Genomic DNA, 56,430 nt, shown 5'->3' with positions numbered 1-56,430 from the left:
GGCGGAAGAACTCGGGGCTGGTGAGGCTCCCCGCCCCGTGTCCGGGGTCGAGCGCGACCTTCAGTCCGGCCTCGGTAATCGCCTCGCGGTCGACCGACGCGAGGAGGTCGTCGACGTACGCGCGGTTCGCCGAGTCGACGTGGCGGACCGAACCGACCTCGTCCCACGGCTTCAGGTCGAACTCCTCGCCGAGCACGTGCTCTTCGACCTCCTCGAGGACGTCGACAGTGAGCTCCACGCCGTCGTCGCCGACGAGTTTGACACCGTTGTACTCCGGGGGGTTGTGCGAGGCGGTGATGTGCACCGCGGGCACCGCCTCGACCTCGCAGTAGCGGACGACCGCCGGCGTTGGCGTCACCCCGAGGCGGTCGACGTCGAGTCCGGCGCTCGCCAGTCCGGAGGCCGCGGCGTTCGCGAACATCTCGCCGGAGGTCCGGGTGTCGCGGGAGACGACGGCGCGGTCGCCGTCCCAGACGGTCCCGGCGGCCTGTGCCACCCGCAGGACGAACGCGGGCGTCAACTCCTGGGTGACGACCCCGCGCGTCCCGCTGGACCCGAAAATCTTCATTTCCTGCTTCTGTGTCGCCCGCCCCCAAAGCCGTTCCGAACGGATGGCGGTTCGCGGCCGCTCCGCGGACGTGTTTCGCCCCCGCGTGTCGGTGCGTTTACCACCTCTCTCCCCCTCCGCTCCGCTATGTTCCCGACGTTCGAGGTCGTCCCCGCTGTCGACATGCAAGACGGTGAGGTCGTCCAGCTCGTCCAGGGCGAACGCGGCACCGAGAAGCGCTACGGCGACCCGGTCGAGGCCGCCCGCCGATGGGTCGACAGCGGCGCGCGGACGCTCCACCTCGTCGACCTCGACGGTGCGTTCGAGGGCGAGCGGAAGAACGCCGCCGCGGTCGAGGCAATCGTCGATGCCGTCGACGTGCCGGTTCAACTCGGCGGCGGCATCCGAACGGCTGCCGACGCCCGCGACCTCCTCGACAGCGGCGTCGACCGCGTCATCCTCGGGACCGCGGCGGTGAACGACCCCGACATCGTCGCCGACATCTCGGAGACGCATCCGGAGAGCGTCGTCGTCTCGCTCGACGCCAAGGCGGGCGAAGTCGTCATCGAAGGGTGGACCGAGGGAACGGGCATTCACCCCGCCGACGCCGCCGGCCGCTACGCGGACCGCGGCGCCGCGGGAATCCTGTTCACCGACGTCGACGTCGAGGGCCAACTGGAGGGCGTCAACACGGACGCCGTCGAGGCCGTCGTCGACGCTGTCGACATCCCCGTCATCGCCAGCGGCGGCGTGGCGACCCTCTCGGACGTCGTCTCCCTCCGCGACGCCGGCGCGGCGGCTGTCGTCGTCGGCACCGCACTCTACGAGGGGCGGTTCACGCTCGACGCGGCGAGAGAGGCCGTCGAGTAAGTCCCGTACACCGAACGGCGCGGAGCCGCCCGAGCAGGGGGTCCGTTTCGACTCGAGCCCGACCGGCCGACGTTTCACTCACTCGTCCGCCTCCCGTCAGTCACACGTCTGACGTTCGTCTGCCGTCCGGCGTTCTCTCCTCCTACGGTGTGGTATCTTCTCACGCCCTCGACTGGAAACAAAGGGGTTCGATATCGAGTCTCACACCGCGTCGTTCCGCTCCGCGTGACGAACCTTCTTTACCCCTCGCTCCCCTCCGCCGGGGTATGACACGGACCGCCGCTGTCTCCCGTGAGACGGCCGAGACGAGCATCGACCTGACGCTCGACGTCGACGGCGACGGGGAGTGCGTCGTCGACACCGGCGTCGGCTTCTTCGACCACATGCTCGAAGCGTTCGCCAAGCACGGCCTCTTCGACCTGAGCGTCCAGTGCGACGGCGACCTCCACGTCGACGACCACCACACCGTCGAGGACGTCGCCATCGTCCTCGGCGAGGCGTTCGTCGAGGCGCTCGACGACAAGCGCGGCATCCGCCGCTTCGCCGACCGGAAGGTCCCGCTCGACGAGGCCGTCGCCTCGGTCGTCGTGGACGTCTCTGGTCGCCCCCACTTCGAGTTCGACGGTGCGTTCTCGCAGGACTCGGTGGGGGAGTTCACGAGCGACATGGCGCGACACTTCGCGCTCTCGCTCGCGATGAACGCCGGCCTCACCCTTCACGCCTCCGTCGACGGACAGAACGCCCACCACGAGGTCGAGGCGCTGTTCAAGACGCTCGCGCGGGCGCTCGACGACGCCACGAGGCTGGACGAGCGGCGGAGCGACACGCCGAGCACGAAAGGCGACCTCTGAACCGAACGACAGCTTCAGTCACTGAGTCACAGAAAACGACTAAACGGCGCGCTGTCGTACTCCGGTGTAGATGTTCGACGAGATCATGCGGAAGTTCGAGGGGAGTCCGAGCCAGCAGGCTGTCATCCGCCTCCTGCTCGAACGCGGGTTCTCGGTGAACGACGACGGCCGGGTCGTCTCGGGGGGCATCGAGATTCCGAACACGGGTATCGCCCGCGAAATCGGCGTCGACCGCCGTGTCGTCGACTCGACCACCGACGCCATCCTCGCGGACCCCCAGCTCCGTCGCATCTTCCAGAACATCTCGTCGATTCCGAGCCTGATGGACCTCGCACCCGTCCTCGACCTCACCGTGCTCACGGTCGAAGTCGACGACGCCGACGCGCCGGGCATCGTCGCGCGCGTCACGACCCTCATCGCCGACCACGACATCTCCATCCGGCAGACCATCAGCGAGGACCCCGAGTTCACCGACGACCCCAAACTCTACCTCGTGACGGACGGCGACATCCCCGGCGATTTGCTGACCGAACTGTCGAACCTGGACTTCGTGCGGCGCGTGAGTATCGCGTAATAGGCGGTCACTGCGTCGTTGTCGCTCGTCCTGCACTCGGCTGGCTCTGCTGCGTGGTGACTCAGTCGTGAGTGAGAGGAGCCGTTTCGCGAGGAAATCGAGAGCGGCCGCCAGGGCGGTGACACCACAGTCCTCCCCAGCCGACTACTTTACTCCCTCGCTTCGCTCGGTCGTTCAGTCGTCCCTCGCGTGTCAGCGCGACATACCGTCGCGCCCGTCGCGCCACCGCACGCCCTGCCATCGCTCTCTCGTATTTTGGTCGCTACCCTTTTATCCGCCTGCGGGCGACGCTTTGGCAGAACGATGACCGACGGCGACACAGGCGACGGTCCCGGGACCTACCGCACCGTCGCGGGCCGCGGACAGGCCGAGTTCGAGGTGCGCGGCTCGGAGTTCATCGGCTACGTCTCGCCCGCGGAGACGGTCGCCGACGCCGAGGCGTTCATCGAGGCGGTCGAATCGGAGCATCCCGACGCGACCCACAACGTGCCCTCGTATCGGGTGCCTGCGGACCCCTCGAAGGTGGACGTCCTCCTCAGAGAGTGGTGTTCGGACGACGGGGAGCCGGCGGGTTCCTCCGGAAAACCGGCGCTGAACGTCCTCGTCCAGCGGGATATTCGAAACGTCGTGGCGGTGGTCACCAGATACTACGGCGGGACCAATCTGGGCGTCGGCGGCCTGGCACGGGCGTACTCCCGCGCGGTCAAGGACGCCGTCGACGACGCCGGCATCGTCGAGGAGCGCCCCCACGAGCGCTTCTCGGCCGTCGTCACCTACGACGACTCGGGGACGGTGCGAGGGATTCTCGAATCCGCCGGGACCGAGTTCGAAGCCGACTACGACGAGCAGGTCTCCTTCGCGGTTCGCGTCCCCGTCGAGGAGGCGGCCGGACTCAGAGACCGACTCCGGAGCGCGACGAGCGGACGCGTCGAGTTGTCGAAAAAACGAGCGTGATGAGAGCGGGTCGGTCGCGCCGTTCGCTCAGTCGGTCGCTTCGGCGCGACCCGTGGGTCGGGGGGGCTGCTTCTGGCTCGCCGCGCGGTTCTTCAGCGTGAGTGCGGCGAACAGCACCCCACCCGCCGCACGGAGGCCGAGGTCGATGACGAGCGGTTCACCGACGTTCTGGACGATGCCGACGAACGAGAGCACGTCCGTAATCGCACTGAGGACCAGGAGCGGTGCCATCAACAAGAAGGCGCTGACGACGAACAGTGCGCGCTCGGCCCGACTCACGGGCGCGTAGAAGTACCCGATGACGGTCGCTCCGAGGCCGACCACGCCGACGAACACCCCGATGATGGGTATCACCACCTCCGGCAGGAAGTACGTCACCTCCGTCACGTCGGCGAAGTTCAGCACACGGAAGTCCTGATTCTGCCCGCGCAGCAGGAGGATACCGGGCGTGAGCGCGAACGCGAAGGGCACGATGGCCTTGTTGAGCGACAGGGAGAACGCCTTCGTCCCCGTCCTGAAGGGGTCGGATTTGGCCACCCCCGACGCGGCATAAGCAGCCACCGCGACCGGTGGTGTGATGTCGGCGATGACGCCGAAGTAGAGGATGAACAGGTGCGCCGCCAGCAGCGGAATGTCGGACGACTGGGCGATGGCCGGGCCCAGGAGGGAGACGAGGATGATGTACGTCACCGTCGTCGGCATCCCCATCCCGAGGATGATAGAGGCGATGGCGGTAAAGAGCAAGAGGAGGACGATGGAGCCGCCGGCGACGGCTTTGATGAGCGCCGTCAGGTTCGGGCCCAGTCCGGTGGCGCTCACGACGCCGGGGATGATGCCGGCGGCGGCGACGGCCACGACGACCTCGGTCGAGGTCCGCGCGCCCGAGTCCATCGACTTCCCGATGAAGGTGAGGTAGCGGAACGGCCGCGTCTCGGCGAGACTCGGTCGCGAAATCCCCTCGGCGAACCGCTCGCTCGCGGTGTCGACGGCGTCGTCGAAGTTCAAAAGCGGTGCGTCGCTCCGCGGGCGGAACAGCATGAACGCGACGCTCACGAGGACGATGATGGTCCCCAGCGTGCCACCGGCCGCGAAGAGCGCCTCTGCGAAGGTGCGAGATTCACCGCTCGCACCCGTAAGGAGGCCCACGATGCCGACGCCGCTCGTGACGAACGCACCCAACTCGGCGAGGAACAAGGCGAGAATCGTCCCGACGAGCGGGGCTCCCGTTCGCTCGTTGTAGGCGGCGACGAACGCGATGAGTGCCATGATTGCGACGAGCGTGAACCACGCCGACCGGGCGACGGTGAGACGCTCGACGAGCAGGTAGTACAGCAGCAAGATGAGCGGCACGAGGTAGAACCACCCGCGCGAGAGGTGACGCTTGATGTCGACGACGTCGTCGCGCGAGAGGCCGCCGATGTTCGCCCGTGAGGCCTCGAGGTGGACCATCACCCAGACGCCGAAGAAGAACACGATGGCGGGGATGGTCGCGGCGATGATGATATCGGAGAACGGCACGCCGATGAACTCGATCATCAGGAACGCCGCGGCACCCATGACGGGCGGGAGGATCTGCCCGCCCGACGACGCCGACGCCTCGACCGCGCCCGCGAACTCCGGCCGGTAGCCGGAGCGTTTCATCAGCGGGATGGTGAACGCGCCCGTCGTCACCGTGTTGGCGATGGACGACCCGGAGATGGTGCCCATGAAGCCCGACGCGAGGATGGACGCCTTCGCGGGGCCGCCTTTCCGCGTCCCCGTGGCGGAGTACGCGAGTTCGATGAACCACTGCCCTGCGCCGGACATCTCGAGGAACGCGCCGAAGAGGATGAAGATGTAGATGAACTGCACCGACACCGTAACCGGAATCCCGAACACGCCGTTCTCGGTGTTGTACCAGAGGTTCTGGACGATGTTCGCCCAACTGCCCTGTGGGATGGAGAGCACGCCGATGAGGGGCGTTTCGGGCGTGATAATGAAGCCCCAGCGGGCGTAGACGATGAACGACGCGACGATGAGCATGAGGTAGACGCCGAGCGCGCGTCGAGTCGCCTCGAGGACCAGGAGCGTCCCGACGGCCCCGAGGAAGAAGGCGTACGAGACGCCCGTGAAGGGGACCACACCCATCACGGCCGCGACGACGTCCGCGAGGAAGCTGAGCGGGGGGACGACGTCGCCGAGGGCGACGAACAGCCCGGTGGCGTACTCCGCGATGGTGCGGCCCGAGTCGAGCCCCAGCACGCGAAGCCGCTGAATCTCGCCGAAGTCCACGACCATGTAGACCGCCGTGAGCGCTGCCAGCACCATGAACACGAAGTCGATAGGCGTCACGCGCTCGCGCTCGTCGTCGACGACGAGCCAGCGGACGCTTCGTCGGAGCGTCTTCGCCGCGTTCGTAATCGGGTTCGACGCACCGAAGCGCTGCTCGACGGCCGGCACGACCTGGGCGAGCCTGGTCGCGATTGCCCCGCCACCGTCCGTCGGCGGGAAGAGCAAGAACGCGAGGATGAGTGCGAACGCGACGTGGATGGCGTTCACCTGCAGCAACTGGAGGGCGGCGAGCCTGACCTCACCCACCGCGGGCAGGGAGAACTCGAAGATGAAGCCGCGCGCGGCGAGCCAGATTTGAAACAGCGAGAAGGCGATGCCGATGACCGAGACGGCGAGTGCGGTACTGCCCGAGAGTGTCCGTTTTCGCTCGATTCCTTCGAGAATCTCCTCGGCCTCAGCGTCGCTCAACTCGCCGTCGCCGTCGTCGGTGTTCGGGTCGGGACCGCCGTCTGCGGACTCCGGGTCGGTCCGGTCGTCGGTGCCTCCATCGGTCCTGGCCACGGAGTCACCGTCGCGGGTCGGACCGTCTCTCTCTGATGCTCGTTCCGGGTCTGAATCTGTCATGGTCGTGTCATCGAGCGTGCAACGTCAAGGACAGTTCGCTCCGTGATATAGATACGCACGGACTCCGCGTCCGAACGCGCGACGAGGTCGTACGTCTCCTCGCCGACGTGGAGTTTGTGGCCGGCGATGCGGCCGGGCTTCACGTACAGTTCCTCGTAGGACCCCTCGGGGTCGAAGACGAACGACCCGTTCTCGGTGGTGACGTTCACCCGCGCGGGGAGCCCCCAGCCGTACGACTGGAACTCCATCCGCGTCATCACGAGTTCGCCGTCACGGACCGCGTAGGCGTCGAGTACGCGCGTCTTCTCGACGCTGTGGGTGTACTCGAGCGCGACCGTCGTGTTGTCCTCGACGGGCACGCGAAGGAGTTCGTCACCGCCGTCGGCCGTCTCGACGACGAGCGCCTGTCCGGCCGGGAGCGACGCGGCCGCGGCACCGCTGACCGCGAGCAACGCCGCGACTACGACGGCGGCGAGAGCGAACCGTCTACGTTGGTCGTCCATCGCGTCAAAGAACGTCGAGTGTCTGTAAGTGCGCTACGGGTTCGGGCTCAGCCGAAGTACGCGGCCGCGCCCGGGTGCAGGTCGATGGACATGCCGTCCTGTGCGGAGTCGGCCGTGATGAAGTCCGTCTTGATAGTGAGCGAGTCCGTGTTGTCGAAGATGGCCGCCGTGACCGTCTCGACGATGTCCTCGGGCTGCTCGGCGTTCGTCGCGATCATCGCCTGCACGGCGACGGTCGGCGCGGGCGACTCGAGCCCGTACGTGCCCGAGGGGACCTCGTCGTCCGCGTAGAACGGGGCGGCGTCCTTGACCGACTGGCGGGCGTCGCCCTCGATGGGGACGATGCGGACGTCCTCCGTCGCGGCGAGCTCCTCGATGGCACCGACGGGGTAGCCGCCGACGACGAACGCGGCGTCGATGTCGCCGTTCTTCAGCTGGTCCGACGCCTGCGAGAAGCCGGTGTTCTGCTCGGTGTAGTCGCTGATGCCGAGCGCCTCGAGGATCTGGTTCGCGTTGACCTGCGTCCCGGAGCCGAGGTCACCGGTGTTGATGGTCGCGCCCGAGAGGTCCGCGGGCGTCTCGATGCCCGTGTCGGCGAGCGTCACGATGTGGATGGTCTCGGGGTAGAGGGTGGCGACGCCGCGGAGGTTGTCGACGGCGTTGCCCTGGAAGGCCTCGATACCCGAGCCGTTCGACGCGAAGAACGCGACGTCGTTCTGGATGAGCGCGAAGTCGGCGTCGCCGCTCGCGAGCGAGCCGACGTTCTCGACGGAGGCACCGGTCGACTGGACCTGGACCGTGATGCCGTCGGTGTTGGACTCGATGACGTCCTTGAACTCGTTCGAGAGCGGGAAGTACGTCCCGCCCGTGCCGCCCGCGTGCCACGAGAGACGCGTGCTTCCCGAGCCGGAGCCGCCCGAATCCATCTCGGTCGACTCACCCTCCGAGTCCATCTCGGTCGACTCTCCATCGGAGCCGCCCTCTTCGCCGCCTTCGCCACCGCTTCCGCCACCGCCGCCACCGGAACAGCCGGCGAGGCCGGCCAGCGCCGCCGTTCCTGTCGCTGCGAGGAAACTCCGTCTGTCGAACTTCTTCTGGACCATACTCGACAGGGGTAGCTGGAGATATATATGATTACTCATGTCAGTGTGCTGCTTTCACCACATCCATATGGTAATAGTCGGAATTATCAGACGTTCATTTCGTCCATAACGACCGTACGAGGGCGCTGACGGTGGTTCTCCGCACCGGAACGTTCTTTCTTCCGTGTGGCGAGTGCGCTCGCATGCAGCTCACGGCCGCAGACTACCACGACCTCGTCCGGGTGTCCGCGCCGGCCGTCTCCCCGGACGGGTCGACCGTCGCGTACGTCGCTCGCCGGCCGCGCGACGAGACCACGACCGAGGCGAGCGTCTTCGTCGTCCCCACCGCCGGGGGCGACCCCAGGCGATTCACCGCGAGTGCGGGGGTCGACGACGAACCTACCTTCTCCCCCTCGGGCGACCGCCTCGCGTTCACCCGCGCTCGGGACGACGAGCCGACACAGCTGTGGGTCGTGCCGACCGACGGCGGCGAGGCCCGACGCGTCACGAACGTCCCCGGCGGCGTTCAGGGGCTCTCGTGGTCACCCGACGGCACCCGGCTCGCCTTCGTGAGCGAAGCCACGGCGACCGAGCGAGAGCGCGGCGTCGACTGCGACGCGACCGACTACGAACGGTCCACGCCCGACCCGCGCGTCGTCGACCGCCTCGTCTACCGGCGAGCGGCAGCCTACCTCGACGGGACACACAGACACGTCTACCTCGCCGACCTCGACGCTGCCGGCGACGCCGAGACGCTCGACGACCCGGGCGGAGCTGTCACCCGTGTCACCGACGGCGACCGCGACCACACCGCGCCGACCTGGGGCGACGCCGAGACGCTCTACTACGCGGTCGCCCGACGGCGCGACGGGGGCGACCCGGACGACGCCATCGAGTTCGAACTGGTCGCCCACGACCTTCCGCGAGCGCACACACGACACGTGACCTGGGGGGAGTCGTGGACGCCCGCGCTCGCGGCGACCGACGACGGCCGCGTGGCGTACCTCCACACCCCGACGGACGACGGGCCACCGGTCCACGCCGACGTCGTCGTGGTGGCGTGTGAGACGGGCGAGGAGACCGTACTCACCGCCGACCTCGACCGGACCGTCCTCCCCGACCGGGGCTTCGCGTGGGGCCCCGACTTCGAGTCGTTCTACGCTGTCACGCCCGACGAGGGCGACTTCGTCGTCAGGCGCTTCGACGCGGGAGACGGTGAGTCGGTCGACCGCGACGTCGTCGTCGACACGGGCGAGGTCGACGGGCTCGGGGTCGGTGCTGACCTCCTGGCGGTCACGAAGAGCGCCGCCGACCACCCGGGCGACGTCTTCGCCGTCGCCGCCGACGGCGAGCGCCGCCTCACGACCGTGAACGACGCCCTCCTCTCGTCGCGCACGCTTGCCGCGCCCGAGGAGGTGTGGTTCGAGTCGGAGGCGGGGCCGGTGCAGGGGTGGCTCCTGTTCCCGCCCGAGGGGGCTCGGGACGGCCGGGAGCGGTTCCCGCTCGTCGTCGAGATTCACGGCGGCCCACACGCCATGTGGAGCACGTCGGGAACGATGTGGCACGAGTTCCAGACGCTCGCCGCGCGGGGCTACGCGGTGTTCTGGTGCAACCCGCGGGGCTCTCTCGGCTACGGCGAGGCGTTCACGACGGCCATCCAGCGCGACTGGGGGGTGACGACCGCACGTGACGTCCTCGCGGGCGTCGACGCCGTGTGCGAGCGCGACGAGGTCGACGATTCGCACGTGTTCCTCACGGGGGGAAGCTTCGGCGGGTACATGACCGCGTGGCTCGTCGGCCACGACGACCGGTTCCGCGCCGCCGTCGCCCAGCGCGGTGTCTACGACCTCACCTCCTTTTACGGCTCGTCGGACGCGTTCAAACTCGTCGAGTGGGACTTCGAGACCACGCCGTCAGACGACGCCGCGTTCCTCTGGGAGCAGTCGCCGGCGTCGGTGGCTCACGAGGTGACGACGCCGACGCTCGTCCTCCACGCCACCGAGGACTTCCGGGTGCCGGTGAACAACGGCGAACTCCTCTACGTGCTGTTGAAGAAGGCCGGCGTCGACACCCGGCTCGTGCGGTATCCGCGCGAGGGCCACGAACTCTCACGGTCGGGCGAACCGGGCCACGTCGTCGACCGTCTCGAACGCATCGTGCGCTGGTTCGACGGCTACTCGGACTACCACGACGTCCCTCGGGCGCTGGACCGCGGCGACGACGGCCTCTCCGGTGGACTCGGCGAGGCAGAACCCGAGAGCGAGAGTGCGGGTGAGAGTGAAAACGCGGACGGCTGACGACGGCCGACTCGCGCCCCCCTAATCGACGATAATCTCCGAATCCGCGTTCGCTCCCCTGTCGGGCGACAGCTGTCGGTCGTAGCGGTCGACCCAGGCGGCGAAGCAGTCGGGGCAGAGTCGGTGGCTGTGTAGCTGTGCCCCGTCGACCCTCGTCTCGACGGTGCGTGTGAGTGCGTCGGCGACGGGTTGGCCGCAGTCGTCACACGGCTCTTCGGAGCGCCCTCCGTCCGGGCGATAGTGGCAGTTCACGCCGGGCGCGTCGTGCATACGCTCTGACTCGATGGCCGCGATATTAGCTGTGGTGCCGCTCGTGGGAGGTTGTATTCGGTGTGGGTGTCTCGCTGGATGGGCTCCTCGGGCAGTTTCGAGCGGCGGGCGTGACTGTGGGGACCACGAACACTGCGCGGTCGCCAGGGCGGTGAAGCCACAGTCCTCCCCAGCCGATTCACTCGGTCACTCGCACTGCTCGCTCCCTCGTTCATCCCTCGCGCGTGAGCCACGCGGCGGGACCGCGTGACGTCACGCGCCAACCGCGACAGGGCGGTGCGGTGGCGCGCGATGAGCGAGCAACGCGAGCGAACGCGCGAGGGTCGCGGCCGGGTTCCGTCCCGGCCGCACCGGTTGGGGAGGGACGAGGCTACACTGCGCCCGTGTGTCGCACGGTGTTCGTGGTACGTTCGAGCAGTCCAGTCGCGAGTCTCACGACCATCGTTCTGTGGGCTCGCTTCTCACTACTCCTCGAAAACGAGAATCGCCCGCTTACGTCGTCCGGAACGCGCGGTCGCCGGCGTCGCCGAGGCCGGGAACGATGTAGCCGTCGTCGTCGAGGTAGTCGTCGATTGCGACGGTGAGCAGGTCGGCCTCGGGGTACTCCTCGTCGACCCGCAGCAGGCCGTCCGGGGCGGACACCGCCGAGAGGACGAACAGGTCCGTCGGCTCCTCGGCGGCGCTCTCGAGGACGTGGTCGAGGACGGCGCACATCGTGCTGCCGGTCGCGAGCATGGGGTCGGCGACGATGACGGTGTCCTTCGCGCGAATCTCGGGGAGTTTCACGTAGTCGATGGTGATGGGGAACTCGCCCGCCTCGTTCATCCCGGCCTCCTCGTCACGGCCGGCGGAGATGACGCCCTGCTTCGCCCGTGGGAACGCTTTCAACAGCCCTTCGACGAACGGCGTCGCCGCACGCAACACGTTGATGATGACGATGTCGTCGAGCCCCTTCACCCGCTCGCCGGTGGTCTCTTGCAGCGGTGTCTCGATGGAGACGTACTCGGTCTCCATCGCGCCGTCGATGATCTCGTAGCCACAGATTCGGCCGAGCTTCACCAGGCCCTTGCGGAACGCGACCTGCTCCGTCTCGACGTCTCGCAGGCGCGAGAGGGTGTCTTTCGCCAGCGCGTGTGTGATGAGATACGCGTTGTCGCGGTCTTCGATAGGCATCTGTGTGTCTATCTGTGCGCGCGACGCCGACGATGATAAAGCAGGGGGTGTTCGTCGCCGCGCCTGTCACCGCAGCACGACGAACGTGAGCAGCGCGAGGCCGAGCGCGCCGATCGCGACGTTCCGGAGCGTGAACGGGACGATGTCGAGGAACGACAGCCCCCAGACGACGACGCTGGCAAAGAGCGTCGAGAGGACGAGGTTCATCACGAGGTGCACTCTCGGGTCGCCCTGAGAGGTGGTCATCGGTTCCCCGTTTCCCCGACCCCGACTTAACTTCTTTGCGCTGGCGTCCCATCCCCACCCGTGGCCCGTCGCGACATCGCTCTCCGTAGTCGTGGGGGAGGGGAGGTGGACCCGTGGCCGTTCCTCGTCGTCACGGGGATGGCCTTCCTCCTCGTGTTCTCGTTCGGCCCGGTGTACCTCCTCTCGTTCGGCCTCCCGCTCCCCGTCGCGCTCGGCGTCTCCGCCGTCACCTTCCTCGGGTTGGCGGCCGCGGCCCACTACCGGCTGGTCTGGACGGCCGCCCCCGACCTCGCGGGGGAGGTGCCCGCCGCCGCGCGACTCCGCCGCATCGTCTACTGGGCCGTCGCGCTCGCGCTCGTCCTCTTCGGGCTCTCCCTGCCGTTCCTCGCCGAGTTGCACTGACGAGTCGGCTCTCCCGCCGCGCGCTGCCGGTGTCACCACCCTTTCGACCCCCGGTCTCGTATCCGCACTCATGGCCGAGGTGGAACGCTCGCGGTTCGTCCGCGCCACGCCCGCGCGGCTCGCCCGGCAGCTCTCGCCCGAGACGCTGGTGGCGGCCGAGGGGAGCTTCGACGTCCGGACGGTCCGCGAGGCGGACGACGCGACGGTCGTCACGGTCGGCGGCGGCGGACTCTCGTTCGACCTCAGGTTCGAGCCCAGAGCGGACGGCTACTACTACACACAGGTCGGCGAGGCCGGCCCGTTCGAGTCGATGGAGACGTGGGTCCAGTACGCGAGGGAGGACGAGGGCTCGCGCGTTACGATGCGGTCGGCCGTGTCGCTGGCGCTCCCCCTCCCGTTCGTCGACCGGGTCGCGGCGTGGAAACGCGGTGGCGAACTCGACAGGGCACTCGACGCGCTCGCCGGGTCGCTCGACTGAACCCGTCGGTGTCCGCCGCCTCGCCTTCGGTTGTGCGTCACGCCCGCCCACTCGCTCGGGGATTTATGTCGAAGAATGAGCACGTTCGGCTATGGGCCTGTTCGGAACGCTCAAAGAAGCGTTCGTGGCGTCGACCCCGTCGACCGACCGCGGATCGGGGACGACCGAGTCGAAGGGCGCGTACTGGTGTCACGACTGCGACGAACGACTGCTCGACCTCGACGTCGCGGGCGAGGAACCGCCCGCCTGTCCCGACTGCGGCGACGAGATGGACTTCGAGCGCTCCCCCGGGTCGACCGGGTGTGCGTGCTGACCGTCGTCGTCGGCCGACGCTCAGGCGCTCTCGCCCGCCGTCGCCGTCTCGACGAACTCGACCGAGACCGACACGTCGCTTCCCGTCGCGGTCGCGATTCGGTCCTCCAGCCGTCCGGGAAGCGTCGGATACGGCTGGTCGGCCGGTCGCTTGACGCGCACGGTCACCTCCCGCGGTGACGCTCTGAGACCGAACCCGGTGAACTCGACACCGACGGAGCGGAGGACGACCCGGTCGTACTCGGGGCTGTCGAGGACGTCCTCGACGACGTCGTTCGTCGTGTTCTCGAACGCGCTCTGGTCGGCGACGGCCGCCCCGACTGCGCCCGTGACGACCAGGATACAGACCAGTGCCGTGACGACGGCGTTCAACCGTCCCGACCGGAGCGCGTCGACCGGCGCTCTCTCGCGCCACGCCTCGGGCCGGTAGCCGAGGTACCAGAGTGCCCCGGCCCCGCTCGCGGTGATGGTGAGGACGTTCACCACCAGCAACACGGCCGCGCCGACGGCCACAGCCGGATACCCCCACGCGACCCCGATGCCCACGGCGGCGGCGGCCGGAATGAGCGCCGCCGCGACGGCGACGCCGACGAGCGACACCGGGAGGTCCGTCGAGAGACCGAACGCTCCCGCCGCACCCGCGCAGACTCCGACGACGAGCGACAGCACGCCCGGCGACGTCCGGGCGCTCACCTGTGCGATTGTCGTCACGTCGACCGCGGGGGAGACGAACTGGGTCGCCCTGAGCAGCCAGCCGAACGCCGTCGCACTCGCCACGGCGAGTCCGAGTCCGAGCAGCTGTGAGCTCATCCCGTCGCGTATCATCCGCCCGTCGCTGAAGGCGACGCCGACACTCGCCGTCAACGCGGCACCGACCTGCGGGGCGATGACCATCGAGCCGACGACGACCGCGGGCGAGTCGAGCAAGAGGCCGACCGTCGCGACGAGCACGCTCAACAGCGTCATGGCGTAGTACGTTCGCACGCCCGGTTTCATGTTTCGGGCCTTCGAGCGAATCTCCTCGGGGACGACCGCGTCGTCGTCTTCCTCCCCTTCGACGAACCGGCGTTCCAGTTCGGCGAAGTGTGGGGTCGACGCCGTCTCGGCGTTGGCGATGACGGTGAACGAGTCGTCGACGCCGGCGTCGCGCAGGTCCGCGAGCACCGTGTCGACGGCCTGTACCGGAAGCGGAAACTGGACGACCAGCGCGTCGTCGTCTGCGACCTCGGTCACGACGTAGTCGACCTGCTCGTCTCCGAGGACCTCGAAGACGGCGTCGCTTCGGTCTCGGGGAACGCGGACGTGGATGAACCGCATCCCCTCCACCGTCGAGTGTCAGGCGAATGTACCTATGGGTCTCCGACGCGCCTCAGGGTGTCGCGACGACGACCCGCTCACCCTGTTCCGTCGGAATCCTGTCGTCGCCGCCCTCCCATGCGCCGGGTTCGAAGTCGGCGAATGCCTCCTCGTCGAGGAGACAGTCGTCGAGTCGGCCTCGTAACGCTGCCTCGTCGATCCCGGTCCCGATGAACACCAGTTCGGTCCGGCGGTCGCCCCACGTGTCGTCCCACGCGACCTGCCTTCGGTTCCGGTGGTACGCGTCCTGTTCGAACGCGGGGAGCGTCGCGACCCACGGTCCGGCGGCCTCGACGTGGACCGAGGGGCCGGCCTGACCGAGCGTGAGGTGCTGTTCGCTCCCGGCGACCCACAGTGTCCCCTTCGACCGGACGACGCTCTCGGGCAGGTCGGCGAGGACGTCCGCGATACACGACGGGTCGAACGGCCGTCGACTGCGGAAGACGAAGGAGGTGACGCCGTACACCTCGTCGGGGTGTCGATGGCCGTCGTGGTGGTGGTCGTCGTGGTCATCGTGGTCGTGACCGTCACCCACTTCGTCCTCGCTCAGCGCTCGTCGCCAGCCGGCGGCTTCGGCGGCCGTCGCGGGGTCGTACAGCCGCCGACCGAACAGCACGTCGGGGTCGACCGACGAGTACTCCGTCGTCACGATTTCGGCGTCGGGCCTGAGCCCGGCGACGAGTTCCTCGACCGTCGCCAACTCGGCGTCGGAGACGAGGTCGGCCTTGTTCACCACGACGAGGTTCGCCAACTCCACCTGCTCGACCAGCAGGTCCGACAGGGGCCTCGTGTCGTCCTCGGCCGCACCGCGTCGCTCGACGACACCCGTGCCGCCGAACGCGTCGTGGAACTGACGAGCGTCGACCACGGTGACGATGCTGTCGACGACGTACCGCGCCGACGCCTTCCCCCGCGTGAACAGCTTCGCCACCGGCGCGGGCTCGGAGATTCCCGACGCCTCCACCACGAGGTGGTCGAAGTCGCGCTCGCGCGCGAGTCGCATCACGGCGCGTTCGAGGTCGCCGCGGAGCTCACAACAGATACAGCCGTTCGAGAGCTCGGTCACGTCGCCGGCCAGCCCCTTCGACGTGCCACTGACGAGTTCGGCGTCGACGTTCACCTCCCCCATGTCGTTGACGAGGACGGCGATGCGCCTGTCGCCCGCGCCTTCGAGCAGATGGTTCAACAGCGTGGTCTTGCCCGCGCCAAGACTCCCCGAAAGCACCGTGACCGGAATCTCGTCCCCTGGCATCAGTCGGTGATGACTGTCTCTCAGTATTGAATGGGAGGGTTTCCGGGAGCGCCCCGAACGCGCCGTCCGGGCGCGCGCAGACGACACGCTTTTGCCTCGTCTTTGATGACCGTCAGAGTATGACACTCGCGGACCGCATCGCGGCCTTCCTCGACCTCGCAGCGGAGTGGGCCCGTGGGCTGTTTCACGGGCTGTTCACCCACCCCGCCTACGAGAAGATCGAGAAGGAGGCCGAGGACATCGAGGACACGTTCATGCTGGCGTGTTTCCCCGACGCCTTCGGGATTCCTTCCCCGGTCTCGTACTACACCGCCGAACTCCTCCCGTACCTCGAAGACGAGTTCGAATCGTGGGAGCGACGGATGTGGGACCGCGGGTCGCTCTTAGAACGCAAGGGCCAACAGTACCACTTCTGACATGCACGACTTCGTCTTCTTCGGCGGCAAAGGCGGCGTCGGCAAGACCACGGTCTCCTCGGCGTACGCCTACAAGTGCGCCACCGCCGGACTGGAGACGCTCGTGGTCTCGACGGACCCCGCCCACTCCACGTCGGACGTGTTCGACCAGCAGTTCTCCGACGACCCGGCTCCCGTCGAGGGCATCGACAACCTCCACGCGATGGAGATCGACCCCGACGACGAGGTCGAACGGCACCTCATGGAGACGAAGCGGGCGATGGGTGACCAGGTGAGTCCGGCGATGGTCAACGAGATCGACCGCCAACTCGAGATGGCCCACCAGACGCCCGGCGCGTACGAGGCGGCGCTGTTCGACCGCTTCGTGAGCGTGATGCGCGACACCGACTACGACCGCGTCGTCTTCGACACCTCGCCGACCGGCGGCACGCTCCGACTGCTCTCGCTTCCCGCCTTCCTCGAGGGGTGGATCGACCGGCTGCTGTACAAGCGAAAGAAGAGCATCGACCTCTACGAGAAAGCCGCCATCGGCAACAACGAGCCGCGGCGGATGATGGACGGCGACCCCATCATCGCCCGCCTCCAGGCGCGGAAAGAGCAGTTCGAGTTCGCCGGCCGGACGCTCCGCGAGCAGGCCGGGTTCTTCCTCGTCGTCAACCCCGACGAACTCTCGCTCAAGGAGACCTCCCGCGCGGTGGACGAACTGCTGGAGGCGGGCCTCTCCGTCGAAGGGCTCGCCGTGAACAAGCTCACGCCCGAACCCGATCCCGAAGAGGAGGGGAGGGGTGCGCGATTCCTCCGCGACCGCGTCGCGACCGAACGGGAGCGACTGGAGACGCTCCGCGAGGAGTTCGACCAGCCCGTCGTCGCGGAGATCGAGACCCGCATCTCCGAAGTCAAGGGGGACTTCCTCGTCGAGGTCGCCGACGAACTCGACATCGGCGTCGCCCCCGACTCGGCCGGCTGAGTCGTTCCACATCTGTACACGACCGCGCGGGCTGTGAATCGCACTCACACCCCCACAAGACATACAAGAGTAACGTCTGCCTCGTTCGTTGAATTTGCGCTCGAGCGCGAGAATTAAACGCTGAAAGATGCCAATATGAACTCTCGTGTGTGTAAATCGTATCACGATTGAATATTAAGTTTTAAGTACAAATTTCCTCATGGTTCATCCTGAGGTACTATCACATGGTACAAGCGTTGTGGCTGGTCGTTGCCGTGCTGGCACTGTTCAGCGTGGGGTACTTGGGCTACTCACGGTATCTTTCGCAGTTCGTCGAACTCGACGACTCCCGTGAGACACCGGCGCACAAGTACGAAGACGGACAGGAGTACGTTCCGGCGAAGAAGCCTGTCCTGCTGGGGCATCACTACTCGAGTATTGCGGGTGGCGCACCGATCGTCGGTCCCATCACTGCCGGCATCCTGTGGGGCTGGGTGCCGGCGCTCCTGTGGATCGCCATCGGCAACCCCCTGATGGGGAGCGTTCACGACTTCGTCTCGCTGTCGGCGAGCCTCCGTCACGAGGGGAAGTCCATCGGGTACATCATCGGCGAGTACGTCGGTGAGCGGGGCAAGAAGATGCTCCTGTGGTTCGCCTTCCTCACCATCATCCTCGTCGTCGCGGTGTTCGCACTCGTCGTCGCCATCGTCTTCGACGCGTTCCCGAGCGCCGCCACCGCGAGTATCCTCTACATCGCGCTCGCGTTCCTCTTCGGCATCTACCTCTACCAGCTCGACCTCCCGTTCGTCCCGGGGACCGTGGTGTTCGTCATCGGCGTCTTCGCCAGCGTCTGGGTCGGTATCCAGAACCCGCTGGTGCTCGTCCCCGAGGGCGGCAGCACGTTCCTCCCGACCGTGATCAACGCCAACGTCTCGGCGTGGATTCCCGTCATCATCATCTACGCGGCCATCGCGAGCGCGCTCCCGGTCTGGATGCTGCTCCAGCCGCGTGACTACCTGTCGTCGTTCCTGCTCTATTCGGGTGTCGGCGGCGCGCTCCTCGCGATTATCGTCGGCACCGTGGGCGGGATGTGGCTCGGCATCACGCCGATTCCCACCCAGCCGCTCGAGGTCGGCATCCCGGCGTTCAACGGCTTCTGGGGCGTCACCGGTACGGCTCCGCTCTTCCCGCTCCTGTTCATCACCATCGCCTGTGGGACCATCAGCGGCTTCCACTCGCTGGTCTCTTCGGGCACCACGGCGAAGCAGCTGAACAAGGAGAGCGACGCCCGTACCATCGGCTACGGTGGCATGCTCGGGGAGGGCCTGCTCGCGACCGTCGCGCTCGCGGCGCTCGCGGTCGCCGGTGCGAGCCTCGACCCCGCCGGCGGAATCGGCGTCGCCCTGCCGAACTTCGCGACCGGCGGCGGCATCTTCCTCACCTCGTTCGGCATCCCCCAGAGCTTCGGCGCGCCGTTCATGGCGCTCGTGCTCGTGAGCTTCCTCCTCACCTCGACCGACACCGCCGTCAGGCTCGGTCGCTACATGATGGAGGAGATCGTCGGCACACCCGAGACCGCCGTCGAGAAGGTCGCGGTCGACCGCTACGCGAACGCGGCCGTCCAGGGTGTCCCGGCGTACATCCTCATCACCAGCGGGTCGTGGGTGACGCTCTGGCAGCTGTTCGGCGGTGCGAACCAGCTGCTCGCCGCGCTCGCGCTCTTGACTGCGACGGTGTGGCTCGCCAACTGGGACGACTCCAAGCAGCTCATCTCGACGGGCGTCCCGATGGCGGTCATGGTCACCATCACGACGCTCGGGCTCTCCTGGCTGGCCTTCTACAGCAATCTGTACCAGAAGTTCATCGTCGGGAACCCGGCCGACCTGGGGACCTTCGGCATCATCTCGGCCATCGTCCAGATCGTGCTCGCGTTGACGCTCATCTTCCTGGCGCTCTCGCTCGTCAAGATGGGCTACGAGAACATCCAGAACGCCCGCCGCGGCGGCAGCGGTGCCGCCCTCGCGGACGGCGGAACCGTCGATTCGGACGACTGAGACCCCGTCTCCGGCCGTCTTCGCTTTTCTGTGTGGGGACTTCCCCCGTGAGTGTCACCTCACCGTCGGAACGCACGGACGAGCCGGTCGAGGAGCCCGCCCGACGACGGCTCCGCGCCGGGCGCTCGCCAGAGCGCGAACGCCCGCCAGACGTCGGCGTTCGGAGAGGCGACCACGTCCTCGCGTTCGGGGGCGACGACGACGAGGTTCACCTCGTAGTGGCCGTAGTAGCCGAACTTCAGGAGGGTCCGCTCGGACCACGACTCGACCGCCCGACGGACGTCGTCGGGAATGTCGGGCGCGACGAGGACGAAGGTGAACTCGGTGCCCTGGTGTTCTTCGTCTCTGGTGATCCACTCGTCGGCGAGGTCGTCGGCGAGGTCGACGAGCCGGTCGAGGTCGCCCGCGCGAACTCGGGCGACTCGCCTGGCGAACAGGTACTCGTCCACGTGGTGGTTGGCGAAGTTGATCGAGCGGTGGAGGAACTGCTTCTGGCTCTCGATGCGCATCCGTCCGAACAGGTCCCACGTCTCGCCGCGGACCCGCTCGTCCTTTTCGAGGTCGTAGCTGAACATCAGCCGGTCCGAGACACGGTCGAAGAACGGGTCGTCCCAGTCGGGGACGTTCGCTTCGACCTCGGCGATGACGTCCTCGCCGACGGACTCGCGAACCGCCTGCGGGACGCCCTCCCCGTCGGACGGCTCTGCCTTCCCGTTCGGTTCGCCCCGCTCGCTCATGTCTCGTCCTCGTCGGGGTCGTACGCGTGGGCGTCGCCCGACACCGCCGGTGCGCCGACCGCGACGAGTTCGACCCGCTCGTCGGCGTCTGCGGGATTGAACGCTCGCTGTGGACTTCCCGGTTCGACGGCGAACAGGCTCCCCGCCGGAACGACGTACTCCTCCGCGGGCGTCTCGACGTGGAGCGTCCCCGAGAGGACGAAGAACGCCTCCTCCTGTTCGTCGTGGTAGTGGTACGCGAGCGGGACCTGCTCGCCGGGGTCGGCCTCGAACCGGTTGACGGCCATCCGCTCGAGGCCCGCCCGTTCCGAGAGGCGGCGCAGCGTACAGGGCCTGTCGGGTTCCGCCTCGACGGTCTCGGTCTCCACGACTCGGTAGCTCATGTGTGCTCACACAGCACGACCGAACAAAAGCACGTTGCCATCCGCGTGGTCGGCCACTCGCCGGGCGGCTGGCACTCGTCTGCGACGCGTACACACGACAATCTTTAATGACGAATAGGCCGAACCCACAGCCAGTCATGGGTGGAACCGGAACCGAGAGCTGCGGACGCTGTGCGATGACGTCCGTCGTCGACACCACACAGCAGGGCCACGAGGACGGCGAGACGGCGGAGCGCGACCCGTTCGCGTCGGGACGCATCGAAGTCTCCGACGCCGAGGCGCGACGCGTGTCGCCGGCCGCCTGGCTCGAAGGCATCAAACGGCGACTCGACGCGTTCGCCACCGGACTCACGTACGGACGGCGCTGAGACACGCTATCTCGCGTGGCAGAGGGTCGCGCGGAGAGTTTTTCATCACGCAGCGAGTGGGCTCTAGAACGACGAATGGAAGAGAGCATCTCAGGATTCAAACACCGCGGCTCGTGGGGGGATATCGTCGAGCACGGTGAACGCGTCACCCGCGCGCTCCGCGACGCCGGCGTCGACAGTGACGCGTTCACCGAGTGGGACGAGTGGCGACCCAAGTCCCACGAACGCCTCTCGCAGGACGTCAACGAGAAGACCGCCGCCCAGGCGAGTGTCGCCGAGGGCGAGGGAGAGAAGGCGGGCAAGAAGCCCGAAGAGGACCTCCAGAGCGCCGGGCGCAAGCTCTCGGAGTCGTACGAGAAGGTCGAGGAGGGAGACAACGAGGGTGCCGTCGAGCGCTGGCAGGACTCCATCGACTACGTCAAGCGCGCGGCCGACTCCGCGAGCCGAAAGGCGCTCCGGGCGGTCGAAGACACCGTCTACCGGAAGGTGATGACACAGCTCGCGCCCTACTACTTCGACAACGAACTCATCAGCGCCAACGTCCAGCGGGTGGCCCGCGGCACCACCGACGAGGTCGAGTTCGTCTTCGAGGTCAACGTCAACGACGACGACCTCAAACAGCAGGTCTCCGAGCGCCTCGCCGCGTACGAGGACGAGGTCGACCGCTGGCACATCGACACCGAGAAGGACACCACGACCGCCGAAGCCGTCGAGGGCGTCGAAGTCCCTCAGAACGAGCCCGAGTCGAAGTCGACCACCAACTGACGAGCGCCTCGCTCCCGTGCCTCTGTTTTTATATCGCACGCGTGTCTCGTGACACACATGCCAGCACCCCTTCGTGTCGACTCCGGTGAGTTGACGTCCGACGAGATTCTCGCTGCGCTCGAGGAGGGCCGCCGCGTCGTCGTCCGCACGGAGATGATGGGTGGGACGTACGACGTCACGCTCCGCCACGACGGCACCGTCTTCTACTGCGACACGCCAACCACGCTCCACAAACACGAGGACGTCGAGGGAATGCGCACCTGTATCGCCAAGATGGGCTACGCGCGGGCCGACGCCGACGACTGAGGACGTCGGCCGCGCCCCACACCCCGTCCGCGCGCCACCGCCTGTGCGACACCCGTGCCAACCCGCGCGGGGAGATTTAACCACTCCGGGGCTCTTCTCGTCCGTATGGCAGACTCCCCCGACATGGCCGACCTTCTGGAGACCGACGACCCCGAGTTCCAGCAGGTCCTCTCGTGTGTGTTCGGCATTCAGAACCACGAGAGTCGGACGTATCTCGTCCTTCTCGACCACCCCGGAAGCACCGTCGCCGAACTGGCCGACGTCCTCGACCGCGACCGGAGCAACGTCAACCGCTCGCTGACGACGCTGATGGAGAAGGGACTCGCCGGTCGACAGCGACGCCTGCTCGACCCCGGTGGCTACGTCTACCAGTACACGGCGACCCCGCTCCCGGAAGCGAAGGGGATGCTCCACGACGCACTCGACACGTGGGCCGAGACGGTCCACGAACGGATCGACGAGTTCGGCCCCCGGCGACAGTAGCCGAGCGTCCGACACGGCGGCACCGACCGTCGGGGGCGCCGAGGAAGTGCCGGCCGCGCCCGGTCGTGACGAAGCCGTCACCCCTCGTCGCGCCTGCCGACCGTCCCCCTTTTTGTGCTCTGGCACGAGCCACAGCACAATGAGCCTGGAGTTGACCGCGGCCGCCCCGACGGCGCCCGACGACGTCGACGGTGGCGTCTGGCTGGAGTGTATCGAGTGCGGTGAGACGTTCGCCCCGTTCGAGGACATCCGCTACACCTGCGACGACTGCGACGGCCTCCTCGAGGTCCGCTACGACGACCCGCCGACGTTCGACGAGTTCGAAGGGCGCGGCGTCTGGCGCTACAACGCCGCGCTTCCGTTCGAGGAGGGCGTCTCCCTCCCCGAGGGGGCGACGCCGCTCCACCGCGTTCCACGACTCGAGGCGGCTATCGGCGTCGAGAACCTCCGCGTGAAACACGAGGGGATGAACCCCACGGGGAGCTTCAAAGACCGCGGGATGACCGTCGGCGTCCGCGTCGCGAAGGAACTCGGCGTCGGCCGACTCGCCTGTGCCTCGACGGGGAACACGTCGGCGGCGCTGGCCGCCTACGGCGCTCGTGCCGGGTTGGAGACGCTCGTGCTCCTCCCCGCCGGGAAGGTCGCCGCCGGCAAAATCGCCCAGGCGGCGCTTCACGACGCGCGCATCCTCGAGGTCGACGGCAACTTCGACGCCTGTCTCGACATCGTCCAGGAGCTGGCCGAGCAAGGCGAGGTCTACCTGCTGAACTCGCTGAACCCCTTCCGTCTGGAGGGACAGAAGACTATCGGCCTCGAGATTCTCGAGGAGTTCCACGCCGACTACGACACCTACCCGGACCGGATCGTCCTCCCCGTCGGGAACGCCGGCAACACCGCCGCGCTGTACAAGTGCTTCCGCGAACTCGTCCAGGCGGGCGCGCTCGACCCCGAGGACGTGCCCAAACTCACCGGCGTCCAGGCCGAAGGGGCCGCGCCGATGGTCGAAGCCGTCGAGAACGGCGCCGACGAGGTCCGAAGGTGGGACGAGGTCGAGACCATCGCCACCGCCATCCGCATCGGCAACCCGGTCAACGCGCCCAAGGCGCTCCCGGGCATCCGCAACACGGGCGGGACCGCCGTCTCCGTCTCCGACGAGGAGATCACGGCCGCACAGCGGGCGCTCGCGAAGGAGGGCGTCGGTGTCGAACCCGCCTCCGCGGCGAGCGTCGCCGGCCTGAAGAAACTGCGCGACCGCGGCGACGTCGACGCCGACGAGAACGTCGTCTGTCTCACGACGGGACACCTCCTGAAAGACCCCGACGCCGCGTTCGAGGCGGGTAACGAGCCCGAACCCGTCGCCAACGACACCGACGCGGTCCTCGACCTCATCGAGGGCGACGCGTCCCCGAGTCGGGGCCGTCTCCGCCGGCTCCTCCCGTTCTGACTCCGCGCTGTTTCTTCCCCGCGCGGTGAACGTGCGTGACGTCCGTCTGACGTACGCTTTTGCTCGTCGCCCGAGAACTCCCTCTCGTGCCCCCGAGCCTCCCAACCGGAACTGTCAGCCAGACGTCGGCGGGCACGCGAACGTTCCCCCCGGAATCGAACTCCGACCGCGAGCGCGAGCGTGTCTCCGTCGCGTCGACGCCGAACCGTCGACCCCCACAGACACCGTTTCCTCCGACTCCACGCGGCCCGAGCGGCCCTCCCTCGCCGGTCGTCCCGAGACGCGAGCACGACGTCGCCGTCTCCCGTGAACACGACCGCGTCGCCGAACTCGCCCGCGAGAACGAGGCGCTCCGCGAGTACATCCGCGAGCAAGCCACCGACAAGCAGGCCGTCATCGAACGGTACGAACACCTCCTGCAGCAGCGTGACGCGCGCGAGACGTCGCTGTCGACAGCGACGTCGACGTCGACGTCATCGACACCCCCGTCGCCGACGTCGGCCGGTCGTTCCCCGTCCACGCGGGACGGACTCGTCGAGACGCTTCGGGCGGGCGTCTCGACGCTCCGCTCTCGAGTCGGCGGGTGGCTCGGTCGCGACTGAGCCTGCCTCACTCGGCCCGCAGACTCTTGTCTCTCGGCTCCTGACCGACGCCTATGCCCTGTTCGTCCAGGTCACACACGGAGCGGAAGGAAGCGAGTAAAGGGGCGGCCGCGGGCGCGACGGTCGGTGCGCTCGTTGGCTCGCCGCTCGGGCCGCTGGGTGCCGGCATCGGTGCCGGATTCGGCGGCGCGTCTGGCTTCATCGCCGGCACCGCGAAGGGAAAACTGAAGTCGAAGCTGAAACCGGGCTGTCGCTGATTACTCGTCGTCGCCGTTGTCGAGGGTGATGTACTTCACGTCCGTGATGCGCTCGTCGGCGAGCAACTGCTCGCGGACGGACTCGGGCACCGGCGTGTCGAGGTTGTAGACGGTGAGTGCGGCGTCGTCGCCGGGCGACCGGCGGGCGTTGAACATCCCGGCGATGTTGACGTCGTTGTCCCCGAGCACCGTCCCGATGAAGCCGATGACGCCGGGGCGGTCGTAGTTGCGGGCGACGAGCATCTGGCCGTGCGGGATGGCGTCGACGCGGTAGCCGTCGATGCGGACGATGCGCGGGTCGTCGCCGGCGAAGAGCGTCCCGCAGACGCCGAGCGAGCCCTCCTCGTTCTTCACCGTCACGGTCACGAGGCTCTGGAAGTCCTCCGACTGTCGCGACTTGGTCTCGACGACCTCGATCCCGCGCTCTTCGGCGATGCTCGGCGCGTTCACCGCGTTGACCTGCCACTCCAGCGGCGTGAAGACACCCTTCAGCGCGCTCGCGGTGACGAGGTCGAGGTCCTCCTCGGCGATGTCGCCCTGGTAGCTCACCTCGACCTCCGAGATACGCTGGTCGAACACCTGTGCGGCGACCTTCCCTGCGGTCTCGGCGAGTTCGATGTACGGGCGGATGCGGGGGAAGGCGCTCTGGTCCACCGACGGCGCGTTCAGCGCGTTGATGACCGGTTCGTCGGCGAACGCGGCCATCACCTGGTCGGCGATGCTCGTCGCGACGTTCTCCTGGGCGGCCTCCGTCGAAGCGCCGAGGTGCGGTGTGACGATGACGTCGTCGACTTTCAGGAGTGGGTTGTCGGGCGAGACGGGTTCGCTCTCGAAGACGTCGATGGCGGCACCGTCGAGCGTACCAGCTTCGACGGCGGCGGCGAGTGCCGCCTCGTCGACGACACCCCCGCGGGCGCAGTTGACGAGGTAGCCGCCACCCATCAGTTCGAGTTCGTCCGTGGAGATGAGCCCCTCCGTCTCGGGCGTCAGCGGCGTGTGGACGGTGAGGAAGTCGGCACGTTCGAGACACTCCTCGAACTCCACCAACTCGGCGCCGAGTCGGTCGGCGCGCTCCTCGCCGATGTAGGGGTCGTACGCGACGAGGTTCATCCCGAGCGAGTCGAGTCGCTTTGCGACTTCCTGACCGACGCGACCCAGCCCCACGATGCCGAGCGTCTTCCCGTTCAGTTCCGTCCCGAGGTAGTCGCCCTTCGCCCACTCGCCGCCGCGGAGTCGGGCGTGCGCCTGCGGGATGGAGCGTGCGGTCGCGAACGCCATCGCGACGGTGTGTTCTGCGGCCGCGCGAACGTTCCCCTCGGGGGCGTTCGCGACGACGACGCCGTGGTCCGTCGCGGCGTCGATGTCGATGTTGTCGACGCCGATGCCCGCACGCCCGACGATGACGAGGTCGGGCGCGGCCTCGAACACCTCGCGCGTCACCTCCGTGCCCGAGCGGACGACGAGCGCGTTCGCGTCCGCCACCGCGTCAAGCAGCGCGTCACCCTCCGAGTCGTAGTCGGTCACGACCTCGTGACCCGCGTCACGCAGTCGTTGGACACCCGCATCAGCGATGGGGTCCGTGATGAGTACCTTCATGCGCGTACGTTCTTCGGTGCCCGGTTAAGCGTTTCTTCAGCGGTCTAACTCCGTGGTATTTGGTGTGTTCACACGACACAGGCCCGAACGGCGCAGTGTGTGGTCTCGTCCCGACTGCCCCTCTCTCGGGCTTCGTCGGTCGTGTTCTCCCGTGGTTCGCGCCGCGCGAGATGGCAAAGTTTCAAACCCGGCCTCCCGTCTATCCGGTATGAAACTCATCGCGTTCGACTTCGACGGGACGCTCTCGGACTCGGAGATGACGGTCCTCCTCGGCGAGCGAGAGGGCGTCGCCGACGAGATGGCCTTGATTACCGAGCGGGCGATGAACGACGAGATATCGTACGCGAAGAGCCTCCGCGAGCGGGCGGCGCTCCTCGAGGGCCTCGAGGAGGAACTCGCCGAGGAAGCGTACGACGAGGTGACGCTCCGTCCCGGCGCGGCCGACGTCGTCCGCCGCCTCGACGACTACGGCCACCACGTCGCGATTCTCACCGGGGGGTTCGAGCGCGGCGTCGAACGCGCCCTCGAGAAGGCGGGCGTCGGAGACGCCGTCGACACCATCGTCTCCAACCGCCTGCCGGTCACGGGCGGACGGCTCACCGGCGGCGTGGAGGGGTCGCTCATCGAGGGCACGAAGGACGAGGCACTCGAATCGCTCGCGGCCGACCTCGACGTGAAGCTGTCTCAGACCGTCGCCGTCGGTGACGGTGCGAACGACCTGCCGATGCTCGAGGTGGCCGGCCTCGCCGTCGGTTTCCTCCCGAAACCGGCCGTCCGACCCCACTGCGACCTCGTCGTCGAGACGATGGACGAACTCGCCGGTGTGTTCGAGACGCGAGAAATCCTGCGCGCCCCGGACGAGTAGGCTCTGTCGCGCGGCGACCGCTGCCGCCGGGACGGCGGCGTCCACGCGGCACTCCGCCGGTCGGCTCCGTTTTCCCCGTGAGAACTGCCGGCGCAACACGCCGTGTGTGCGGCGACGCTGTCACCGAACGACCACTCCGTGATGGCATCCGAACTGAGTGCACTCGACCCGAACGAACTCGTCCTCGACGCCGACGTCGCCGCTTTCGCGGCGTCGAGGCCGGAGTGTGTCAGCGCCGACGACGATGTGGACCGGTGTTCTCTCGTGGCCGACGACCGGCCGCGTTGCCCCCACGACCACGACTGTTGCTTCGTCCCCACCGGAACCTGCGGGCTCCGGCCTCGTCGTGGTCGGATACAGCAGTGTCGGCTCCGTGGCGAGCCGACGGCTCGGTCTTGCTCGACGCGCGCGACCCTCATATCTGCGTGTCAAGGCTCAATAATACTACACGCATACACCCGATCGAGGCATCACGACGCCCCCTCCCCATCACATTCGGGCCGCGTGGTTCCTCGGAGGCACCCCCTCCTGTCGTGAACTCCCGTCGTGGCGGTGAGTCCTGTCGCCGGCACCCCCCGCCGTCGACACGTTCTGTGAGTCTCTTACCGGTTCAGCGTGTGGATGGCCTGTCCGAGCGCGTTCTCGCAGGCTTCCATCGTCGCCTCCGCGAGCGTCGGGTGGGTGTGGACCGTCGCTGCCACGTCCTCGAGCGTCGCCCCCATCTCGACGGCGAGCGCGAGTTCGGCGACGAGTTCGGACGCCTCGGGGCCGACGACCTGCCCGCCGAGGACGAACCCCGTCGCCTCGTCGGCAACGACACGGACGAACCCGTTCGCGTGACCCGTCGTCAGCGCGCGACCCGACGCGTTGAACGGCATCTGTCCGACGACCGGGTCGAAGCCCGCCTCCTCGGCCTCGGCCTCGGTCATCCCGACCGTTCCGATCTCGGGGTCGGTGAACACCGCCGCGGGACAGGCCTGATAGTCGAGGGCGGCGGGTTCGCCGGCGACCACCTCCGCGGCGACGATGCCCTCTTTCGACCCGACGTGTGCCAGCATCGGTTCGCCCGCGACGTCGCCGACGGCGAAGATCGAGTCGACGTTCGTCCGGCACTGGTCGTCCGTCCCGATGAACCCCTTGTCGTCCGTCTCCACCCCGGCGGCGTCGAGGTCAAGCGTGTCCGAGACGGGCGCGCGCCCGACGGCGACGAGCACCTTGTCGGCGTCGTACTCGCTCGTCTCTCCGTCTTCGGTCTCCGTGGCGACGACGATGCCGCCGTCGTTGCCGTCGCGCCACTCCGCTGCGCCCTCGCCGAAGTGAAACTCCACACCGAGTTCCTCGGCGCGGGTCCTGACGACGCGCGCGACGTCGTCCTCGTAGCCCGGGAGGACGTCGTCGAGCATCTCGACCACGGTCACGTCGGTCCCGAGTTTGGCGAAGACGGTGGACAGCTCCATCCCGATGTAGCCCGCGCCGACCACGACCAGCCTGTCCGGGACGGAGTCGAGCGCGAGCGCGTCCCGCGAGGAGAGGACCGGGTCGTCGCCGTACGAAAAGCCCGGAATCTCGATGGGACGAGAGCCCGTCGCGACGATGCAGTGTTCGAACTCGATGCTCTCTGAACCCTGCCCCTCGCCGCCGTGGGCGACGCGGACCTTGGTGGGGCTGTCGAACCGCGCCGTCCCCTCGACGAGGTTGACGCCGTTGGCCTTGCAGAGCTTCTCGACGCCACCGGTCAACTGCCCGACGACGCCGTCCTTCCAGTCGCGCAGGCCGGCCATGTCGACCACGGGGTCGGCGTGGATACCCATCTCCTCGGCGTGGCCGGCCCGGTGGGCGAGGTCCGTCGCCGTGATGTACGCCTTCGAGGGGATGCAGCCGTGATTGAGGCAGGTCCCGCCGTAGGCGTCACGTTCGACGAGCGTCGTGTCGATTCCCTTCTGCGCGGCGCGGATGGCGGCGACGTAGCCGCCCGGGCCGGCGCCGATGACGAGCAGTTCGGTCCCTGTCGAGATGTCTCCGACGACCATGTCTCGGTCTCGCCGTCCGCCGAGTTAAAATGACGCCACGCGGCAGGCTAGTCCTCCCGACCCGTTCAGAGCAACAGCAGCCGCGGGTTCTCCAGCAGTTCGATGACCCGATTCGTGAACTGCCCCGCGTCGGCGCCGTCGACGACCCGGTGGTCGATAGACAGCGACAACGGCAGGGTGTGTCTCGCGACCACCTCGCCGTCTTCGACGACGGGCCGTTGTTCGATGGCGCCGAGTCCGAGAATCGCGACCTCGGGGTAGTTGATGATGGGGGTGGCGTACTCGCCGCCGATGGCACCGAAGTTCGTGAGCGTGAACGTGCTCCCTTGCATCTCCGCACGCGAGATGTCCCGGTCCCGCGCCCGCTCGACGAGACCACCGAGGTCCGAGGCGAGTTCCACCGCGCCTTTCCGGTCGACGTCGCGCACGACGGGAACCATCAACCCCGCGTCGGTGGCGACGGCGACGCCGAGGTTGTACTCCTTCCGGTAGACGATCTCTTCGGCCTCCTCGTCGAGGACGGCGTTGAGGACGGGGAACTCCTTCAGCGCCTTCACGACCGCCGCCATGACGAAGGGCATGTAGGTGAGCGAGACGCCCTGTTCTTCCGCGTGTGGCTTGAGTTCGGCGCGGAGCGCGACGAGGTCGTCCACCACGGCGGTGTCGTGGTGAGAGACGTGCGGTGCGGTGTACTTCGAACGCTGCATCTGCTCGCCGATGGCCCGACGGACCCCGCGATACGGGACGCGCTCGTCTCCCTCGCTCCCCGCGACGCTCACCGGTTCGGCCGCCTCGGCCGGTTCGACCGGCTCGGCCGCCGTCGCGGTCCCGGTGGAGTCAGCGTCCCCGCTGGCTTCGGCATCTGCCGTCACGGCCGTCGCGTCGGCCTCCTGGGCCGCCCGCTGTGCCTCGGCGTACGCGCGGACGTCGTCGGGCGCGACGAACGCCGCTCCCTCCCGTTCCTCGTCGGTCGGGACGTCATCGATGTCGACGCCCTCCTCCTGGGCGAGCTTCCGCGTCGCCGGCGCGGCGAGCGTTTGCGAGCGCCCGGCGGGCGTCGACTCTCCCACCGCCTCCCCCGTCTCCCCGTCACCGGCGTCCCCGCGCGACGTCGCGGACCGTCCGCTGAACGTGACGGCGGCCGGGCCCCCCTCGTCCGCCGCGTCGTCGCCGGTGTCCGCCGAGGTTCGCACGTCGCCCTCGGTGATCCGCCCGCCGGGACCACTGCCGTCCACGGCCGCCAGGTCGACGCCGAGTTCGCGCGCGAGCCGGCGGACGCTCGGCGGGGCGAACACGCGCGCGTCCGGTGTGTCTGCGGCTTCGGTTTCATCTTCCCCCTCGTCGGGTTCGGCGTCCGCGTCCGGCGCTGGTTCGGCTTCGGCGTCGGCCGCCCCTGCCGCCGCCTCTTCGTCACCCTCGCCGGGCACCTCGAACGTGATGATGACGTTTCCGACGGGCACGACCTCCCCCTCCTCGGCGAGGAGTTCTTTCACCGTCCCGTTGTACGGCGAGGGCACCTCGACGAGCGCCTTGTCCGTCTCGACCTCCGCGACGACCTGGTCCTCTGTGACCGTATCGCCGGGTTCGACGTGCCACTCGACCAGCTCTCCCTCCGCCACCCCTTCGCCGACGTCGGGGAGTTTGAACTCCTCGATCATCGGAACTCGGCCGCCTCCCGGATGCCGTCTTCGATGCGCGCCACCGAGGGGAGGTAGTAGTCCTCCAGCGCGTAGAGCGGGTACGGGACGTCGTAACCGGTCACGCGGACCACCGGTGCCTCCTGGTAGTAGAGCGCCCGCTCCTGGATGGTGGCCGTAATCTCACCAGCCATGCCGCCCGAGCGCGGTGCTTCGTGGACCACACAGGCCCGCCCCGTCTTCTTGAACGAGTCGACGATGGCGTCGCGGTCGAGCGGGGAGACCGTCCGGAGGTCGACGACCTCGGCGTCGATACCCTCCTCGGCGAGGTTCTCCGCCGCTTCGAGGGTGCGCGGCGTCATCGCGCCGTAGACGAACACCGAGACGTCCGCGCCCGCTCGCCGCACCTCGGCCTCGCCGATGGGGACGGTGTACTCCCCTTCGGGGACGTCGCCGCGGAAGGCGCGGTAGATGAGCTTCGGTTCGAGGAAGATAACGGGGTCCGGGTCGCGAATCGCGGAGATGAGGAGCCCCTTCGTGTCGTACGGCGTCGACGGGATGACGACCTTGAGTCCGGCCTCGTGCGCGTAGAACGCCTCCTTCGACTCGGAGTGGTGTTCGGGTGCGCGGATACCGCCGCCGTACGGTGCGCGGATGACCATCGGACAGGTGAACCGCCCGCGTGAGCGGGTCCGGAGGCGGGCGGCGTGAGAGACGATCTGGTCGAACGCGGGGTACATGAAGCCCGAGAACTGGATCTCGGGGACGGGTTTGAGGCCGTAGGCGGCCATCCCGATGGCGGTGCCGACGATGCCCGACTCGGCCAGGGGTGTGTCGATGACGCGCTCGCCGCCGAACTCGTCGAACAGCCCTTCGGTCGCGCGGAAGACCCCGCCGTTCTTCCCGACGTCCTCCCCGAGGACGATGACGTCCTCGTCTCTGTTCATCTCGGTGTGGAGACCGTCCCGTACTGCCTGGACCAGGGTGAGGTTCTGTGTCTGTTGGGTACTCATGATATCACCTGTGGAGGAACGCGTCGTCGCCGAACTCCTCGCGGAGCGCGGCGAACGACTCGTACTGCGACTCGAGGTCGGGTGTCCGTTCGGCGAACACGGACTCGAACATCTCCTCCGGTTCGGGTCGCGGGGTCGACTCCGCCGTCTCGATGGCGTCGGCGACCGTCTGTTGGACCTCGCGTTCGACGTCCTGCACTCGTTCGTCGTCGAGTCGTCCGGTGTCGCGGAGGAACGTCTCCAGCCGCGGAATGGGGTCTTTTCGCTTCCACTGTTCGACCTCGTCGCTGTCGCGGTACACCGTCGGGTCGTCGGCCGTCGTGTGCGCGCCGAAGCGGTACTGGACCGCCTCGATGAGCGTCGGCCGCAGTTCGTCGGGGTCGTCGGCCTTCGCCTTCTCGACGGCCGCACGCGTCACCTGATACACCGCGAGCGGGTCCATCCCGTCGACCTGGACGCCCTGGAAGCCGTAGGCGTCGGCCTTCTGTGCGATGGTCTCGGACTTCGTCTGTCGCTCTCTGGGCACGGAGATGGCCCACTGGTTGTTGTTGCAGAAGAACACCGTCGGGGTGTCGAACACCCCGGCGAAGTTCATCGCCTCGTGGGTGTCGCCCTCGCTCGTCCCGCCGTCGCCGAAGTAGACGATGAACCCCTTTCGTTCCCCCTTCAGCTTCGAAGCCCACGACGCGCCGACGGCGTGAAGCGTCTGCGTCGCGATGGGGACCGCGGCGGGGAAGGTGTTGACGTCCGGCGGCGACACGTTCCCCTGTTCCGCCCCCATCCAGTAGAGGAGGATACGGTCGAGCGGGAAGCCCCGGACGTGGAGCGCGCCGTGCTCGCGGTACGAGGGGAACAGCCAGTCCTCCTCGTCGAGGGCGTGGGCGCTGGCCACCTGCGCGCCCTCCTGGCCCGACAGGGGTGGGTACGTCCCCATCCGCCCCTGCCGCTGGAGGCTCACTGCGCGGGTGTCGAAGTGCCGGGCGAGTTTCATCTCCCGGTAGATCGACAGCAGCGTCTCGTCGTCGACGTCGGGCACCTCGCCGACGACGCTGCCGTCCTCGTCGAGGACCTGGACTCGATCCCGCGGGTCGCGCTGTAGCACGCTCACGGTCGGACCCTCCAGTACATGCGAGATGGGTCACCTCCCTGCCGTATAGTGTTTTCGTAGAACTAGCGTGGACATTCGGTATCCGCGCCGCTCGCCGCCTGTCCCGGCCGTTTCGGCCTCGTCTCAGTCCGCGGCGCGTGCGGCCTGCCGCGCCTCCTCGACCGACCGGCCCTCGCGGACGAGCGCGTCGACGAACAGCTCTCCCGCCTTGTACGACGAGCGGACCATCGGTCCCGACGCGCAGTACAGAAAGCCCAGTTCGTCCTCGGCGACCCGCTGCCACGTGTCGAACGCGTCGGGGTGGACGTAGTCGTACACGTCGAGGTGCGACCGTGAGGGCTGGAGATACTGCCCGAGGGTGACCACGTCGACGTCGGCCTCTCGGAGGTCCGAGAGCGTCTGGTACACCTCGTGGGCGTACTCGCCCAGGCCGAGCATGATGGAGGTCTTCGTGTAGATGTCCGACTCCCGCTGGACCTGCTCGAGGACCGAGAGCGACTGCTCGTAGCCGGCGCGGCGGTCACGGACGGGCCACTGGAGCCGCTCGACCGTCTCGATGTTGTGCGCGATGACGTCGGGGCCGGCGTCGATGATCTTCCGTACCAACTCGGGTTCGCCCTGGAAGTCGGGGATGAGCACCTCGACGAGGATGGAGGCGTCGCGCGCTTTGATGGCGCGGATGGTCTCCGCGAAGTGCTCTGCGCCCTGGTCGGGGAGGTCGTCGCGGTCGACGGACGTGAGGACGACGTAGTCGAGGCCGATTTCGGCGACGGCTTCGGCGACGTTGTCGGGTTCGTCGGGGTCGAGCGCCTCCATCCCACCCGTCTGGACGTCGCAGAAGTTACACCCGCGCGAGCAGCGGTCGCCCATCAGCATGAACGTCGCCGTCCCCGGGCCGTCGCGACCGGACCAGCACTCCCCGAGGTTCGGGCAGTTGGCCTCCTCACAGACGGTGTGGAGGTTTCGGTCTCTGAGCTCTCGTTTGATCTCGGTGAAGCGCTGGCCAGACGGCGGCCGCATCTTCAGCCAGTCGGGCTTTCGGCGGTGCCGGCGACTCCCGCTCATACCTCACCGTAGAGGGGAGTGGTGAAAAACGTGCGGACGCCTCACTGCCCCGACTACCGTGCGTCGACGGGACAGGTGTTGACGCCGAGCAGCACGTGCAGCGGACACCGCTGGGTCGCCCCGGTCACGGTCAACACCGCGCCGACGACGACGGAGACGGCACTCCCGAGCGTCCCCAGCGGGACCGCCCCCAGGAACGCAGCGATGCCTACGAGGAGCAAGAGCGGTCCGACGACGAGCCGAGCCTTCCGGTCGATTCCTCCGACGTTCTTGTTCATTGGTCTTCGTCTACTCGTTCACGCCCCACGATATTGTATTCTGTGGACAACCCCACCCGGTGAGAACCGTCCGTCGTCCGGTTCACGTCCACCCTGCCACCGGAAGTTTTTGGTCGGGTGAGCGCCCCGGTCTGAGCATGAGTGGCTTCGGGAACTGGGAACCGGGAGGAGCCGACGGGTGAAGGTCGCAGAGGCGCTACCGGACTTCGCCGACGCCTTCGGCTTCGAGGAGTTCAACCGGATGCAACGCGAGGCGCTTCCGGCCATCATGGAGCGGGACGAGAACGTCGTCGCTGCCGCGCCGACGGCCTCGGGCAAGACGGCCCTCGCGGAACTGGCTATCTGCAAGACGCTCCGCGACGGCGGCACGGCGCTCTTCGTCGCGCCCCTGCGCGCGCTGACGAACGAGAAGGAGGCCGAGTGGGAGCGGTTCGAGGACCTCGGCTACTCCGTCTACGTGGTGACGGGCGAGCGCGACCTCAACCCCCGGCGCGCGGAGCGGGCGGACATCCTCGTGATGACGCCCGAGAAGACCGACTCGGCCACGAGAAAGCACGAATCACCCCGGTATCAGTTCATCACCGACGTGGGCTGCGTCGTCATCGACGAGGTCCACCTCCTCGACTCGGATTCGAGAGGCGGCGTCCTCGAGGTGACGGTCGCTCGACTGCGGCGGCTCTGTGACCCGCGCGTGGTCGCGCTGTCGGCGACGATGCGGAACGTCGCCGACGTGGCCGAGTGGCTCGACGCGGTGCCCGAGACCACGTTCGAGTTCGACGACGACTACCGACCGGTGAAACTCCACGCCGGCGTGAAGACGTACAGCCACGGCGAGAACAGCTTCGCCGACAAGTACCGTCGACTGTACCGGGCGTTCGACCTCGCCGAACCGCACATCCGCGACGCTGGTCAGGCGCTCGTGTTCGTCTCCTCGCGGCAGGACACCGTCCAGGCCGCGGCGAAGGCGCGCGACGAGTTCGCCGAGCGGGACGTGCCGATGGGTGCCCGCGGCGACTACGACTTCCACAACGAGGCGAAGGAACTGACGAACGACTCGCTTCGAAAGTCGGTCGTCGACGGCGTCGGCTTTCACCACGCAGGACTCGGAAAAGCGGACCGAGACCGGGTCGAACAGTGGTTCCGTGAGGGGAAGGTCCAACTGCTCTTCTCGACGTCGACGCTGGCGTGGGGCGTCAACCTCCCCGCCCGCTGTGTCGTCATCCGTGACACCAAGTACCACGACCCCCTCGAGGGCGACGTCGACATCTCGCCGCTCGACGTGATGCAGATGCTCGGGCGTGCGGGGCGACCCGGCTACGACGACGTCGGCTACGGCTGGGTGGTCTGTGACCACTCGGACGCCGACCGCTACCGGCGACTGATTCGTGAGGGAAAGGACATCGAGTCACATCTCGCCGAGGAACTGGACTCGCACCTCAACGCCGAGATCGCCATGGGGACTATCGACGACCTCGACGACGTGCTCTCGTGGCTCGAAACCACGTTCTACTACGTCCGCGCGCAGTCCAGACCGGCCGAGTACGGCTTCGACGGCCTCCGCGAGCGCGTCCGTGAGACGCTCGAATCGCTCGTCGCGCGCGGCTTCGTCGAGATGAGTGAACTGCGAGTCGAACCGACCTCGCTCGGGCGTCTGGCCTCGAAGTACTACCTCGACCTCGCCACCGCCCAGCGCTTTTACGAACTCTCTCAGCGCGACTACATCGACGCCGACGCGGTGCTCGACTGCGTCTCGGCCGCCTCGGAGTTCGACTCGGTCTCCTGCCGAGCGGCCGAGACGGACGCGGTCGACTCGGTACTCACCGGCGTCGATACGAGCCTCGACGGTGGCAATCGGAAGGTGCTCGCCATCTGTCGGGCGTCGATGACCGGGTCGACGCCCGCGGACCTGCGGAGCGACGCCTGGGTCATCCGGCAGAACGCGCTCCGGTTGTTGGCTGCGCTCAGGGAGTTCCTCGACACGTTCTCCGGCCCGCGCGCGGCCAACCTCGCCCGCCGCATCGAGGCCCGCGTCGACCACGGCGTCTCCCGGGACGCCGTCGGCCTCACTGCTGTGGACGGCATCGGGTCGCGTCGCGCGAGCCGGCTCGCCACGGCGGGGCTGCGAACCCCGGCCGACCTCGTCGCGGCCGGCGTCACCGAACTGACCCGTGCGGACCTCTCGGAGGGGGTCGCCGAACGCGTCGTGACGTCGGCGGAGGCGCTCCCGGCCATCGACATCGACTGGGGAGCGTTCCCCGAAACGGTCTCCCGAGGGGCGAGCACGGTCCAGCAGGTCGGCGTGACGAACACCGGGGGGAGCGCACGAACTGGAGTCCGCGTCACGGTCAACGACGTGGAGATGACGACGAAGACGACGTACCTCTCGGACTCGACGCGCGTTCCCGTCGGGGTGTTCGGCGCGACCGACGACGAACTCACCTTCCGTGTCGAGGTTTCGTTCCCCGACCTCCCGCTGCTCCCGGTCCACGAAGAACGGGTCGTCAGCGTCGTCGACTGACGCTCATTCGGGGATGCCGACGAGCCGCGACAGGGCGGCGCGCAACTCCGCCGGCCCTTCGACAACCTCGTCGGCCGCGGAGTGGTCGACGCCCTCGTTCTCGGCTGTCCGATACCCGATACAGTACGTACCTGCACGCGAGGCGGCGAGTACGCCGTTGTACGAGTCCTCGACGACGACGCAGTCTTCGGGCTGGAGTGCGAGTTCCCGCGCCGCGTGTTCGTAGATGTGCGGTTCGGGCTTGCCGGGGTCGTCGATGTCGTCGGCGCTGAGGACCAGGTCGAGCGGGTCGAGCCCGAACCGTTCGCGTACGACGGCGATCCACGACTGCGGGGCGGAGGAGACGATGGCGAGTTTCCCCCGTTCGCGGATGTCGTCGAACAACGCCACGGCACCGTCCATCAGTTCGACACCGTCGCGGTAGACGACCTCCATGGCGTGCTCGTCGTAGCGGGCCACGAACTCGTCTTTCGAGACCGTGGTCCCGTACTCCCGCGAGAGGTAGTCGTGTATCTCGCGGTAGTTGCGCCCCGTAATCTCGTCGCGGTCGGGCGTGCCCTCCGTCGCCTCGGTGAAGACCCACTCGTCTTCGAACGCGTGCCAGAAGCGCTCGGAGTCGACCAGTACCCCGTCCATGTCGAAGAGTACAGCGTCCACACTCCGTGTCGAGCGTCCCCGGTCAAAGGTCTGCTGACCGGGCGCCGGATGTGCCCGGAACTCACATTCTCTCCCGGCAGAATTTCTCCCGGCGCTGAATAAATTACGCACATATCGGGACTGATTTAAATTGGCGGGTGCGTTGGTGTCGGTACGGCTGACCACAGGCGTCACAGACGCCTCGAGCTCCCCCTTGAACTATGAACAGTCACGTCCTCGCCACCATCGTACTCGTGGTCGCTCTCCTGTGTGCCCCTGCCGCGCCCGTCTTCGCCGGCACGGCCACCGCGACGACCGACACACAGCTAGACTCGGTTCAAATCGGCGGTGCCGACACGTTCGAACAGCAAGACGACGGGACGACGGACGACTCGACGGACGATTCGACGGATTCGACAGACGACTCAACGGACGATTCGACGGACGATTCGACGGACTCGACGGACGACTCAACGGATTCGACGGACTCGACGGACTCGACAGACGATTCGACCGATTCAACGGACGATTCGACCGATTCGACCGACGACACGACGGATTCGACGGACGACACGACAGACGACACGACGGATTCGACGGACTCGACGGACGACTCAACGGATTCGACGGACGACACGACAGACGACACGACGGACTCGACGGACGACTCAACGGATTCGACCGACGACACGACGGACTCGACGGACGACTCAACGGATTCGACCGACGACACGACGGATTCGACAGACGACACGACGGATTCGACAGACGACACGACGGACGACTCAACGGATTCGACAGACGACACGACAGACGACACGACCGACTCGACTGAGACGGACTCCACGGAGACGGACTCGACAGAGACAGATTCGACAGAGACGGACTCGACAGAGACGGACTCGACAGAGACAGATTCGACTGAGACAGACTCCACGGAGACGGATTCGACAGAGACAGACTCCACGGAGACGGATTCGACAGAGACGGACTCGACAGAGACAGATTCGACAGAGACGGACTCGACAGAGACAGATTCGACTGAGACAGACTCCACGGAGACGGATTCGACTGAGACAGACTCCACGGAGACGGATTCGACAGAGACGGACTCCACGGAGACGGATTCGACCGAGACGGATTCGACCGAGACAGACTCCACGGAGACAGATTCGACCGAGACAGATTCGACCGAGACAGATTCGACAGAGACAGATTCGACAGAGGCGGACTCGACAGAGACAGATTCGACAGAGGCGGACTCGACAGAGACAGATTCGACAGAGGCGGACTCGACAGAGACGGACGACGGGACGACCGACACTGACTCCGACACGTCGACAGCGTCCTCGACAGACACGTCGGTGCCGACAGCGACACCCGACGATGACGACAGCAGCAGTGGCGGCGGTGGCGGTGGAGGGGGTCTGTTCGACCTCTTCAGTAGTGACGATGACGACGATGACGACGACGACCGTGACGACAGGAATCAGCAGACCGAGTCGCCGACGGCGACCGGAACCAGTACCGCTACCGGGACTGCGACGCCGGTGACGACGCCACCGAACAACTCCAGTGCCGTCCTGTCGACGGCGACGAACACGTCGGACGCGACCCGTCTGACGGGTAACGATACGGTCGTGACCGACGTCTCGTTCGAGCCCTCGCGCATCTCGACGAACGTCCAGGCCACCGTCGTCGTCACCGTCCAGAACCCGCAGCAGACGGCGGACACGCATCTGGTCGAACTCGAGATGTTCGGCCAGGTGATCAACGCCCGCGAAGTCACCGTCCCCGCCCGCGGGGAGGCGGCGGTGCAGTTCAACCACAACATCGTCGAGCCGGGCACGTACACCGCGCGCGTCGACGACGAGACCGCGACGGTCACCGTCGTCGAATCCGCCGACGCGACGAGCGCCGCGACCGGGACGCCGACGACGTCGACCCAGTTCCCCGGGTTCGGCCCGCTCGTCGCGCTCGCTGCCCTTCTGCTCGCCGCGCTCTTCCTCGCCCGGCGCGACTGACTCCTCTTCTCGCGCGACCCTTCGTCCGAGGGTTCAAATCGGATTCCGAGGCCACCTCGACACATGGACTCAGTCCGTGTGTTCGCCGGCGACTGTACCACGACCTTCGAGGGGACGCGCGAGCGGACCACCCGCGGTCGCGTCGTCGTCCTCGTCAAGCCCGACCGGACCGTCCTCGTCCACGACGCCGACGGCTACCAGCCAGTGGCGTGGCTCACCCGTCCCGACTCGCTCTCGGTCGAGGAGGACGGCTCCGGGTTCGGACTCACCGCCCGGGCGGGTGAACAGACCCTGCGCGTCGTCTCTCACGACCTGGGTGGGAGGGCGACTCACCCCGTCTCGGCCGCCGGCGTGCCGGTCGGTCACCATCCGGAGACCGGCGAACCGCTCGTCCGCACCGGCGGTCGCCTCGTCGGCCTTGACTCGGGTGTCGAGTACCCTCTCGTCGCCGGCGCGCAGGTCCTCGACGAGCGCTGTGACGACTGCGGGCTCCCGCTGATGCGGGTCGAACGCGGGGCCGTCTTCGAGGTGTGTGTCGACCGCTCCTGTGAGCCACTCGACGACGCCGTCCGCGAGCGGTTCGACGGTGCGTGGTCGTGTCCCGACTGTGGGTCGCCCCTCCGCGTCCTCCGACGGTCGGGGCTCATCGCCGGCTGTGACGCCTACCCGGCGTGCGAGACCGCCTTCTCGATACCGATGGGCGTCGTGGTCGACACCTGCGGCTGCGGCCTCCCGGTCTTCGAGACCGCGACCGGGCGGCGGTGTCTCGACGGCACCTGCGACGTGTACTCCACGCCCGACGGCGACTGACCGGTCGCAACCGGTGGGGCTTTCACGCCGCCGACCCGCAAGCGCGGTATGCACGCGACGCTCGACGCCGACGGGCGGACGGTTCGGCTCGACGGTAACGCCCGTCAGCGCTTCTACGACTCGCGGGGGTACGGCCGGCCGACCGGCGGCAACGGGCTCGAACTGGCCCCCGTCGAGGCCGCACACCTGCTCCAGCGTGGAGACCTCGACAGCGTCGACTTCGAAGGCAGACCACTCGACTTCCGGGCCTTCCTCGCGACCACGGGCGTCGTCCTGGAGTTCGTCGTCTACAAGGACCTCCGCGACCGCGGCTTCTACCTCTCTCCGGCCGGCCGCGCCGACGAGACCGAGCGCGCGAGTGACGTCGATTTCGTCGTCTACCCCCGCGGGAGCGGGCCGTGGGACGACGAGGTCGCCCATCGCGTCCGCGTCGTCGGCGAACGTGAGTCGCTCTCTCCCCGCGCGCTCGGTGACGTGGTCCTCGCCGTCGTCGACGAGGACGGCGACCTCACGTACTTCGAGACCACCCACGACGCACCCGGTGGCACGCTCGACACCGACCCTCCCCGGGAGCTCGAGGGAACGCTCCTCGCCGATCGCGTCCTCGTGTGGGAGCCGCCAGAGACCCTGTACGAGGGACACTTCTACGGGCAACGGCTCTACGGACGGAACGCCGACGCCGGCCCGCTTCAACTCTCTCTGCTGGAGGCCGCCTCGCTGGTTCGACAGGACGCGCTGGCGGTGACCGACGCCTCCGGCGAGCCGATGGCCGACGACAGCGCCGTCGTCGCGCGCGGTCGCGAGGTCGAAGGCGACCGGTTCGACCGCCGACTTCGGACGTACACGGCTCTCCGCGACGAGGGCGGTGTCCCGAAGTCCGGATTCAAGTTCGGCGCCGACTTCCGGGTGTACGAGACCTTCTCCACGGTTTCGGACCTCTCGCACTCCGACTCGCTCGTCCGCGTCCTCGACCCGGACCACACCGTCCTCCCGCGAGAGCTCTCGCTCGACGTACGACTCGCTGGTGGGGTTCGCAAACGAATGGTTTTTGCGCTGACCGACGCCAACGGTGGAGTAGACTGGCTCTCCGTAGCCCGGTTGACCCCATGACCGACGACACACCCACGGACACAGACGCGGACGCGGACGCCCCCGGAGTCGCCCCCGAGCATCGAGCCCGTACGCGTGCGGACGGCGGCACGGCCGCCGGCGCGGACGACGTGACGCTGGACCCGTGGGGCTCGTCGACCATCGCCGACTACCGGAAACTGTTCGAGGAGTTCGGCATCGAGGAGTTCGACGAACTCATCGAATCGGTCCCGAACCCCCACTACCTGATGCGTCGCGGCGTCATCTTCGGCCATCGCGACTACGGCCCGGTGGCCGAGGCCCTCCGGAACGACGAACCCGCAGCCGTCCTCTCGGGGTTCATGCCGACCGGCGACCCCCACATCGGGCACAAACTGGTGTTCGACGAGATCATCTGGCACCAACAGCAGGGTGCCGACGCCTACGGCCTCATCGCGGACCTCGAAGCGCACGCCGCGCGCGGCCTCACCTGGGCGGAAATCGACGAGCACGCCCGCGACTACCTGCTCTCGCTCTTGGCGCTCGGGTTCGACCCCGAGGAGGGCACGCTCTACCGCCAGTCCGGGAACCGCGAGGTACAGGACCTCGCCTTCGAACTCGGCTCGAAGGCCCGGTTCGCGGAGTTCGAGGGCATCTACGGCTTCGACAGCGAGACTTCGGTCTCCCACATGCAGAGCGTCGTGACGCAGATGGCGGACATCCTCTACCCGCAGATGGACGAGCCGAAGCCCACCGTGATTCCGGTCGGTCCGGACCAGGACCCCCACGTCCGTCTCGCCCGTGACCTCGCCGCCCGGATGCGCTTTTTCAAGGTGACCGAGGCGTACTTCAGCCAGGAACTCGACGACGACGAGCGGGCTCTCGTCGCTGAAGCCCACGAGCACCTCGTCGCCCGCGCAGGGGCGGAACAGGACGTCCGCTGCATCCACGGCGCGCAGTATCTCGTCGACCCGGACGCCGTCACGCTCGACGCCGACCGCCCCACCGTCGACGTCCCCGAACTCGACGACTCCGTCAGAGCCTCCGCGGTCAAGAAGCTCCAGAACGCCGGCATGGAACCCCTTCGTCCACGCGTGCGCTTTCTCGACCGTAACGCCTCCGACGACGCGTTCGAGGACCTCGTCGAGCGCATCGAGGGCGAGAAGCGGCGGTACGACGAGCACGTCGACGCGTTCGAGCTCTCGCCCGAAGACGCCGAGGAACTCGCTCGCGAGGTCGAAGTCGACAACGGCGGCTACGGCTTCCAGATGCCCTCCTCTATCTACCACCGGTTCATGACCGGGCTCACGGGCGGGAAGATGTCCTCGTCCATCCCGGCGAGCCACATCTCGCTCCTCGACGACCCCGAAGACGGCTACGCGAAGGTCAAGTCGGCGACCACTGGCGGCCGAGACACCGCGGAAAAGCAGCGCGAACTCGGCGGCGAGGCCGACAAGTGCCCGGTGTACGAACTGTACGCGTACCTCCTCTCGGGCGACGACGACGACTTCGCCAAACGCGTGTACGACGAGTGCGTCGGCGGCGAACGTCTCTGTGGCGACTGCAAAGAGCAAGCGGCGGTCCTGATGAAGGAGTTCCTCGAAGAGCACCAGGAGAAACGCGCGGAGGTCGAAGCGGCCCTCGACGACCTCGATATCGACCTCGAATCGCCGCGGCGGCGGGTTGCGGGCGAGGCCGACGACTGATCCGGTCCCACCGTCTCGCCCCGCTGCTCACTCCCCGACGACGGTCCCGACGCCCCGCTCCTCTGCGCGTTCGAGCACGTGTTCCGCCGCGGCCGCGTCGAGCACTGCGCTCCCCACGCTGTCGACGACGAGCAGCTCCGCGTCGTCTTCTCGTCCCGCCCGCCCCTCGAACACCGCCGAGAGCGGGTGCAGTTCCTCGACCGTGAGTCGTCCCGCGATGTCGCCGGTCTCGGCCACCTCCTCGGGCACGTCGGCGAAGACGCGCGCCGCCCGCTCGACCGTCGTCGCGTCGAGTTCGCACATCTCGGACGTGTACGCACCGACGGCGACGACGAGCGCTCCCGGCGCGAGGGCACTCTCGGGGAAGACGGGTTCCGTCGCCGTCGTGGCCGTGACGACGACCGACGCATCCGCGACCGCCTCGGCCGGCGTGGTGACCGCCTCGGCGTCGAGGCCCTCCCCACGGAGGTCGGCGGCGCACGCCGCTCGGGAGGCGGGCGTCGGCGAGTAGACCCGGACCCGCTTCACCTCGGTCGCGGCCGCGATGGCGCGCGTCTGCCAGCGCGCCTGCGCCCCGGCTCCGATGACGGCGAGGTCGACCGGGCCGTCGACGGCGAGTTCCCGCGCGGCGAGCCCGCCGATACAGCCCGTCCGGGCGTTCGTGAGTCGACTCCCGTCCATCGTCGCGCGCGTCGCTCCCGTGGCCGCGTCCGTGACGTGTACCTGCGCGCGGACCGTCGGGAGCCCTCGTTCGGGGTTCGACGGATGGACCGTCGCCACCTTGGTCGCGAACGTCGACGCCCCGTGGATGGCGGCGGGCATCACGAGACCCGTGCCTGCGGTCTCACCCTCGCTGATGGGGAAATGTGGCCGCGGCGGGCGTTCGACCTCGCCACGGCCCTGCTTCACGAACGCCTCTTCGACGACCGGGAGGAGGTCGGTAAGCGAGAGGACCGCGTTCACGTCGCTGTCGGTGAGGACGCGCATACGTGGTCGCTCTCACGGGCGGGTGGTGAACGTTTCTCCGTTCGCCCCCCACTGTGGGCAATCTTCATACCTCCGGCCCCTCGATAGAATCCGTGCGCGTCGTCGTCTGCGGCGGTGGCATCGTCGGCCTCGCCGCCGCCTACTCGCTGGCTCGCCGCGGCGCGGAAGTGACCGTCTGTGAGGCCGGGGCACTCGGCAGCGGCAACACCGACCGCTCTGCCGGCGGCATCCGCGCGCAGTTCTCGACGCCCGTGAACGTCGACCTCTCGCTCGCCTCGATGGCGGTCTGGGACTCCTTCGAGGAACGGTTCGGTGTCGACATCGCCTACCGTCGCTCGGGATATCTCTTCCTCGCTCGCACCGCAGAGACCGCCGCGCAGTTTCGCGACCAGGTGCGGATGCAGAACGACCGGGGCGTCCCGAGCGAGTTCCTCTCGCCCGCCGCAGCGCGGGAACACTGCCCCGAACTCCGGGCCGAGGCGTTCGTCGGTGCGACGTACTCGCCCACGGACGGCTTCGCCGACCCCCACCTCGCACTGCAGGGCTTCTCGCAGGCCGCGCGGGAGGCCGGCGCGGACATCCGGACGAAGACGCCCATCACGGCCGTCGATGTCACCGAGACCGGTGACGCGGTGACGGCGGACGTGCGGGTCGAGGCCGGGGGCGAGACGCTCGACGCCGACGTGTTCGTCAACGCGGCGGGCGCGTGGGCCCGGCGGATCGGCGGCCTGTACGGCGTCGACCTACCAATCGCCCCACGTCGGCGGCAGGTCGCCGTCGTGGCACCGGAGACGCCGGTTCCCGAGTCCGTCCCGCTCACCATCGACCTCGAGACGGGGTCGTACTTCCGCCCCGAGCGGGAGGGACAGGCGCTCGTCGGCGGGCACTTTTCGGACGAGGACCCGGACGTCGACCCCGACGACTACGACACGGGCATGGACCTCGACTGGGCGGTCGACGCCGTCGAACACGCCGGGCGCGTGGCTCGCTACTTCGGGCCGGACTCCGGAATCGTCCGGGGGTGGGCCGGTCTGTACGCCGTCACGCCCGACCACCACCCCGTCATCGAGCTATCGAAGCCCGGTGTCGTGACGGCCGGGGGGTTCTCGGGCCACGGGTTCCAGCACTCGCCCGCGACGGGCAGACTCGTCGCCGAACTCTGTCTCGACGGCGAGGCGTCGCTCCTCGACGTCTCTTCGCTCTCCCGTGAGCGGTTCGCCCGCGGTACCGACGTGGACGAACGGAACGTCGCCTGACCTCTCCGCGTCGGCTTCTCGGCTTCCGGGAACGACCAGCCGACGCTATACTGTCGCTGCTTCAACACTCCGTCGAGGGAAGAACGATGACACTGAAAGACGTCGCCATCAGAGGCGTCGAGACGGCAGGACCGGACGCCAGCGTGGCCGTGTTGGTGAACACGATGGACGAGAAGGGCGTCGGGAGCGTCGTCATCACCGAGGCGAACCGCGTCGTGGGAATCGTCACCGACCGCGACATCGCGCTGACGATGGCTCGTGAGTCCGACCCGACGGCGCTCACCGCCGCGGACGTGATGACGGCCGAACCCCTGACGATGCCCTCCAGCGCCGGCCTGCTCGAACTCACCGAACGGATGGACGTCGAGGGCGTCCGCCGGGTCCCCATCGTCGACGACAACGGCATCATCGTCGGCATCGTCACGCTCGACGACCTCGTCCGCCTCCTGTCGGTGGAACTGGACCACCTCGCCGCGATCATCGAGGCCGAATCACCCTGAAACGCGTGGGAGTCGAGTCCGCACCGCCCGTGCTCTCGCGCCCACTCACAACGTTTTTGTCCGCGCGACGTTCTCCCACTGACATGGTGTCCGAACCCCACGTGCGGCGGACCGCTCCCCAGCCACCGGAAGCGGGGTTCGGCTTCTTCTTCGCGGGCTGACCGCCGGCGGACCTCGCTCGCATCCGAGGGGATGCGACGGGCGAAACCGGCGTGCTCGACCGGACCGCACGCACGCGCTGGTCACGACCCGCAACGGCTAACTGACGACCGGACGCTCCACCACACACCGACCGACACTCGCGACACATGACACGCACACTCCCGGAAGCCCAGCACGCGGTCCTCACGACCGCGTCGGCAGACGACGCACAGACCATCGACGACCTCGCCGACGCGACGGCGCTGAAGCCCGAGACCGTCACCGGCGCGGCCTTCGAACTCGAAGCGGCGGGGCTCGTCGCCGTCGACGAAGCAGTCGTCGTCGACTACACGCTCACGGACGAGGGCGAACGGTACGTCGACGAGGGCCTCCCCGAGGTCCGCCTCTACCGCGCCGCCGTCGACGCGGGTGCCCATGACGAGCCCGTCTCGATGGGGCAGGTCATCGGCGCTTCGGGGCTCGACGGGGGCGCGGTCGACGTCGCGCTCGCCAACCTCGCCCGCAAGGGGTACGGTACCATCGAGAGCGGGCAGCTCTCGGCCGACGACGCGGACCCCGACGCCGACGCCGAGGCGGCCGCGCTCGCGGCTCTCCACGACGACGGCGATGTCGACGGCGTCGACGCCGACGTGCTCGACCAGCTTGAGTCCCGCAACCTCGTCGAGCGACACGAGCGCACCGTCCGTTCCGTGACCCTGACCGACGCCGGTGTCGACGCCGTCATGCTGGAGGGCGTCGAGGTCGCGGAGACGGTCGACCGACTCACGCCCGAGATGCTGACCTCCGGCGAGTGGCGCGACGTGGAGTTCACCGCCTACAACGTCGAGGCCGACGCGCCCGAACACCGAGGCGGGAAGACCCACATCCTCAGGCAGACCGCCGAACGCGTCAAGGACGTCCTGGTGGGGATGGGCTTCGAGGAGATGGACGGCCCGCACGCCGACGCGGAGTTCTGGATCAACGACTGCCTGTTCATGCCTCAGGACCACCCCGCCCGCACCCACTGGGACCAGTTCGCCCTCGACGTGCCGCCGATGCGAGAGCTCCCCGAGGACCTGGTCGCCCGGGTCGAAGACGCCCACCGCAACGGCGAGGGCGAGGACGGCGACGGCTATCACTCCCCGTGGACCGAGGACGTGGCGCGGGAGGTCGACCTCCGCGGGCACACCACGTCGCTGTCGATGCGGTATCTCTCGGGACACGAGGTCGGGGAACTGGAGCCGCCACAACGATATTTCTCCGTCGAGAAAGTATACAGAAACGATACGCTGGACCCGACACACCTCCTCGAGTTCTTCCAGATCGAAGGGTGGGTGATGGCCGAGGACCTCTCCGTGCGGGACCTGATGGGCACGTTCACCGAGTTCTACAGCCAGTTCGGCATCACCGACATCCAGTTCAAACCGCACTACAACCCCTACACGGAGCCGTCGTTCGAGCTGTTCGGCCGACACCCCGAGACGGACGAACTCATCGAAATCGGCAACTCGGGAATGTTCCGCGACGAGGTGCTTCGGCCACTCGGTGTCGAGTGCGACGTGATGGCCTGGGGGCTCGCGCTGGAACGCCTGTTGATGCTCATGTACGGCTTCGACGACATCCGCGACGTGCACGGGACGCTGTGTGACCTCGACCTGCTGCGAGAGACGGAGGTGCTTCACTGATGCCCGTCGTCGACGTCTCCCTCGAGGAACTGCAGCGGCTCACCGGCGAGGAGAAGAGCGAAGAGGCGTTCAAAGACGACCTGTTCGCACTCGGCCTGGAGTACGAGGGCGAGACCGAAGACGGGAAGATGCAACTGGAGTTCGGTCCCGACCGACTCGACCGGCTCTCGGTCGAGGGTGTCGCACGGTCGCTGCGGTACCAGTACGGAAGCGACAGAGGCGTCGCGATTCCGAAGACGAACGACGCCGACTGGACCATCGAGGTGGACTCGTCCGTCCCCGAGGAACGTCCCTACGTCACGGGTGCCGTCGTCAGAGGGGTCGACCTCGACGAGGCCGGCCTCGACTCGCTCATCCAACTCCAGGAGAAACTCCACGCGACGATGGGTCGCAAGCGCGCCAAAGGCGCGATCGGTATCCACGACCTCGCGATGCTGAAGGGTGAAGTCCTCACCGACGAGGGCGGGGACAACACCATCACGTACAGGGGAGTCGCGCCGGACGGCGACCGCTTCGTCGCGCTCGACTCGAACGACGAACTCACGCCGCAGGAAGTCCTCGAACAGCACCCGACGGGGAAGACGTACGCCGACCTCGTGAGTGAGTACAACCGCTACCCGGCCATCTACGACGAACTCGGCCTCTTCTCGTTCCCGCCGGTCATCAACGGCCGTCGGACCGAGGTCGACACCGACTCGCGTGACCTGCTCGTCGAACTCACGGGGACCGACCAGTGGACCATCGACCGGATGTGTACCATCATCTGCTACGCGCTCTCCGCACGCGGGGCGACCATCGAACAGGTCGAAGTCGCGTACGCGGACGAGGCCCGGGCACCCGACGACGGTGCCCACCTCGTCCGTCCGGACTTCTCGGTCGACGAGAAGACGGTCTCACACGACCGCATCGAATCGGTCCTCGGGGTCGACCTCGACAGCGAGGAGGTCGTCGACCTCTTCGAGCGCTCGGGGCTCGACGCGACGTACACCCTCGGCGACGAGGTGGCGTACGACGTGGAGGTTCCGCCCTACCGGGTCGACGTCCTCCACCCGCTCGACCTCATCGACGACGTGGGCCGCGCGTACGGCTTCAACGAACTGGAGCCGACGTACCCCGACGTCTCGACCGTCGGCGGACGCCACGACCGCTCCCGCCTCGAGAACGCCGCCCGCGCGTCGCTCGTGGGACTCGGCTTCGAGGACCTGCTGAACTTCCACATGATCTCTGAGGGAGAGAACTACGACCGGATGCGCCTCACCGAGGGCGACGACGCCCTCGGCGGACAGGAGGCGGTGAGCATCACCGAACCGTACAGCGAGGACTACACCATGCTTCGGACGTGGGCGCTCCCCTCGCTGATGATGGTGCTCGAGAACAACACCCACCGGTCGTACCCGCAGGACCTCGCCGAAATCGGCCTCGTCGCCCACGTCGACGCCGCCGAGTCGACGCACGTCCGCGAGTCCAGACACGTCGCCGGTGTCCTGGCCCGGTACGACGCGACCTACGAGGACGCGAAGGCCCGTCTCGCTGCGCTCTGCCGCGACTTCGACGCTGACCTCGAAACCCCGGCGACCGAGCATCCGTCGTTCATCCCCGGTCGCGCTGCCGACGTCGTCATCGACGGCGAGTCGGTGGGTGTCGTCGGCGAGTTCCACCCCGAAGTGCTGGTCGAACACGACCTCGAACTTCCCGTCGCCGGGTTCGAGTTCGCGCTGGACGCGCTGCAGTAGCTCTCTCTTCGGCCACTTTTTGCTCCAGCTTTTTGCGTCGAGCGTGCGCGAGCGACAGCGGGCGCCACGAGACCGAAAAAGCTGAGGGTTCGAGTTCGCGCTGCAGTAGGCCGCGCTGTCGGTCTCTTGCTCTCCCCTCCCCAGGTAAGCGTCTCGAGGTGTCGTGTTCACCTCGTTCTCCGGGGCGACCTCATCGGCGTGAAACGAAGCGTCTACGTCGCGGGCTCGACCAGGTCGACTATGGACCGCCAGACGGTACGGCCGAGCCTGTACGCCGGAGTTCTCCTCACAGTCGTCGGTCTCCTGGCGTGGGCGACCGGTCGGCCGTTCGTCTTCCCGAGCCTCGGTCCCTCCGGCTACGTGCTGGCGACCGCGTCCTCCGCGGACGCGACTCCGCGGAAGGTCGTCGGCGGGCATCTCCTCGGCCTCGGGGCCGGCCTCTTCACCTACCACGTGCTCGCGTCGGGCCTGCTCATCACGTCGGCGGTTCCTGCCTTTTCGCTCGCACAACTCAGGCTGGTCGCCAGCGGCGTCGTCGCCGTTGTCCTCACCACCGCAGCCATGCGCCGGACCGGTCTCGTCCATCCCCCCGCCTGTGCGACGACACTCATCGTCGCCCTCGGGTTGCTCTCGTCGCCCCTCGAGGCGGGAATCGTCGTCGTCGCCGTCGTGGTCCTCGTGGGGGTCCACGCGACGGTCGGTGCTCCCCCGAGAGTATCCCCGCTCGACCCGGAGTGACGGGGTGCGCCCCTGTCTTATTACCTCGAATAATAATTTTACATTAAGGTATTATATCTCTGTGTTTGTTGAGAAACGCCGAAAAGACTACCACCTCTCCCCGTATCGGTTCAGCCATGTCCCGGGACTCGCACTTCGACACCCGTTCTGTGACCCACGGCGAGGGCCGTCGACGGATGGCCGCCGAGGACGTCGTCGTCCCCATCCACCTCACCTCCACGTACGAAATCGACGACATCGACCCCGACGCGAGTCTGGAAGAGCTCGACCCCGACGCCGGGGAGTACCTCTACTCGCGGCTCTCGAACCCGACCCGAAACGCACTCGAACACCGACTGGCGTCGCTCGAAGGCGGCCAGCACGCGATGGCGTTCGCCTCCGGGACCTCGGCTATCGTCGCGACCGTGATGTCCTGCGTCGAACCCGGTGGCCACGTCGTCGCGTTCGAGGACCTGTACGGGGGCACGAAGACGATGCTCTCGCGACTGTTCGAGGAGCGTTTGGGCGTCGACGTCTCGTTCGTCGACGCGCGCGACCCCGCGAACGTCGCCGCCGCGCTCACCGAGGAGACGAGCCTCGTCTGGATGGAAACTCCCACGAACCCGCTCATGCGCCTCTGCGACGTCGGGGCCATCGCGGACCTCGCCCACGACGTGGGTGCGGTGCTCGGTGTGGACAACACCTTCGCGAGTCCCGTCCTCCAGCGCCCGCTCGAACTCGGGGCCGACGTGGTCGTCCACTCCACGACGAAGTACCTCAACGGTCACTCCGACTCGCTCGGCGGGGCGGTCGTCACCGACGATGCCTGTCTCGCCGACGAGGTCGGCTTCCTCCAGCAGGTCGGCATGGGGAACGTCCTCTCGCCGTTCGACGCGTATCTCACGCTTCGCGGCGTGAAGACGCTCCCGCTCCGGATGGAGCGCCACGAGGCCAACGCGGGGGCCATCGCGGAGTTCCTCGCGGACCACCCACGCGTGACGCACGTTCACTACCCCGGGCTCGACTCGCACCCACAGCACGACCTGGCCGCGCGGCAGATGGACGGCTTCGGCGGGATGCTCTCGTTCGAGGTCGACTCGGACCTAGACGGCGTGGCGACGTTCCTCGGCTCGCTCACCGCGTTCCCGCTCGCGGTGAGTCTGGGTGGCGTGGAGAGCCTCATCGAACACCCCGCGACGATGACGCACTCGCCGCTCACGCCCGAGGACCGCGCCGCGCTCGGTATCACCGACTCGCTGGTCAGGGTGTCGGTGGGCGTCGAGAACGTCGACGACCTCATCGCCGACCTCGACACTGGACTCGCCGCACTCCGGTGAGGTCGCACGCTGGCTTCGGTGGTGAGAGGGGCCAACCGAGGTGTTTAACAGGCGCGCAAGCGGTAGACCCACCCGAGAATGCCGAGCGGAGAATACGACCCCGACACCGTCGAGGCCAAGTGGCAAGAGCAGTGGGTCCGAGAGGACACCTACGCCTACGACGGAGAGGCGGTAGACCCCAACACCGTCTTCTCCATCGACTCCCCGCCGCCGACGGTCTCGGGTAGCCTCCACTGGGGCCACGTCTACGGCTTCACGCTCCAGGACTTCGTCGCTCGGTTCAACCGCATGCGCGGGAAAGACGTCTTCTTCCCGTTCGGCTACGACGACAACGGCATCGCCTCCGAACGACTGACGGAGGACGAACTCGACGTGCGCCACCAGGAGTACGACCGGCGCGAGTTCCAGGAGATGTGCCGCGAGGTCTGCCAGCAGTACGAGGCCGAGTTCACCGAGAAGATGCAGAGCCTCGGTATCTCTATCGACTGGGACGAGACCTACCAGACCATCTCGCCGGAGGTCCAGCGCATCTCACAGCTCTCGTTCTTGGACCTCTACGACCAGGGTCGCGAGTACCGTCAGCGCGCACCCACCATCTGGTGTCCCGACTGTGAGACGGCCATCTCACAGGTCGAAACCGAGGACGACGAGCAGGCGAGTCACTTCCACGACATCGCCTTCGAGGTCGTCGAAGACGACGACGACCTGCCCGAGACGTTCACCATCTCGACGACGCGCCCCGAACTCCTCCCGGCGTGTGTCTCCGTCTTCGTCCACCCCGACGACGACGAGAACCAGCACCTCGTGGGAAACCACGCTCGGATTCCGCTCTTCGGACAGGAGGTCCCCATCATCGCCGACGAGCGCGTCGACATGGAGACCGGGTCGGGTCTCGTCATGTGCTGTACGTTCGGTGACCAGACCGACATCGAGTGGTACCAGGCGCACGACCTCGACCTCCGCATCGCTATCGACGAGTCCGGCACGATGACGGAGGAGGCCGGCGAGTACGTCGGCCTCTCCGCCGACGAGGCCCGCGAGAACATCGTCTCGGACCTCGACGACGCGGGTGCGCTCCTCGACAAGCGCGCAATCACCCACACGGTGAACGTCCACGAGCGCTGTGGGACGAGCATCGAGTTCCTCGTCGCCGAGCAGTGGTACATCAAGCTCCTCGACAAGAAAGAGGAGTACCTCCAGGCGGGACGAGAGATGGACTGGTACCCCGAGAAGATGTTCACGCGGTACAAGAACTGGATCGAGGGGCTCCAGTGGGACTGGTCCATCTCCCGACAGCGCTCGTCGGGCATCCCGTTCCCCGTCTGGTACTGCGCCGAGTGTGACCACGCGGTGATGGCCGAACGCGACCAGCTCCCGGTGGACCCCCTGCAGGACGCACCGCCGGTCGACAGCTGTCCCGACTGCGGGCACGACGCGTTCGTCCCCGAGGACGACGTCTTCGACACGTGGGCCACCTCTTCGCTCACGCCGCTCATCAACGCCGGGTGGGAGTGGAACCCCGAAGAAGGACGGATGGAGGTCGAACGCGAGGAACTGTACCCCGTCAACCTCCGGCCACAGGGTCACGACATCATCTCGTTTTGGCTCTTCCACACGGTCGTCAAGTGCTACGAACACACCGGCGAGGTGCCGTTCGACAGCGTGATGATAAACGGGATGGTCCTCGACGAGAACCGCCAAAAGATGTCGAAGTCGGTCGGGAACATCGTCGCGCCCGACGAGGTCGTCGAGAAGTTCCCGGTCGACGCCGCGCGCTACTGGGCCGCCGGAAGCGCCGTCGGCGACGACCTTCCCTACAAGGAGAAGGGACTCCGCGCGGGCGAGAAGCTCCTCCGCAAACTGTGGAACGCCTCGAAGCTCGTCGACTCGCTCACCCCCGACGACGAGGTGCAGATGGACCACGACGACTTACAGGAACTCGACCGCTGGATGCTGGCCTCGCTCGACGAGGAGGTCGCGTACATCACGGAGAAACTCGACGCGTACGAGTTCTCGAAGGCGCGCGACCGCCTCCGGAGTTTCTTCTGGCACACGTTCTGTGACGACTACCTCGAGATCGCGAAACAGCGCATCCGCGAGGGGGAAGACGACTCGGCCGCCTACACGCTCCAGGTCGCCCACCGCCGGTTCCTGAAGCTGTTCGCCCCGTTCCTCGCACACATCACCGAGGAACTGTGGCGGGACATGTACGGTACGGTGGGTGACGAGAGCGTCCACCGCGCGGACTGGCCCGAACCGCTCGGGCTCGACGCGAACGTCGAAGCGGGTGAGACGGCGCTCGACGTCGTGAGCGCGCTTCGAAGGTACAAGTCGGACAACCAGCTGTCGATGAACGCGAGCCTCGACTCGGTCAAGGTGTACGGCGATATCGCCGGCTTCGCCGAGGACATCCGGCGTGTGATGCACGTCGACGAGCTAGAAACGAGCGACGAGGAGCCACCCATCGAGTCCGTCGTGACCGGTATCGACCTCGACTACTCGCTCGTCGGCCCCGAGTTCGGGAACCAGGTGTCCGACATCGACGCCGCCATCGAGGCCGGCGAGTACGATGTCGTCGACGGGACGCTTCGAGCGGCGGGCGTCGAACTCTCCGCGGAGATGTTCACCGTCGAGGAGGAGCGACAGTACACCGGCTCGGGCGAGATGGTCGAGGCCGAGCACGCGGTCGTCATCGTCCAGTAGCGGGACGTACCGCTCGCTCTGTTCTGTTCTACTGTCTCGAACCGACGGGGGGAACGTCTCCGCCTAAAGGTCGACGCCGACCGCCTCGGAGACGTGGTCGAAGCCGTCGCGGTCGAGGAGGTCGAGGAGCCCACGGTTGATGTCGCGAGCGACGGTCGGCCCCTCGTAGACGAGGGCGGTGTACAGTTGGACGACGGCCGCGCCCGCACGAATCTTGGCGTACGCGCCCTCGGCGTCCGAGATACCGCCGACGCCGACGACCGGGACGTCGGTCCGTCGCGCGACGAACTCGACGAACGACGTCGAGGTCTGTTCGATGGGTTTCCCCGAGAGGCCACCGCGTTCAGCCTGTTCGGGCGAGCGCAGGCTCGACGGCCGGGAGGTGGTCGTGTTCGTCGCGATGACGCCGTCGAGGTCGAGGTCGTCCACGACGGCCAGCGCCTCCTCAACCGCTCTCTCGGGGAGGTCCGGCGAGAGTTTCACGAGGAGTGGTCGGGCGCCGGCGTCGAGGAGTGTGCCGATGATCTCTTCGAGGGCAGCGCGGTTCTGTAGCTCGCGGAGGCCGGGCGTGTTCGGGCTGGAGACGTTGACGACGCTGTAGTCGACCCACTCTCCGCAGCGCTCGAAGGTGTACAGATAATCGCTCGGTGCCTCGTCCAGGGGCGTGGTCTTCGACTTCCCGATGTTGAGGCCGACGGGGACGTCCGGGAGCGTGGCCGCCGAGAGGCGCTCCCCGACGACGTCGGCCCCGTGGTTGTTGAACCCCATCCGGTTGATGATCGCTCGGTCCTCGCGGAGGCGGAACATCCGCGGCTTCGGGTTGCCCGGCTGTCGCTCCGCCGTCACTCCTCCGACCTCGACGTGACCGAAGCCGAGCGCGGCGAGCACCCGGGGAAGTTCAGCGTTCTTGTCGAAGCCGGCGGCGACGCCCACGGGGTTCGGGAATGACTGGCCGAAGGCGGTCGTCGCGAGGCGCGCGTCGTCGACACGGAGACGGTTCCGAGCGAGTCGCTCGACTGTCGTCCCCTGTGCGGCACTCAGTGCGTGCGTTCCGATGCCGTGAGCCGTCTCCGCGGGCAGGGCGAACAGTGCCGGTCGGACGAGGTCGTAGAGACTCATCGACCCACCGTCATCGCCTGGCGTGGTCTCTCCGCTCTCTCGGGGTGTAGCTGTCGTCTCACAACCGGGTCAGAAGTCGTGTTCCACGTCGTCCGGGTCTGCTTTCTGGATGATGATTTTCCCATCTCTGACGCGGACGAACACTTCGTCGCCGATCTCCATGCCCGCGACCGTGAGTTCGTCCTCGTGGAGATTGAGGTGAACGTTGTGGTACTCGCCGTTCTCGTCTTTAGCTCCACTCGGGCTGAGCTTCTTTTTCCGGACCATCGGGGGTGTCTACCGAAGCTTCGACATAGGATATACATAAGTGTTGTCTACACCGTCAGGCAACCATCTGGCAGCTACCCGAGACGTTCGGGCTTGTCGCGTCGGCCAGAGCGGTGGCCTCCCGACGATGACCGATTCAGCGTCCGGAGGGCCGTGCTCGCGACGTGCGCCAGTCTCTCCTCCGGGATGCAACGCAAGAGTATTGTCCTTCGCGTGGGCACCCACGCACGCGCGGCCAACACCCGGTCCGACCTCACGCGCGACGCGCGGGATGACCGACCGACCTCCAGCCGCGCGACAGCTCTACGCGTCGTCGACCGTTCGTCGAGCGACTGCTGCCTCCGACCAGTCGTGAGACACGCTCTCATTCGCTTATGAGTAGGTGTGTCGTGAAACCGAGTGACGAAGCGGCCGTGGTTCGACGACCTTTTATGTTCCCCCGGCATTCGATGTAATGCGAAGGACGCACCCGGGTCACGCCGGGTGTGTCAGCATCTCCCCGATGCACCACACGCTCGGTCCTACCGGCCTCGACGCGAGTCGGGTTCGATGGGGTTAAGTGTGCCAGGGCATTTCGGTGTGATGCGGAAGTAAAACACAACACAACGCGACTGTGGGCCGTTCAACTCGGCCCGCGCTCGCCTCGGACACTCCCAGCGAGGTTCGACGGGTTTATACCCCCGACTCACGTTGGTTCAGGTCCGAAACGATACGTGAGGATTCCCCCCCTGCGGTCCGCCGTAAGACGGAATCTGATGTTAGCCCTGGTAGTTCGGTGACACCCGGTCGACCCGGTGTGTCACTGGAC

Annotated in this window: 53 protein-coding genes (1 of these 53 only partly in view); 31 read left to right on the top strand and 22 right to left on the bottom strand. The window is 67.6% G+C overall.

The features are described from left to right. On the bottom strand, positions 1-568 hold the beginning of the coding sequence (gene glmM / locus E6N53_RS18475) for a phosphoglucosamine mutase (protein ID WP_142860950.1). It extends 797 nt beyond the left edge of the window; only the first 568 of its 1,365 coding nucleotides appear in the window; the start codon lies at positions 566-568; the stop codon falls past the left edge of the window. A gap of 126 nt (positions 569-694) precedes the next feature. On the opposite strand from glmM, the gene hisA reads away from it, so the two are divergent. From hisA to E6N53_RS18455, 4 genes are all read left to right on the top strand, one after another. Beyond that, the gene (gene hisA / locus E6N53_RS18470; RefSeq protein ID WP_136592449.1) at positions 695-1,417 is read left to right on the top strand and encodes a 1-(5-phosphoribosyl)-5-[(5-phosphoribosylamino)methylideneamino]imidazole-4-carboxamide isomerase; all 723 of its coding nucleotides are present in this window, start codon (positions 695-697) and stop codon (positions 1,415-1,417) included. A gap of 266 nt (positions 1,418-1,683) precedes the next feature. Then, entirely contained in the window at positions 1,684-2,268 is a 585-nt protein-coding gene (gene hisB / locus E6N53_RS18465) for an imidazoleglycerol-phosphate dehydratase HisB (RefSeq protein WP_142860949.1), read from the top strand. Between the two features lie 70 nt (positions 2,269-2,338). Next, a complete protein-coding gene (locus E6N53_RS18460) occupies positions 2,339-2,842 on the top strand; it encodes a TrpY family transcription regulator (protein WP_136592451.1) in 504 nt (167 codons plus the stop codon). 303 nt (positions 2,843-3,145) lie between these two features. Continuing rightward, positions 3,146-3,796, top strand: a complete 651-nt coding sequence (locus E6N53_RS18455; RefSeq protein ID WP_142860948.1) for an IMPACT family protein — start codon at positions 3,146-3,148, stop codon at positions 3,794-3,796. Positions 3,797-3,823: 27 nt separating this feature from the next. On the opposite strand, the gene E6N53_RS18450 is transcribed toward E6N53_RS18455, so the two are convergent. From E6N53_RS18450 to E6N53_RS18440, 3 genes are read right to left on the bottom strand one after another with little or no spacing between them, the layout of a single operon-like run. Further along, the gene (locus E6N53_RS18450) at positions 3,824-6,691 is read right to left on the bottom strand and encodes a TRAP transporter permease (RefSeq protein WP_142860947.1); all 2,868 of its coding nucleotides are present in this window, start codon (positions 6,689-6,691) and stop codon (positions 3,824-3,826) included. Then, entirely contained in the window at positions 6,688-7,194 is a 507-nt protein-coding gene (locus E6N53_RS18445) for a DUF1850 domain-containing protein (RefSeq protein ID WP_136592454.1), read from the bottom strand. Before E6N53_RS18445 ends, E6N53_RS18450 begins: the two co-directional genes overlap by 4 nt. A 47-nt stretch (positions 7,195-7,241) precedes the next feature. Further along, complete coding sequence (locus E6N53_RS18440; protein WP_142860946.1) at positions 7,242-8,297, bottom strand: TAXI family TRAP transporter solute-binding subunit; 1,056 nt, start codon at positions 8,295-8,297, stop codon at positions 7,242-7,244. Between the two features lie 182 nt (positions 8,298-8,479). On the opposite strand from E6N53_RS18440, the gene E6N53_RS18435 reads away from it, so the two are divergent. After that, positions 8,480-10,573, top strand: coding sequence for a S9 family peptidase (locus E6N53_RS18435; protein WP_142860945.1), 2,094 nt, complete (start codon positions 8,480-8,482; stop codon positions 10,571-10,573). Between the two features lie 21 nt (positions 10,574-10,594). On the opposite strand, the gene E6N53_RS18430 is transcribed toward E6N53_RS18435, so the two are convergent. The 3 genes from E6N53_RS18430 to E6N53_RS18420 form a co-directional block, all read right to left on the bottom strand. After that, positions 10,595-10,843 carry a DUF7569 family protein gene (locus E6N53_RS18430; RefSeq protein ID WP_136600522.1) on the bottom strand — a complete coding sequence of 83 codons (249 nt, stop codon included), beginning with the start codon at positions 10,841-10,843 and terminating at the stop codon, positions 10,595-10,597. A gap of 492 nt (positions 10,844-11,335) precedes the next feature. After that, the gene (gene upp, locus E6N53_RS18425; RefSeq protein WP_136592458.1) at positions 11,336-12,016 is read right to left on the bottom strand and encodes a uracil phosphoribosyltransferase; all 681 of its coding nucleotides are present in this window, start codon (positions 12,014-12,016) and stop codon (positions 11,336-11,338) included. Positions 12,017-12,082: 66 nt separating this feature from the next. Then, positions 12,083-12,262, bottom strand: a complete 180-nt coding sequence (locus E6N53_RS18420) for a DUF8107 family protein (protein ID WP_136592459.1) — start codon at positions 12,260-12,262, stop codon at positions 12,083-12,085. Positions 12,263-12,367: 105 nt separating this feature from the next. Between E6N53_RS18420 and E6N53_RS18415 the strand changes: the two genes are divergently transcribed. The 3 genes from E6N53_RS18415 (at position 12,368) to E6N53_RS18405 (ending at position 13,455) form a co-directional block, all read left to right on the top strand. Beyond that, entirely contained in the window at positions 12,368-12,664 is a 297-nt protein-coding gene (locus E6N53_RS18415; protein WP_236642422.1) for a hypothetical protein, read from the top strand. A gap of 70 nt (positions 12,665-12,734) precedes the next feature. Next, positions 12,735-13,142 carry an SRPBCC family protein gene (locus E6N53_RS18410; RefSeq protein WP_136592460.1) on the top strand — a complete coding sequence of 136 codons (408 nt, stop codon included), beginning with the start codon at positions 12,735-12,737 and terminating at the stop codon, positions 13,140-13,142. Between the two features lie 91 nt (positions 13,143-13,233). After that, complete coding sequence (locus tag E6N53_RS18405; protein ID WP_136592461.1) at positions 13,234-13,455, top strand: hypothetical protein; 222 nt, start codon at positions 13,234-13,236, stop codon at positions 13,453-13,455. Positions 13,456-13,475: 20 nt separating this feature from the next. Here the strand turns inward: E6N53_RS18405 and E6N53_RS18400 are convergent, their stop codons facing one another. Both E6N53_RS18400 and E6N53_RS18395 read right to left on the bottom strand, forming a co-directional pair. Beyond that, positions 13,476-14,771: a DUF389 domain-containing protein gene (locus E6N53_RS18400; RefSeq protein ID WP_142860944.1), complete on the bottom strand. Its 1,296-nt coding sequence runs from the start codon at positions 14,769-14,771 to the stop codon at positions 13,476-13,478. Between the two features lie 52 nt (positions 14,772-14,823). Next, positions 14,824-16,062 carry a CobW family GTP-binding protein gene (locus E6N53_RS18395; protein WP_142860943.1) on the bottom strand — a complete coding sequence of 413 codons (1,239 nt, stop codon included), beginning with the start codon at positions 16,060-16,062 and terminating at the stop codon, positions 14,824-14,826. Between the two features lie 119 nt (positions 16,063-16,181). On the opposite strand from E6N53_RS18395, the gene E6N53_RS18390 reads away from it, so the two are divergent. The 3 genes from E6N53_RS18390 (at position 16,182) to E6N53_RS18380 (ending at position 19,478) form a co-directional block, all read left to right on the top strand. After that, positions 16,182-16,478 carry a DUF7990 family protein gene (locus tag E6N53_RS18390; protein WP_142860942.1) on the top strand — a complete coding sequence of 99 codons (297 nt, stop codon included), beginning with the start codon at positions 16,182-16,184 and terminating at the stop codon, positions 16,476-16,478. Between the two features lies 1 nt (position 16,479). After that, positions 16,480-17,445, top strand: a complete 966-nt coding sequence (locus E6N53_RS18385; RefSeq protein ID WP_136592465.1) for an ArsA family ATPase — start codon at positions 16,480-16,482, stop codon at positions 17,443-17,445. Positions 17,446-17,669: 224 nt separating this feature from the next. Next, the gene (locus E6N53_RS18380) at positions 17,670-19,478 is read left to right on the top strand and encodes a carbon starvation CstA family protein (protein ID WP_136592466.1); all 1,809 of its coding nucleotides are present in this window, start codon (positions 17,670-17,672) and stop codon (positions 19,476-19,478) included. Positions 19,479-19,537: 59 nt separating this feature from the next. On the opposite strand, the gene E6N53_RS18375 is transcribed toward E6N53_RS18380, so the two are convergent. Both E6N53_RS18375 and E6N53_RS18370 read right to left on the bottom strand, forming a co-directional pair. Beyond that, on the bottom strand, positions 19,538-20,215 hold the full coding sequence (locus E6N53_RS18375) for a DUF8052 family protein (protein WP_201741201.1): 678 nt from the start codon (positions 20,213-20,215) through the stop codon (positions 19,538-19,540). Then, positions 20,212-20,598, bottom strand: coding sequence for a cupin domain-containing protein (locus E6N53_RS18370; RefSeq protein ID WP_142860941.1), 387 nt, complete (start codon positions 20,596-20,598; stop codon positions 20,212-20,214). The genes E6N53_RS18375 and E6N53_RS18370 overlap by 4 nt, the downstream gene beginning before the upstream one ends. A gap of 176 nt (positions 20,599-20,774) precedes the next feature. Here E6N53_RS18370 and E6N53_RS18365 point away from each other — a divergent pair, with 176 nt between their 5' ends. The 7 genes from E6N53_RS18365 to E6N53_RS18335 all read left to right on the top strand — a co-directional run bounded on the left by E6N53_RS18365 (position 20,775) and on the right by E6N53_RS18335 (position 24,823). Further along, entirely contained in the window at positions 20,775-20,966 is a 192-nt protein-coding gene (locus E6N53_RS18365; protein WP_236639558.1) for a DUF8007 family protein, read from the top strand. A gap of 75 nt (positions 20,967-21,041) precedes the next feature. Continuing rightward, positions 21,042-21,731 (top strand): DUF5828 family protein, encoded by a 690-nt coding sequence (locus tag E6N53_RS18360; protein WP_142860940.1) that lies wholly within the window; start codon positions 21,042-21,044, stop codon positions 21,729-21,731. A 57-nt stretch (positions 21,732-21,788) separates the two neighbouring features. Further along, the gene (locus E6N53_RS18355) at positions 21,789-22,037 is read left to right on the top strand and encodes a DUF8001 family protein (protein WP_142860939.1); all 249 of its coding nucleotides are present in this window, start codon (positions 21,789-21,791) and stop codon (positions 22,035-22,037) included. 105 nt (positions 22,038-22,142) lie between these two features. Next, complete coding sequence (locus E6N53_RS18350) at positions 22,143-22,520, top strand: helix-turn-helix domain-containing protein (RefSeq protein WP_142860938.1); 378 nt, start codon at positions 22,143-22,145, stop codon at positions 22,518-22,520. Between the two features lie 139 nt (positions 22,521-22,659). After that, on the top strand, positions 22,660-23,964 hold the full coding sequence (gene thrC, locus E6N53_RS18345) for a threonine synthase (RefSeq protein WP_142860937.1): 1,305 nt from the start codon (positions 22,660-22,662) through the stop codon (positions 23,962-23,964). A gap of 86 nt (positions 23,965-24,050) precedes the next feature. Beyond that, positions 24,051-24,566, top strand: a complete 516-nt coding sequence (locus tag E6N53_RS18340) for a hypothetical protein (RefSeq protein ID WP_136592472.1) — start codon at positions 24,051-24,053, stop codon at positions 24,564-24,566. A gap of 53 nt (positions 24,567-24,619) precedes the next feature. Continuing rightward, entirely contained in the window at positions 24,620-24,823 is a 204-nt protein-coding gene (locus E6N53_RS18335) for a hypothetical protein (RefSeq protein ID WP_136592473.1), read from the top strand. On the opposite strand, the gene serA is transcribed toward E6N53_RS18335, so the two are convergent. Continuing rightward, positions 24,824-26,419 carry a phosphoglycerate dehydrogenase gene (gene serA, locus E6N53_RS18330; RefSeq protein WP_142860936.1) on the bottom strand — a complete coding sequence of 532 codons (1,596 nt, stop codon included), beginning with the start codon at positions 26,417-26,419 and terminating at the stop codon, positions 24,824-24,826. A gap of 208 nt (positions 26,420-26,627) precedes the next feature. Here serA and serB point away from each other — a divergent pair, with 208 nt between their 5' ends. Continuing rightward, positions 26,628-27,284 (top strand): phosphoserine phosphatase SerB, encoded by a 657-nt coding sequence (gene serB, locus E6N53_RS18325; RefSeq protein ID WP_142860935.1) that lies wholly within the window; start codon positions 26,628-26,630, stop codon positions 27,282-27,284. Between the two features lie 602 nt (positions 27,285-27,886). Here the strand turns inward: serB and lpdA are convergent. The 6 genes from lpdA to E6N53_RS18295 form a co-directional block, all read right to left on the bottom strand. Next, complete coding sequence (gene lpdA, locus E6N53_RS18320; RefSeq protein ID WP_142860934.1) at positions 27,887-29,314, bottom strand: dihydrolipoyl dehydrogenase; 1,428 nt, start codon at positions 29,312-29,314, stop codon at positions 27,887-27,889. Between the two features lie 65 nt (positions 29,315-29,379). Continuing rightward, a complete protein-coding gene (locus tag E6N53_RS18315; RefSeq protein ID WP_142860933.1) occupies positions 29,380-30,972 on the bottom strand; it encodes a dihydrolipoamide acetyltransferase family protein in 1,593 nt (530 codons plus the stop codon). Next, a complete protein-coding gene (locus E6N53_RS18310; RefSeq protein WP_136592478.1) occupies positions 30,969-31,964 on the bottom strand; it encodes an alpha-ketoacid dehydrogenase subunit beta in 996 nt (331 codons plus the stop codon). The genes E6N53_RS18315 and E6N53_RS18310 overlap by 4 nt, the downstream gene beginning before the upstream one ends. 4 nt (positions 31,965-31,968) lie before the next feature. Further along, positions 31,969-33,072, bottom strand: coding sequence for a pyruvate dehydrogenase (acetyl-transferring) E1 component subunit alpha (pdhA, locus tag E6N53_RS18305; RefSeq protein WP_142860932.1), 1,104 nt, complete (start codon positions 33,070-33,072; stop codon positions 31,969-31,971). A gap of 123 nt (positions 33,073-33,195) precedes the next feature. Further along, complete coding sequence (gene lipA / locus E6N53_RS18300; protein WP_136592480.1) at positions 33,196-34,137, bottom strand: lipoyl synthase; 942 nt, start codon at positions 34,135-34,137, stop codon at positions 33,196-33,198. A gap of 53 nt (positions 34,138-34,190) precedes the next feature. Further along, positions 34,191-34,415 (bottom strand): YgaP family membrane protein, encoded by a 225-nt coding sequence (locus E6N53_RS18295; RefSeq protein ID WP_136592481.1) that lies wholly within the window; start codon positions 34,413-34,415, stop codon positions 34,191-34,193. Between the two features lie 178 nt (positions 34,416-34,593). Between E6N53_RS18295 and E6N53_RS18290 the strand changes: the two genes are divergently transcribed. Beyond that, complete coding sequence (locus E6N53_RS18290) at positions 34,594-36,933, top strand: DEAD/DEAH box helicase (RefSeq protein ID WP_142860931.1); 2,340 nt, start codon at positions 34,594-34,596, stop codon at positions 36,931-36,933. A gap of 3 nt (positions 36,934-36,936) precedes the next feature. Here the strand turns inward: E6N53_RS18290 and E6N53_RS18285 are convergent, their stop codons facing one another. Beyond that, positions 36,937-37,590 (bottom strand): HAD family hydrolase, encoded by a 654-nt coding sequence (locus E6N53_RS18285; protein ID WP_142860930.1) that lies wholly within the window; start codon positions 37,588-37,590, stop codon positions 36,937-36,939. A 200-nt stretch (positions 37,591-37,790) separates the two neighbouring features. Here E6N53_RS18285 and E6N53_RS18280 point away from each other — a divergent pair, with 200 nt between their 5' ends. The 4 genes from E6N53_RS18280 (at position 37,791) to E6N53_RS18265 (ending at position 43,177) form a co-directional block, all read left to right on the top strand. Beyond that, positions 37,791-39,593 carry a PGF-CTERM sorting domain-containing protein gene (locus E6N53_RS18280; protein ID WP_142860929.1) on the top strand — a complete coding sequence of 601 codons (1,803 nt, stop codon included), beginning with the start codon at positions 37,791-37,793 and terminating at the stop codon, positions 39,591-39,593. Between the two features lie 63 nt (positions 39,594-39,656). Further along, entirely contained in the window at positions 39,657-40,403 is a 747-nt protein-coding gene (locus E6N53_RS18275) for a PDDEXK family nuclease (RefSeq protein WP_142860928.1), read from the top strand. A gap of 48 nt (positions 40,404-40,451) precedes the next feature. After that, complete coding sequence (gene endA / locus E6N53_RS18270; protein WP_142860927.1) at positions 40,452-41,513, top strand: tRNA-intron lyase; 1,062 nt, start codon at positions 40,452-40,454, stop codon at positions 41,511-41,513. Beyond that, positions 41,510-43,177 carry a tryptophan--tRNA ligase gene (locus E6N53_RS18265; RefSeq protein ID WP_142860926.1) on the top strand — a complete coding sequence of 556 codons (1,668 nt, stop codon included), beginning with the start codon at positions 41,510-41,512 and terminating at the stop codon, positions 43,175-43,177. The genes endA and E6N53_RS18265 overlap by 4 nt, the downstream gene beginning before the upstream one ends. A gap of 27 nt (positions 43,178-43,204) precedes the next feature. Here the strand turns inward: E6N53_RS18265 and E6N53_RS18260 are convergent, their stop codons facing one another. Then, complete coding sequence (locus E6N53_RS18260) at positions 43,205-44,164, bottom strand: ornithine cyclodeaminase family protein (RefSeq protein WP_142860925.1); 960 nt, start codon at positions 44,162-44,164, stop codon at positions 43,205-43,207. Between the two features lie 92 nt (positions 44,165-44,256). Here E6N53_RS18260 and E6N53_RS18255 point away from each other — a divergent pair, with 92 nt between their 5' ends. The 7 genes from E6N53_RS18255 to E6N53_RS18225 all read left to right on the top strand — a co-directional run bounded on the left by E6N53_RS18255 (position 44,257) and on the right by E6N53_RS18225 (position 54,236). After that, complete coding sequence (locus E6N53_RS18255) at positions 44,257-45,420, top strand: NAD(P)/FAD-dependent oxidoreductase (protein ID WP_142860924.1); 1,164 nt, start codon at positions 44,257-44,259, stop codon at positions 45,418-45,420. Between the two features lie 86 nt (positions 45,421-45,506). After that, the gene (locus E6N53_RS18250; RefSeq protein WP_136592539.1) at positions 45,507-45,920 is read left to right on the top strand and encodes a CBS domain-containing protein; all 414 of its coding nucleotides are present in this window, start codon (positions 45,507-45,509) and stop codon (positions 45,918-45,920) included. 308 nt (positions 45,921-46,228) lie between these two features. Further along, complete coding sequence (gene pheS / locus E6N53_RS18245) at positions 46,229-47,746, top strand: phenylalanine--tRNA ligase subunit alpha (protein ID WP_142860923.1); 1,518 nt, start codon at positions 46,229-46,231, stop codon at positions 47,744-47,746. Then, positions 47,746-49,479 (top strand): phenylalanine--tRNA ligase subunit beta, encoded by a 1,734-nt coding sequence (pheT, locus tag E6N53_RS18240; RefSeq protein ID WP_142860922.1) that lies wholly within the window; start codon positions 47,746-47,748, stop codon positions 49,477-49,479. The genes pheS and pheT overlap by 1 nt, the downstream gene beginning before the upstream one ends. A 240-nt stretch (positions 49,480-49,719) precedes the next feature. Continuing rightward, positions 49,720-50,217, top strand: a complete 498-nt coding sequence (locus tag E6N53_RS18235; protein ID WP_136592542.1) for an HPP family protein — start codon at positions 49,720-49,722, stop codon at positions 50,215-50,217. Positions 50,218-50,333: 116 nt separating this feature from the next. Beyond that, entirely contained in the window at positions 50,334-51,533 is a 1,200-nt protein-coding gene (locus E6N53_RS18230; protein ID WP_142860921.1) for a trans-sulfuration enzyme family protein, read from the top strand. Between the two features lie 78 nt (positions 51,534-51,611). After that, on the top strand, positions 51,612-54,236 hold the full coding sequence (locus E6N53_RS18225) for a valine--tRNA ligase (protein ID WP_142860920.1): 2,625 nt from the start codon (positions 51,612-51,614) through the stop codon (positions 54,234-54,236). A 63-nt stretch (positions 54,237-54,299) separates the two neighbouring features. Here E6N53_RS18225 and E6N53_RS18220 read toward each other — a convergent pair whose 3' ends face one another. Both E6N53_RS18220 and E6N53_RS18215 read right to left on the bottom strand, forming a co-directional pair. Then, positions 54,300-55,355 (bottom strand): quinone-dependent dihydroorotate dehydrogenase, encoded by a 1,056-nt coding sequence (locus E6N53_RS18220; protein WP_142860919.1) that lies wholly within the window; start codon positions 55,353-55,355, stop codon positions 54,300-54,302. Positions 55,356-55,424: 69 nt separating this feature from the next. Beyond that, positions 55,425-55,622, bottom strand: a complete 198-nt coding sequence (locus tag E6N53_RS18215; protein WP_103423765.1) for a SymE family type I addiction module toxin — start codon at positions 55,620-55,622, stop codon at positions 55,425-55,427. Positions 55,623-56,430: the final 808 nt, after the last annotated feature.

This window comes from Salinigranum halophilum, assembly GCF_007004735.1.
Taxonomy (GTDB): Archaea; Halobacteriota; Halobacteria; order Halobacteriales; family Haloferacaceae; genus Salinigranum; species Salinigranum halophilum.
Note: the sequence above shows the minus strand (reverse complement) of the source record. Positions and strands in the feature narration are given on the sequence as shown.

What these genes read in the sequence shown, in the direction of transcription:
- E6N53_RS18355 (WP_142860939.1), top strand. Translation starts at nt 21,789, where the DNA reads ATGCCAGCACCCCTTCGTGTCGACTCCGGTGAGTTGACGTCCGACGAG.
- E6N53_RS18250 (WP_136592539.1), top strand. Translation starts at nt 45,507, where the DNA reads ATGACACTGAAAGACGTCGCCATCAGAGGCGTCGAGACGGCAGGACCG.
- E6N53_RS18350 (WP_142860938.1), top strand. Translation starts at nt 22,143, where the DNA reads ATGGCAGACTCCCCCGACATGGCCGACCTTCTGGAGACCGACGACCCC.
- E6N53_RS18385 (WP_136592465.1), top strand. Translation starts at nt 16,480, where the DNA reads ATGCACGACTTCGTCTTCTTCGGCGGCAAAGGCGGCGTCGGCAAGACC.
- E6N53_RS18435 (WP_142860945.1), top strand. Translation starts at nt 8,480, where the DNA reads ATGCAGCTCACGGCCGCAGACTACCACGACCTCGTCCGGGTGTCCGCG.
- E6N53_RS18215 (WP_103423765.1), bottom strand. Translation starts at nt 55,622, where the DNA reads ATGGTCCGGAAAAAGAAGCTCAGCCCGAGTGGAGCTAAAGACGAGAAC.
- E6N53_RS18235 (WP_136592542.1), top strand. Translation starts at nt 49,720, where the DNA reads ATGGACCGCCAGACGGTACGGCCGAGCCTGTACGCCGGAGTTCTCCTC.
- E6N53_RS18450 (WP_142860947.1), bottom strand. Translation starts at nt 6,691, where the DNA reads ATGACAGATTCAGACCCGGAACGAGCATCAGAGAGAGACGGTCCGACC.
- E6N53_RS18335 (WP_136592473.1), top strand. Translation starts at nt 24,620, where the DNA reads ATGCCCTGTTCGTCCAGGTCACACACGGAGCGGAAGGAAGCGAGTAAA.
- E6N53_RS18410 (WP_136592460.1), top strand. Translation starts at nt 12,735, where the DNA reads ATGGCCGAGGTGGAACGCTCGCGGTTCGTCCGCGCCACGCCCGCGCGG.
- E6N53_RS18265 (WP_142860926.1), top strand. Translation starts at nt 41,510, where the DNA reads ATGACCGACGACACACCCACGGACACAGACGCGGACGCGGACGCCCCC.
- E6N53_RS18295 (WP_136592481.1), bottom strand. Translation starts at nt 34,415, where the DNA reads ATGAACAAGAACGTCGGAGGAATCGACCGGAAGGCTCGGCTCGTCGTC.
- hisA (WP_136592449.1), top strand. Translation starts at nt 695, where the DNA reads ATGTTCCCGACGTTCGAGGTCGTCCCCGCTGTCGACATGCAAGACGGT.
- E6N53_RS18280 (WP_142860929.1), top strand. Translation starts at nt 37,791, where the DNA reads ATGAACAGTCACGTCCTCGCCACCATCGTACTCGTGGTCGCTCTCCTG.
- E6N53_RS18230 (WP_142860921.1), top strand. Translation starts at nt 50,334, where the DNA reads ATGTCCCGGGACTCGCACTTCGACACCCGTTCTGTGACCCACGGCGAG.
- E6N53_RS18375 (WP_201741201.1), bottom strand. Translation starts at nt 20,215, where the DNA reads ATGAGCGAGCGGGGCGAACCGAACGGGAAGGCAGAGCCGTCCGACGGG.
- E6N53_RS18370 (WP_142860941.1), bottom strand. Translation starts at nt 20,598, where the DNA reads ATGAGCTACCGAGTCGTGGAGACCGAGACCGTCGAGGCGGAACCCGAC.
- E6N53_RS18225 (WP_142860920.1), top strand. Translation starts at nt 51,612, where the DNA reads ATGCCGAGCGGAGAATACGACCCCGACACCGTCGAGGCCAAGTGGCAA.
- E6N53_RS18400 (WP_142860944.1), bottom strand. Translation starts at nt 14,771, where the DNA reads ATGCGGTTCATCCACGTCCGCGTTCCCCGAGACCGAAGCGACGCCGTC.
- pheS (WP_142860923.1), top strand. Translation starts at nt 46,229, where the DNA reads ATGACACGCACACTCCCGGAAGCCCAGCACGCGGTCCTCACGACCGCG.
- E6N53_RS18360 (WP_142860940.1), top strand. Translation starts at nt 21,042, where the DNA reads ATGGAAGAGAGCATCTCAGGATTCAAACACCGCGGCTCGTGGGGGGAT.
- serB (WP_142860935.1), top strand. Translation starts at nt 26,628, where the DNA reads ATGAAACTCATCGCGTTCGACTTCGACGGGACGCTCTCGGACTCGGAG.
- lipA (WP_136592480.1), bottom strand. Translation starts at nt 34,137, where the DNA reads ATGAGCGGGAGTCGCCGGCACCGCCGAAAGCCCGACTGGCTGAAGATG.
- E6N53_RS18430 (WP_136600522.1), bottom strand. Translation starts at nt 10,843, where the DNA reads ATGCACGACGCGCCCGGCGTGAACTGCCACTATCGCCCGGACGGAGGG.
- E6N53_RS18395 (WP_142860943.1), bottom strand. Translation starts at nt 16,062, where the DNA reads ATGCCAGGGGACGAGATTCCGGTCACGGTGCTTTCGGGGAGTCTTGGC.
- thrC (WP_142860937.1), top strand. Translation starts at nt 22,660, where the DNA reads ATGAGCCTGGAGTTGACCGCGGCCGCCCCGACGGCGCCCGACGACGTC.
- E6N53_RS18445 (WP_136592454.1), bottom strand. Translation starts at nt 7,194, where the DNA reads ATGGACGACCAACGTAGACGGTTCGCTCTCGCCGCCGTCGTAGTCGCG.
- E6N53_RS18420 (WP_136592459.1), bottom strand. Translation starts at nt 12,262, where the DNA reads ATGACCACCTCTCAGGGCGACCCGAGAGTGCACCTCGTGATGAACCTC.
- E6N53_RS18405 (WP_136592461.1), top strand. Translation starts at nt 13,234, where the DNA reads ATGGGCCTGTTCGGAACGCTCAAAGAAGCGTTCGTGGCGTCGACCCCG.
- serA (WP_142860936.1), bottom strand. Translation starts at nt 26,419, where the DNA reads ATGAAGGTACTCATCACGGACCCCATCGCTGATGCGGGTGTCCAACGA.
- endA (WP_142860927.1), top strand. Translation starts at nt 40,452, where the DNA reads ATGCACGCGACGCTCGACGCCGACGGGCGGACGGTTCGGCTCGACGGT.
- hisB (WP_142860949.1), top strand. Translation starts at nt 1,684, where the DNA reads ATGACACGGACCGCCGCTGTCTCCCGTGAGACGGCCGAGACGAGCATC.
- E6N53_RS18315 (WP_142860933.1), bottom strand. Translation starts at nt 30,972, where the DNA reads ATGATCGAGGAGTTCAAACTCCCCGACGTCGGCGAAGGGGTGGCGGAG.
- E6N53_RS18220 (WP_142860919.1), bottom strand. Translation starts at nt 55,355, where the DNA reads ATGAGTCTCTACGACCTCGTCCGACCGGCACTGTTCGCCCTGCCCGCG.
- E6N53_RS18365 (WP_236639558.1), top strand. Translation starts at nt 20,775, where the DNA reads ATGACGTCCGTCGTCGACACCACACAGCAGGGCCACGAGGACGGCGAG.
- E6N53_RS18440 (WP_142860946.1), bottom strand. Translation starts at nt 8,297, where the DNA reads ATGGTCCAGAAGAAGTTCGACAGACGGAGTTTCCTCGCAGCGACAGGA.
- E6N53_RS18390 (WP_142860942.1), top strand. Translation starts at nt 16,182, where the DNA reads ATGACACTCGCGGACCGCATCGCGGCCTTCCTCGACCTCGCAGCGGAG.
- lpdA (WP_142860934.1), bottom strand. Translation starts at nt 29,314, where the DNA reads ATGGTCGTCGGAGACATCTCGACAGGGACCGAACTGCTCGTCATCGGC.
- E6N53_RS18275 (WP_142860928.1), top strand. Translation starts at nt 39,657, where the DNA reads ATGGACTCAGTCCGTGTGTTCGCCGGCGACTGTACCACGACCTTCGAG.
- pheT (WP_142860922.1), top strand. Translation starts at nt 47,746, where the DNA reads ATGCCCGTCGTCGACGTCTCCCTCGAGGAACTGCAGCGGCTCACCGGC.
- E6N53_RS18460 (WP_136592451.1), top strand. Translation starts at nt 2,339, where the DNA reads ATGTTCGACGAGATCATGCGGAAGTTCGAGGGGAGTCCGAGCCAGCAG.
- E6N53_RS18380 (WP_136592466.1), top strand. Translation starts at nt 17,670, where the DNA reads ATGGTACAAGCGTTGTGGCTGGTCGTTGCCGTGCTGGCACTGTTCAGC.
- E6N53_RS18455 (WP_142860948.1), top strand. Translation starts at nt 3,146, where the DNA reads ATGACCGACGGCGACACAGGCGACGGTCCCGGGACCTACCGCACCGTC.
- E6N53_RS18260 (WP_142860925.1), bottom strand. Translation starts at nt 44,164, where the DNA reads ATGCGCGTCCTCACCGACAGCGACGTGAACGCGGTCCTCTCGCTTACC.
- upp (WP_136592458.1), bottom strand. Translation starts at nt 12,016, where the DNA reads ATGCCTATCGAAGACCGCGACAACGCGTATCTCATCACACACGCGCTG.
- E6N53_RS18310 (WP_136592478.1), bottom strand. Translation starts at nt 31,964, where the DNA reads ATGAGTACCCAACAGACACAGAACCTCACCCTGGTCCAGGCAGTACGG.